Below are 53,054 nucleotides of genomic sequence, written 5' to 3'. Positions count from 1 at the left end.
ATCTACACCCTGATGCGCGAGCGCGAGCTGGGCATCGAAACGGTGGAGAACGCATGAGCGAGAACAACGTGACTGAGCAGAACACCGAGGCACGCGGATTCCGCAAGACCCGTGAGGGTCTGGTCGTCAGCGACAAGATGGACAAGACCGTCGTCGTCGCCGTCGAGGACCGTGTGAAGCACGCGCTGTACGGCAAGGTCATCCGCCGTACGAACAAGCTCAAGGCCCACGACGAGCAGAACGCCGCGGGTGTCGGCGACCGCGTCCTCCTCATGGAGACCCGGCCGCTGTCCGCGACGAAGCGCTGGCGCGTCGTCGAGATCCTCGAGAAGGCCAAGTAATCCCTCCTAGGGGGACCCCCTAGGCACCGTTCCGCCAGGCTCGGGGCGGGTCGCCGCGCAAGCGGTGCCCGCCCCGGGAACCGGCAGACAACCAGGAGATAGACGTGATCCAGCAGGAGTCGCGACTGCGTGTCGCCGACAACACTGGTGCGAAGGAGATCCTTTGCATCCGTGTGCTCGGTGGCTCCGGTCGCCGCTACGCGGGCATCGGTGACGTCATTGTCGCCACCGTCAAGGACGCGATCCCCGGTGGCAACGTGAAGAAGGGTGACGTCGTCAAGGCGGTCATCGTTCGCACCGTCAAGGAGCGCCGCCGTCCGGACGGCTCGTACATCCGCTTCGACGAGAACGCCGCCGTCATTCTGAAGAACGACGGCGACCCTCGCGGCACCCGTATCTTCGGCCCGGTGGGCCGTGAGCTGCGCGAGAAGAAGTTCATGAAGATCATCTCCCTCGCGCCGGAGGTGCTGTGAGCATGAAGATCAAGAAGGGCGACCTGGTCCAGGTCATCACCGGCAAGGACAAGGGCAAGCAGGGCAAGGTCATCGCGGCCTTCCCCCGCGAGGACCGTGTCCTGGTCGAGGGTGTCAACCGGGTCAAGAAGCACACCAAGGCCGGTCCCACGGCTCGTGGTTCGCAGGCCGGCGGCATCGTCACCACCGAGGCCCCCATTCACGTGAGCAACGTTCAGCTCGTCGTGGAGAAGGACGGTCAGAAGGTCGTGACCCGCGTCGGTTACCGCTTCGACGACGAAGGCAACAAGATCCGCGTTGCCAAGCGGACGGGTGAGGACATCTGATGACGACCACCACCACTCCGCGTCTGAAGACGAAGTACCGCGAGGAGATCGCGGGCAAGCTGCGTGAGGAGTTCTCCTACGAGAACGTCATGCAGGTTCCCGGCCTCGTCAAGATCGTGGTCAACATGGGTGTGGGCGACGCCGCCCGCGACTCCAAGCTGATCGAGGGTGCCATCAAGGACCTCACCACGATCACCGGTCAGAAGCCGGCCGTCACCAAGGCCCGCAAGTCCATCGCGCAGTTCAAGCTGCGTGAGGGTCAGCCGATCGGTGCCCACGTCACGCTCCGTGGCGACCGCATGTGGGAGTTCCTCGACCGCACCCTGTCGCTCGCGCTGCCGCGCATCCGCGACTTCCGCGGTCTGTCCCCCAAGCAGTTCGACGGCCGTGGCAACTACACCTTCGGTCTCACGGAGCAGGTCATGTTCCACGAGATCGACCAGGACAAGATCGACCGTGTCCGGGGTATGGACATCACCGTGGTCACCACGGCGACCAACGACGAAGAGGGCCGCGCCCTTCTCCGTCACCTCGGCTTCCCGTTCAAGGAGGCGTGAGCGAGATGGCGAAGAAGGCTCTCATCGCGAAGGCTGCTCGCAAGCCCAAGTTCGGCGTGCGCGCGTACACCCGCTGCCAGCGCTGCGGTCGTCCGCACTCCGTGTACCGCAAGTTCGGCCTGTGCCGCGTGTGCCTTCGTGAGATGGCTCACCGTGGCGAGCTGCCGGGCGTGACCAAGAGCTCCTGGTAATCCGGTAATTCCGGACTCCCAGGGCTCTCGGTAAGCAATGGGACGGCAGGAGGCCCACCCCGCATGGCTTAGGCTTGTGGGGTTGGGCACCTGCCGTGCCGTACGACTTACTACGCCGTAGGTCCACCGCGCCGCACCCGTCCCGTCTCGGATCGGGGAGAGGGATGGCGCACCAGGAAACCCCGGCGAGAGAGGCCGAAGGCCAATTCATGACCATGACTGATCCGATCGCAGACATGCTTACGCGTCTGCGGAACGCGAACTCGGCGTACCACGACTCCGTGGCGATGCCGCACTCGAAGATCAAGTCGCACATCGCGGAGATCCTCCAGCAGGAGGGCTTCATCACGGGCTGGAAGGTCGAGGACGCCGAGGTCGGCAAGAACCTCGTCCTGGAGCTGAAGTTCGGCCCCAACCGTGAGCGCTCCATCGCGGGCATCAAGCGGATCTCCAAGCCCGGTCTCCGGGTGTACGCGAAGTCCACCAACCTGCCCAAGGTCCTGGGCGGTCTGGGCGTGGCGATCATCTCCACGTCGCACGGGCTGCTGACCGACAAGCAGGCGCAGAAGAAGGGCGTGGGTGGGGAAGTCCTCGCCTACGTCTGGTAACTCGGGAACGGAGGAGAGACAGCAATGTCGCGTATCGGCAAGCTCCCCATCCCGGTTCCCGCCGGCGTGGACGTCACCATCGATGGCCGTACGGTCAAGGTCAAGGGCCCCAAGGGCGAGCTGACCCACACCGTTGCCGCGCCGATCGAGATCGTTAAGGGCGAGGACGGCATTCTCAACGTCACGCGCCCCAACGACGAGCGTCAGAACAAGGCCCTCCACGGCCTGTCCCGCACGCTGGTGGCGAACATGATCACCGGTGTGACCCAGGGATACGTCAAGAAGCTCGAGATCAGCGGTGTCGGCTACCGCGTCCAGGCCAAGGGCTCCAACCTGGAGTTCTCCCTGGGCTACAGCCACCCGATCCTCATCGAGGCCCCCGAGGGCATCACCTTCAAGGTGGAGGCCCCCACCCGTTTCTCGGTCGAGGGCATCGACAAGCAGAAGGTCGGCGAGGTTGCGGCCAACATCCGCAAGCTGCGCAAGCCCGACCCGTACAAGGCCAAGGGCGTCAAGTACGAGGGCGAAGTCATCCGCCGCAAGGTCGGAAAGGCGGGTAAGTAAGCCATGGCATACGGGCAGAAGATCCTCAAGGGCGACGCCTACAAGCGTGCTGCTATCAAGCGTCGTCACATCCGGATCCGCAAGAAGGTCTCGGGTACCGCCGAGCGTCCCCGTCTGGTCGTGACCCGCTCCAACCGCCACATCGTGGCGCAGGTGATCGACGACCTGAAGGGTCACACCCTGGCATCGGCGTCCACGCTGGACAGCTCGATCCGCGGTGGCGAGGGCGACAAGTCCTCGCAGGCCAAGCAGGTCGGCGCCCTGGTCGCCGAGCGTGCCAAGGCCGCCGGTGTCGAGGCAGTCGTGTTCGACCGTGGTGGCAACCAGTACGCGGGGCGCATCGCCGCCCTGGCGGACGCCGCCCGCGAAGCCGGGCTCAAGTTCTGAGCCGGTTCCGTAGCTAGCGGAAACAGAGAGAGGTAATTCCAATGGCTGGACCCCAGCGCCGCGGTGGCGGTGCCGGTGGCGGCGAGCGGCGGGACCGGAAGGGCCGTGACGGCGGCGCTGCTGCCGCCGAGAAGACCGCGTACGTTGAGCGCGTAGTCGCGATCAACCGCGTCGCCAAGGTTGTGAAGGGTGGTCGTCGCTTCAGCTTCACCGCGCTGGTCGTGGTGGGCGACGGTGACGGCACCGTGGGTGTCGGTTACGGCAAGGCCAAGGAGGTGCCGGCCGCCATCGCCAAGGGCGTTGAGGAGGCCAAGAAGCACTTCTTCAAGGTCCCCCGTATCCAGGGCACCATCCCGCACCCCATCCAGGGTGAGAAGGCTGCCGGCGTCGTGCTGCTCAAGCCCGCGTCGCCCGGTACCGGTGTTATCGCCGGTGGTCCGGTGCGTGCCGTGCTCGAGTGCGCCGGTATCCACGACGTCCTGTCGAAGTCGCTCGGCTCCGACAACGCCATCAACATCGTGCACGCCACCGTGGCGGCCCTGAAGGGCCTGCAGCGTCCCGAGGAGATCGCGGCCCGCCGTGGTCTGCCGCTCGAGGACGTCGCTCCCGCGGCTCTGCTGCGTGCGCGTGCCGGGGCGGGTGCGTAATCATGGCGCAGCTCAAGATCACGCAGGTCAAGTCCTACATCGGCAGCAAGCAGAACCACCGTGACACGCTGCGTTCGCTTGGTCTCAAGGGGATCAACGACGTGGTCGTCAAGGAGGACCGCCCCGAGTTCCGCGGCATGGTTCGCCATGTCCGTCACCTCGTGACGGTCGAGGAGGTCGACTGATCATGGCGGAGAACAACCCGCTCAAGATCCACAACCTCCGTCCCGCCCCGGGCGCCAAGACCGCCAAGACCCGTGTCGGTCGTGGTGAGGCGTCGAAGGGTAAGACGGCCGGTCGTGGTACCAAGGGCACGAAGGCCCGCTACCAGGTTCCGGAGCGCTTCGAGGGTGGCCAGATGCCCCTCCACATGCGTCTCCCGAAGCTGAAGGGCTTCAAGAACCCGTTCAAGACCGAGTTCCAGGTCGTGAACCTGGACAAGCTGGCCGCGCTCTACCCGCAGGGTGGCGAGGTCACGGTCGAGGACCTGGTCGCCAAGGGCGCCGTTCGCAAGAACAGCCTCGTGAAGGTGCTCGGTCAGGGTGAGATCACCGTGGCGCTGCAGGTGACGGTCGACGCCGTCTCCGGCTCCGCCAAGGAGAAGATCACCGCTGCCGGTGGCACCGTCACCGAGCTCGTCTGAGCCGGCTGACCCACACGGCGAAGGCCGGGAGTTCCCTCTGGGGGATTCCCGGCCTTTTGCCGTGCGTGGGTGTGCGTGGGGGCGAACGGTCGTGGAGGGCCGCTGAGCCCGCTGTACGGCGGCCGCACGAACTCGTGGGCACGGGAAGGGCGGGGAGCCGCTCAGGGACGCCCGCGGGCACGTGTCGTACGGCGGTGGGAAGACTCACGGGGAGGCGCGGAACGCGGCGCGGGGCGGCGTTCGGGGCGGGGACGCAACGGCGCAGATGGCGCGGAGCGGGCGTACCGACCCTGCCGAGGTGGCCGACGAGGCGGTTTCTTACCGGTGCGGGCTCCGCGTAGGGTAGTCGGCACTGTTAGTCTCCCTGATGGCCTGTCGTCAGACAGGACACAGGAACTGAGACATCCGTCCCTCGCACAACATACCGTCACCTCTCGCGTAGCGAACGCGGGGGTCGCAGGAGGCACCGTGCTCACCGCGTTCGCCCGGGCGTTCAAGACGCCCGACCTGCGCAAGAAGCTGCTCTTCACGCTCGGCATCATCGTGCTGTACCGGATCGGTACGCACATCCCGATCCCCGGTGTGGACTACAAGAGCGTTCAGGAGTGTGTGGACCAGGCGTCCGGCAACCAGGGCCTGTTCGGCCTGGTCAACATGTTCAGCGGCGGCGCCCTGCTCCAGATCACGGTGTTCGCGCTCGGCATCATGCCGTACATCACGGCGAGCATCATCCTGCAGCTGCTGACCGTGGTCATCCCGCGCCTGGAAGCCCTCAAGAAGGAGGGCCAGTCCGGCACGGCGAAGATCACGCAGTACACGCGCTACCTGACGGTCGCGCTCGCCGTCCTGCAGGGCACCGGCCTCGTCGCCACCGCCCGCAGCGGCGCCCTGTTCCAGGGCTGCACGGTCGCGAGCCAGATCGTCCCGGACCGCGCGATCTTCACCACGATCGTCATGGTCGTCACCATGACCGCCGGTACGGCCCTGGTCATGTGGCTCGGTGAGCTGATCACCGACCGCGGCATCGGCAACGGCATGTCGATCCTGATGTTCATCTCGATCGCCGCGACCTTCCCGTCCGCGCTGTGGGCCATCAAGAAGCAGGGCGACCTGGCGGGCGGCTGGATCGAGTTCGGCACCGTCTGCGCCGTCGGTCTGGTGATGATCGGCCTGGTGGTCTTCGTCGAGCAGGCCCAGCGCCGCATTCCGGTCCAGTACGCGAAGCGCATGATCGGCCGCCGGTCCTACGGCGGCACCTCGACGTACATTCCGCTGAAGGTCAACCAGGCGGGCATCATCCCAGTGATCTTCGCCTCGTCGCTGCTCTACATCCCGGCGCTGATCGTCCAGTTCACCAACTCGACCGCGGGCTGGGCGACCTGGATCCGGACGAACTTGGCCGACACGGCGGCGCCGGCGCACATCGCGCTGTACTTCCTCCTGATCGTTTTCTTCGCCTTCTTCTACGTGGCCATCACGTTCAACCCCGAAGAAGTCGCGGACAACATGAAGAAGTATGGTGGCTTCATCCCGGGCATCCGGGCTGGCCGACCGACCGCTGAGTACCTCAGCTTCGTACTCAACCGGATCACCTGGCCGGGTTCGCTGTACTTGGGGCTGATCGCTCTCGTTCCGACAATGGCGTTGGCTGGTTTCGGGGCAAACCAGAACTTCCCGTTCGGCGGCACCAGCATCCTGATCATCGTGGGTGTGGGCCTTGAGACGGTGAAGCAGATCGAGAGCCAGCTTCAGCAGCGCAATTACGAAGGGTTCCTCCGCTGATGCGAATCGTCCTCGTCGGGCCGCCGGGCGCCGGTAAGGGAACGCAGGCCACGCGCCTCGCTGAGACGCTGCGCGTACCGCACATCTCCACGGGCGACCTGTTCCGCGCGAACATCAGCCAGCAGACGGAGCTCGGGAAGCTCGCGAAGTCCTACATGGACGCCGGCAACCTCGTGCCGGACGAGGTCACGATCGCGATGGCCAAGGACCGCATGGAGCAGCCGGACGCCGAGAACGGCTTCCTGCTGGACGGTTTCCCGCGCAACGTCTCCCAGGCCGAGGCGCTCGACGAGCTGCTCGAGTCCGAGGGCATCAAGCTGGACGCCGTGCTCGACCTGGAGGCCCCCGAGGAGGAGGTCGTCAAGCGGATCGCCGGCCGCCGGGTGTGCCGCAACGAGTCGGCGCACGTCTTCCACGTGACGTACAACAAGCCTGCCCAGGAAGGCGTCTGCGACGTGTGCGGCGGCGAGCTGTACCAGCGCGACGACGACTCCGAGGAGACCGTGCGCAAGCGGCTGGAGGTCTACCACACGCAGACCGAGCCGATCATCGACTACTACAAGTCGCAGGGGCTGGTCGTGACCATCTCCGCGATGGGCGCGGTCGACGAGGTCACGGGGCGGGCGCTGGAGGCGCTGAAGCGGGACGACGCGTAGTCCCCACGCAGGTGACGCAGCCGCGGTTCCCCTCGGGGGCCGCGGCTGTGCTGTGGGCGGGCGGGCCGGGCGGGCCGCGCGCCCCTTATCGTTGGAAGCGTTCCTTCTTCCGGTCCAGAAAGGCCCTCGTCACCCATGGTGCAGATCAAGAGCCCCGAGCAGATCGCCAAGATGCGCGAGGCGGGGCTGGTCGTCGCCGCCATCCACGCGGCCACCCGTGAGGCCGCGGTGCCCGGCGCCACCACCAAGGACCTGGACCAGGTCGCCCGCAAGGTGCTCGCCGAGCACAACGCCAAGTCGAACTTCCTCGGGTACGGCGGCTTCCCGGCGACCATCTGCACGTCCGTGAACGAGGTCGTCGTGCACGGCATCCCGTCCGACGACGTCGTCCTCAAGGACGGCGACATCATCTCCATCGACTGCGGCGCGATCATCGACGGCTGGCACGGCGACGCCGCCTACACGGCCTTCGTGGGCTCCGGCCACGCTCCGGAGCTGGTCGCGCTCTCCCGGGTGACCGAGGAGTCGATGTGGGCGGGCATCGCGGCCATGAAGCAGGGCAACCGGCTCGTCGACATCTCCCGTGCCATCGAGACGTACATCCGCCGCCAGCCGAAGCCGGGCGGCGGCAAGTACGGCATCGTCGAGGACTACGGCGGCCACGGCATCGGCACCGAGATGCACATGGACCCGCACCTGCTGAACTACGTCGACCGCCGGCGCGGCAAGGGCCCCAAGCTGGTCCCGGGCTTCTGCCTCGCGATCGAGCCGATGGTGTCCCTCGGCACACCGAAGACCGTCGTCCTGGAGGACGACTGGACGGTCGTCACGACCGACGGCACCTGGTCCTCGCACTGGGAGCACTCCGTCGCCCTGACCGAGGAGGGCCCGCTGGTCCTGACCGCCCCGGACGGCGGCCGGGCCAAGCTCGCCGAGTACGGCGTGACGGCCGCTCCCGATCCGCTCGGTTAACGATCACGGGCGTGGGGCAGGCTTCCCCGATTCGTGTTTCCGGGAGCCCTGACGTAGACTAACTCGTCGGCTCTTGTGTACCCGCATGTCCGCATGGACCTCGGGGGTGCGCCAAGAGTCGATCAAGGTAGTCGATTCGAAGGGCGAAGCGTGGCCAAGAAGCAAGGTGCCATCGAGATCGAGGGCACTGTCGTCGAGTCTCTTCCGAACGCCATGTTCAAGGTCGAGCTCCAGAACGGCCACCAGGTCCTGGCACACATCAGCGGCAAGATGCGTATGCACTACATCCGTATCCTCCCTGACGACCGGGTCGTGGTGGAGCTGTCTCCGTACGACCTGACGCGTGGCCGGATCGTCTACCGCTACAAGTAGATCTTGCCCAGGCCCCGCGTCAGCGGGGTTGCCGGCAACTGACCCGGAGAACCTCACCCCATGAAGGTCAAGCCGAGCGTCAAGAAGATCTGCGACAAGTGCAGGGTGATCCGCCGTCACGGCCGGGTCATGGTCATCTGCGAGAACCCGCGCCACAAGCAGCGCCAGGGCTGACGCACGACCGCACCCTCTGCCTTCGCAGAGATTCGCGCGACGCGAGCTGAATTGTTCATACGCAGAACCCGAGCCGCACGGCTCGACACCCCCGGTTCGGAGGCCGGGGACCCAGTTCGTACCTAGTACGGCGGCTGGGAGCCGGTTCTGTGGAAGACCTCCGAAGATCAAACTGGAGCCATTGAATGGCACGCGTTTCCGGTGTTGACATCCCGCGCGAAAAGCGCGTGGAGATCGCCCTCACCTACGTGTTCGGCATCGGCCGGACTCTCTCGCAGCAGACGCTCGCTGCCACCGGCGTGGACCCGAACACCCGTGTTCGCGACCTCACCGAAGAGCAGCTCGTCGCGATCCGCGAGTACGTCGACAACAACATCAAGACCGAGGGTGACCTCCGTCGCGAGATCCAGGCCGACATCCGCCGCAAGGTCGAGATCGGTACCTACCAGGGTCTGCGTCACCGTCGCGGTCTGCCCGTCCGCGGTCAGCGCACCAGCACGAACGCCCGTACCCGCAAGGGCCCGCGTCGCGCCATCGCCGGCAAGAAGAAGCCGGGCAAGAAGTAGTCCGCAGCGGACTCGCCGTCCAGCGGTCTTCGCTGTAGGACCGACCACCTCCCGTAGGAGATATAGATGCCCCCCAAGGGTCGTCAGGGCGCTGCCAAGAAGGTGCGCCGCAAGGAAAAGAAGAACGTCGCTCACGGCCACGCGCACATCAAGAGCACGTTCAACAACACGATCGTCTCGATCACGGACCCGTCCGGCAACGTGATCTCCTGGGCCTCCGCCGGCCACGTCGGCTTCAAGGGCTCCCGCAAGTCCACGCCGTTCGCCGCGCAGATGGCCGCCGAGTCGGCCGCCCGTCGCGCGCAGGAGCACGGCATGCGCAAGGTCGACGTCTTCGTCAAGGGTCCGGGCTCCGGTCGTGAGACCGCGATCCGCTCCCTGCAGGCCACCGGCCTGGAGGTCGGCTCGATCCAGGACGTCACGCCGACCCCGCACAACGGCTGCCGTCCGCCGAAGCGCCGCCGCGTCTGACGCACGTCGCGTCACAGGCTGTGGTTTCGGGCGGTACGGCACCGTAAAGGGGCTGTGCCGCCCGTATCCTTGCATTACCCGCACTTTTCACGGGTGCGGTTTCCGTCGGGCGTCAAATAGCGGGCGTCCACGAAAGAAGGATCTGATCCACACATGCTGATCGCTCAGCGTCCCTCGTTGACCGAAGAGGTCGTCGACGAGTTCCGCTCCCGGTTCGTGATCGAGCCGCTGGAGCCGGGCTTCGGCTACACCCTCGGCAACTCCCTCCGCCGCACCCTCCTGTCGTCGATCCCCGGTGCCGCTGTCACCAGCATCCGCATCGACGGCGTCCTGCACGAGTTCACCACCGTGCCGGGCGTCAAGGAGGACGTCACCGACCTGATCCTCAACATCAAGCAGCTGGTCGTCTCCTCGGAGCACGACGAGCCGGTCGTGATGTACCTGCGCAAGCAGGGCCCGGGTCTGGTCACCGCCGCCGACATCGCGCCCCCGGCCGGTGTCGAGGTGCACAACCCCGACCTCGTCCTCGCCACGCTCAACGGCAAGGGCAAGCTGGAGATGGAGCTGACGGTCGAGCGCGGCCGCGGTTACGTCTCCGCCGTGCAGAACAAGCAGGTGGGCCAGGAGATCGGCCGTATCCCGGTCGACTCGATCTACTCGCCGGTTCTCAAGGTCACGTACAAGGTCGAGGCGACCCGTGTCGAGCAGCGCACCGACTTCGACAAGCTGATCGTCGACGTCGAGACCAAGCAGGCCATGCGCCCGCGCGACGCCATGGCGTCGGCGGGCAAGACCCTGGTCGAGCTGTTCGGTCTGGCCCGCGAGCTCAACGTCGACGCCGAGGGCATCGACATGGGCCCGTCGCCGACGGACGCCGCCCTGGCCGCCGATCTGGCCCTGCCGATCGAGGAGCTGGAGCTCACCGTCCGGTCGTACAACTGCCTCAAGCGTGAGGGCATCCACTCCGTGGGTGAGCTCGTCGCCCGCTCCGAGGCCGACCTGCTCGACATCCGCAACTTCGGTGCGAAGTCCATCGACGAGGTCAAGGCCAAGCTCGCCGGCATGGGTCTCGCGCTGAAGGACTCGCCTCCCGGGTTCGACCCGACCGCCGCGGCGGACGCCTTCGGCGCCGACGACGACGCGGACGCGGGCTTCGTGGAGACCGAGCAGTACTGAGAGTCGGGCCGTTCGGTCCGTACTCGGGTGCGGGCGGGCTGTGCTTGATCGCGCAGTTCCCCGCGCCCCTTCCGGGTCGCCCCTTCGGGGGATTCCCGGATCTCCGACAGGCAGCCGCCTGCTCGGATACTGACTCCGGTACCTGATACGGCCGGGGCAGACACCTAGGAGAAACACCATGCCGAAGCCCACCAAGGGTGCCCGTCTGGGCGGCAGCGCCGCGCACGAGAAGCTGATGCTCGCGAACCTCGCGAAGTCGCTGTTCGAGCACGGCCGCATCACCACCACCGAGGCGAAGGCGCGCAAGCTGCGTCCGTACGCCGAGCGTCTGGTCACCAAGGCGAAGAAGGGCGACCTTCACAACCGCCGTCAGGTGCTCCAGGTGATCACGGACAAGAGCATCGTCCACACGCTCTTCACCGAGATCGGCCCGCGCTACGAGAACCGTCCGGGTGGTTACACCCGCATCACCAAGATCGGTAACCGCCGTGGCGACAACGCGCCCATGGCTGTCATCGAGCTGGTCGAGGCGCTGACGGTGCAGCAGAACGCGGTCGGCGAGGCCGAGGCCGCGACGAAGCGCGCGGTCAAGGAAGACGCCCTCAAGAAGGACGAGGCCGCCGAGGCCAAGTCCGACGAGGCTGCCGAGGCTCCCGCCGAGCCCGCCGCGGACGCGGCTGGTGACGACGCCAAGGACGCCTGACGCTTCAGCGTCGTGACGGGCCCGCTCCCTTCGGGGGGCGGGCCTTTCGCCTGTGGGGGAACAGTGGGCAACTCGGGGCAACCCTCCAGCTGGTTCAAGGGTCAAAGGCTGCGGTGCGCACCTGACGCGCGCCATGTCCCGCTGTTTTTCCGCCTGTTCCACCTGCACGGGGGGTCCCATGCCTTCTCTCGCCGCCGCGCGGCGCAGTATCTCCGCGTTCGCGCTGGCCTCACTGGCCGCCGTCACGCTCGCCGTTCCCGCCCATGCCGACGAGGCGCCGCTGCCCGTCACCGTCACCGGCCCCGAGAGCGTGAACCTCTCGCTGCACCCGGAGAACGGCGAGTCGGGTGATTCCGGTGAGCCGCAGATCGAGCTGGGGCTCCGGGCGCCCGGCGAGCCGGTGCCGGACGAGAACGGCGTCACCTGGCCGGTCCACCAGGGCTCCTACACGATCACCGTGGACGCCCGCTCGCTGGCAGGGGCGGCGTCGGTGGACTTCTCCCAGCTCGACCCGGGCGCGGGGTGCTCCGTCGACGGGCTGGTCGCCACCTGCGCCGGCTACGAGATCTACGCCGGCAGTGACTACAACGACTTCGGCGGCATCCGCCTCGACGTGACCGACGAGAGCGCCGCCGGCGACTTCGGCAGCATCGAGATCACGGCCGAGGGCGAGGGCGTCGACTTCACCGGGCACACCGTGGACGTGCTGGTCGGCGGGCCGGAGCTGCGCATGAAGCAGCTGGCCGAGCCGGCGGACCTCCGGGCCGGGGGCACCTTCCAGGCGCCGCTGGGCTTCCACAACGTCGGCGGCCTCGGCGGTCACGGCGTCGTGCTGCGGATCTCCGGCAGCCGCGGCCTGTCCTTCGCCGGCGACTTCGGCAACTGCTCGTACGACCCGCACGACCCCGACGACCTGCTCGGCCAGTCCTCGGCGATCTGCGTCTTCGACAGCGACTTCGCGGGCGACGCGGCGTACGGGCTGAGCACCCCCTTCCCGGTCGCCACGGCCGACTTCGCGCTCAACGACGTGCTGCACTACAGCTTCACCGCCATGCCCGTCGAGCAGGCGCGGGAACTGCTGGCCCAGGGCGACTACCGGGCGGGCGACGGGGTGGCGCTGGAACTGGTCCGGGTGCCGGACGCCGACCCGGCCGACTACGCGCGGTACGCGGAGCTCGACCTCCCGACGACGAACACCTTCGACCTCGACCTGACCGGTGAGCGGCTGCGGGCCCGTCAGGGTGCCACGGTGTCGGTGGACGTCGGCTTCCAGAACCACGGTCCGGCCTGGCTGGCCCTGCTGCGCTCCGGCGGCGAGCCGGTCTCCTTCCGGGTGGACCTGCCGCAGGGAACCACGGTCACCTCGGTCCCCGAGGGGTGCAGCCCCGGCTGGGAGGGCGGCTACATGTGCTTCATCGGCACGCCCATCCGGGAGGACGCCTCCAGCACCTTCACCTTCGGCCTCCGCGTCGACGAGGTGATCAAGGGCGCGACCGGCCGGGCGTACTTCCCGTACACGATGCGCAACGAGGGCAACCCGGCGAACGACTCCGGGGAGATCGTCCTGAACCCGGTGGGCAGGGGCTGATCGCACGGCGTGGCGGGCCCCTCCCCGGCAGGGGGGTGGGCCCGCCTTGTCGTGCGCGGTGAGAGGATCGAGGCGTGAGTGATGAGGTGGAGCCCGGGTTCGTACGGGTGCGGATGGACCTCTCGTACGACGGGACCGAGTTCTCCGGGTGGGCCAAGCAGGCCGGCGGGCGCAGGACCGTGCAGGGCGAGATCGAGGACGCGCTGCGCACCGTGACCCGGTCCGGGGACACGACGTACGAGCTGACGGTGGCCGGGCGGACCGACGCCGGGGTGCACGCGCGCGGGCAGGTGGCCCATGTGGACCTGCCGGCCGGGCTGTGGGCCGAGCACCGGGAGAAGCTGCTGAAGCGGCTCGCCGGGCGGCTGCCGCGCGATGTCCGGATCTGGTCGCTCACCGAGGCCCCGGCCGGTTTCAACGCCCGCTTCTCGGCGATCTGGCGGCGCTACGCCTACCGCGTCACCGACAACCCGGGCGGCGTCGACCCGCTGCTGCGGGGCCACGTCCTGTGGCACGACTGGCCGCTCGACGTCGACGCCATGAACGAGGCGGCCGAACGGCTGCTGGGCGAGCACGACTTCGCCGCCTACTGCAAGAAGCGGGACGGCGCGACCACCATCCGCACGCTCCAGGAACTCAGCCTGGTGCGGGGCGACGACGGCATCGTCACGGCGACCGTGCGGGCCGACGCCTTCTGCCACAACATGGTGCGCTCGCTGATCGGGGCGCTGCTGTTCGTCGGCGACGGCCACCGCCCGCCGGACTGGCCGGGCAAGGTACTCGCCGCGGGCGTACGGGACTCGGCGGTGCACGTCGTACGGCCGCACGGGCTCACGCTGGAGGAGGTCGGCTATCCGGCGGACGAGCTGCTGGCGGCGCGCAACAAGGAGGCGCGGAACAGGCGGTCGCTGCCGGTGCCGCCGACGGCTGGTTGCTGCTGAGGCCGATGGCGGCGCCGCTGTCGTAGCGGCGGCCGGGCCCGGTGGCCGTGAGACGTGTCACGGCTCCCGCGCGAAGACCCTGCGCAGCGCCAAGCGGCTGTGAGTCGCGGCGGCGTCGTGCGACCCACCCGCCGTGGTTACTCGTTCGCCGCCGCCGACGCCTGGGCCTCGCCGCGGCGGCGGATCTGGCGGAAGGCGAACTCGGCCAGGTCGTCGCCGGACGCGAACACCTCGGTGTTCTTCTCGGTGACGTCCTTGCCGCTGGTGTAGCCGGCGATGGTGAAGTAGGCGTAGCGGCCGTAGGAGTTGGTGGTCGAGCGGCACACCGCGCCCGTGCAGAACGGCTGTACGCCGCCGCCGGACAGGGAGCGGACGATGCTCTTGGTGTCGGCCTGCTTCTTCGCCTTCAGCGCCTGCGCCTCGGTGTCGAAGACGGCGACGCCGACGGTCACGGCGACGCCGTCCCGGGTGTAGGTGACGCGCATCAGACGGGTGCAGTCGTTCGCCGTGAGGACCTTCGGCAGGGTGCCCTGCGCCGCGGACGAGCAGTTCCGGGAGTCCGCCGTCGGGCCCTTCTTGTACACGGTCTCGGCCATGGTGAGCTGCGTGCCCGGGAAGAGGATGTCGGGGCTGAGCGGCGCCTTGTCCTTCTTCTCGCTGGACACGAAGTCCTTCGGGTCCAGCGGGGGAGGTGCCGTGGTCGGGTCGAACGACGGCGCCCCGGCGCTCTTGCTCGGGATGTCGGCCGAGGGCAGCTGCGAGGCCGACTCGTCCGACGGCTTGTCGCCGCCGTTCGCCGAGACGACGGCCACCGCGACGGCAGCGCCTATCGCGACGGTGGCGAGCGCGCCACCGCCGATGAGCAGCAGCCGGCGCCGCTTGGCGCGGGCTTCGGAGGCCTCGGCGAGCGCCGCCCAGTCCGGGGTGTCGCCGCCGCTGTTCCAGGGCTGCTGAGAATGTGGTTTCCAGGGATCCCACTGAGACTGGGGTCCCCCCTGCCCGAAGCTCATGGGGCGCATCTTAGACGGGGCCCGACGGGGCACGGGGCGTGCTGGTCCGCCCCAACGGGCCCGACGGGCCTTAGCGTTCTGCCAATGAGGACAGACAAAAGCGGCATCTCCGGGTGGTTGGTGCGACCTGCCGGATGGCACCTGTGGGCCGGGCTCGCCGTCGTGCTCGCCGTGCTCGCCGCGCGGACCGTGCGATGGCGGGTGGACGGCGGGATGGACAACGCCATCGTCGTCGAGGCCGCCCACACCTGGCTCCACGGCGGCTCCCCCTACGACGACCCGCACTTCCTGTACCTGCCGAGCGCGGTCCTGGCCGCCGTACCGCAGGCCCTGCTGCCGCAGGACGTGCTGCGCGTGCTGGTGCCGCCCGCGGTGACCGGCTGCCTGGCGCTGGGCTGGGCCTGCGCCCTGCGCCTGCACGAGGTGCCGCTGCGCAGCCGCCTCGCCGCCCTGGGTCTCGGTGGCCTGGCGGTGGGCTTCGCACCGTTCGGGCATCTGGTGCACCTGGGCAACTGGACGGTGACCGCCGCCCTCGCGCTGCCCCTGAGCCTGCTGCTGGCGGGCCGGGGCCGGTGGGTGGCGGCGGGCGCGGTGGTCGGCGCGGCCGTGGCGCTGAAGCCGCTGCTGGCCCCGCTGGCGCTGCTGTTCCTGTTCGCGCGGCAGTGGCGGGCGCTGGCCGTGCTGGTCCTGCTGCCCGCCGTCGCGTCCGTGTCGGCCGCGCTGCTGATGCCGGACCCGGCGGGCTTCTTCACCCGCACCCTGCCGTTCCTGCTCAGCGGCGACGACGGCTTCGTCCGCCTCTACGAGGCCTCGCCCGCCGCCGTGCTGCCCCGGCTCGGCGTGCCCCGGCCGCTCGCCGGTGCGCTCGCGCTGGCGGCGGCCGGCGCCGGGGTGCTGTGCGCGTACCGGCGCTGGCGGCGCGCGGACCCAGGCCCGCTGCGGCTCGCCGAGACGGCCGCGACCCTCATGCTCTCGGCGTTCCTGGTGTCCCGGCCGTCGTACGACCACTACCTCGTGGTCGTCGTGCCGGTGCTGCTCGCCGGGCTGCCGTACGCCGGGGCCGTGGCCCGCGTCCCCTGGTTCTGGCTCGCCCTCGTGCCGCAGCTGCCGGGGCTGACCTGGCCCTATCTGGAGCGGGAGCAGCGGCGCGCCTTCAAGGACGCCTTCACGCTGTGCGCCCTCGCGGTCACGCTCATGCGGCACGCGCTCGCGCCCCCGGCGCCCGGGGTGCCCGGCGGGCCGGGCGAGGGGCGGGCGGAGGGTGCGGGTCGCGTACCCTGGGAGAGGCAGGAGCCAGGCGTTCGGCGGGATCGATCGTTTTGACCCGTCCGGGGCAGCCCGGCTATCCTGCGTGTTCGTTGTGTATTGGCTTGCTCATTCTCACGGGACGGGCCCTTACACCGGTCCACCGGGCCGATGACCAGCGACCCCATGTACGCGGTATGCGTCGCCGCCGTGCGGTCAAGGCTGTCGTGATCGTTTCGGTGACCTTGTCAGGACCATTCACTCGAAGCGAAGGCTACGAACCGTGCGTACGTACAGCCCCAAGCCCGGCGATGTGACGCGCCAGTGGCACGTCATCGACGCTCAGGACGTTGTCCTGGGCCGTCTCGCCACCACCGCCGCCACCCTTCTGCGGGGCAAGCACAAGCCGATCTACGCGCCGCACGTCGACGCTGGTGACTTCGTCATCATCATCAACGCCGACAAGGTGCACCTCTCCGGCAACAAGCGGACCCAGAAGATGGCGTACCGCCACTCCGGCTACCCGGGTGGTCTGCGCTCTGTCCGTTACGACGAGCTGCTCGACAAGAACCCCGAGAAGGCCATCGAGAAGGCCGTCAAGGGCATGCTCCCCAAGAACACTCTGGGCCGTCAGATGCTCTCGAAGCTGAAGGTCTACAAGGGTGACCAGCACCCGCACGCTGCGCAGCAGCCGGTGCCGTTCGAGATCACCCAGGTCGCGCAGTAAGTCCGGCCACCCCCTAAGACTGAAGAGAATCTGAGGAGAATCGTGGCCGAGACCACTGCCGAGCAGCCGCTCGAAGAGATCGACATCGACAGCTACACCACCGAGTCCGAGGTGCCCGTCGAGGGCGAGTACACCTCGGAGTCCATGGCCTCCCGCTTCGGCGAGCCCCAGCCGGCCGCCGGCCTGGGCCGCCGCAAGAACGCCATCGCCCGCGTCCGGATCGTCCCGGGCACCGGCAAGTGGAAGATCAACGGCCGCACCCTTGAGGACTACTTCCCGAACAAGGTGCACCAGCAGGAAGTCAACGAGCCCTTCAAGGTGCTCGAGCTGGAGGGCCGTTACGACGTCGTCGCCCGCATCGCCGGTGGCGGTGTCTCCGGCCAGGCCGGTGCCCTGCGCCTCGGTGTCGCCCGCGCCCTCAACGAGGCCGACGTCGACAACAACCGCGGTCCGCTGAAGAAGGCCGGCTTCCTGCGCCGCGACGACCGCGCGGTCGAGCGGAAGAAGGCCGGTCTGAAGAAGGCCCGCAAGGCTCCGCAGTACAGCAAGCGCTAAGCTCCGCTGCCTGCTCGTACGTCCTACGAGTCGGACCGGCTCGCTCGTACGTACTCCGAACGCCCCGGCGGCACGCCACAGTGCTGCCGGGGCGTTCGTTTATCACGGCCGTTGGGCGTATAACGGCACAAGACGCTCAAAGGCTTGTGTGTTCGGATGACCGGGCATGGACCGGCATCACGGCCCGGGCCGCGGGAGCCGCCTGCGTGAGCCGCACCGGCAGGTTTCCCGTAACTGACGCTTCCTCAGGAGGACAAGTGGGACGACTCTTCGGCACGGACGGCGTGCGCGGTGTCGCCAACGCGGACCTGACGGCGGAGATGGCGCTCGGCCTCTCCGTCGCCGCGGCGCACGTGCTGGCCGAGGCGGGCACGTTCGAGGGGCACCGGCCGACCGCCGTGGTCGGACGTGATCCGCGCGCGTCCGGGGAGTTCCTGGAGGCCGCCGTGGTCGCCGGCCTCGCCAGCGCCGGCGTCGACGTCCTCAAGGCCGGCGTGCTGCCGACGCCCGCGGTCGCCCACCTGACCGGCGCGCTCGGCGCCGACCTCGGCGTCATGCTGTCCGCCAGCCACAACGCCATGCCGGACAACGGCATCAAGTTCTTCGCCCGCGGCGGCCACAAACTCGCCGACGAGCTGGAGGACCGCATCGAGGCCGTCTACGAGGAGCACCGCACCGGCGCCCCCTGGGACCGCCCGACCGGCGCGGGCGTCGGCCGGGTCCGCGACTACGACGAAGGGCTCGACCAGTACGTCGCCCACCTCGTCGGCGTGCTGCCCAACCGGCTCGACGGCCTGAAGATCGTCCTGGACGAGGCGCACGGCGCCGCCTTCCGCGTCTCGCCCGAGGCCTTCACCCGGGCCGGCGCCGAGGTCGTCACGATCGGCGCCGAGCCCGACGGCCTCAACATCAACGACGGCTGCGGCTCCACCCACCTCGGCCTGCTGTCGGCCGCCGTCGTCGAGCACGGCGCCGATCTCGGCATCGCCCACGACGGCGACGCCGACCGCTGCCTCGCCGTGGACCACACCGGCGCCGAGGTCGACGGCGACCAGATCCTCGCCGTGCTCGCGCTGGCGATGCGGGAGCGTGGCGCGCTGCGCTCCGAGACCGTCGTCGCCACCGTCATGTCGAACTTGGGCTTCAAGCTCGCCATGGAGCGCGAGGGCATCTCCCTCGTGCAGACCGCCGTCGGCGACCGCTACGTCCTGGAGGAGATGAAGGAGCACGGCTTCGCCCTCGGCGGCGAGCAGTCCGGGCACGTCATCGTCCTCGACCACGCCACCACGGGCGACGGCACCCTCACCGGCCTGCTGCTGGCCGCGCGGATCGCCGAGTCCGGCCGGACGCTCCGGGAGCTGGCGTCCGTCATGGAGCGGCTGCCGCAGGTGCTGATCAACGTGAAGGACGTCGACAAGTCCCGCGTGCGGACCTCCGCCGACCTCGCCGCCGCGGTGGTCGAGGCCGAGCGGGAGCTGGGCTCGACGGGGCGGGTGCTGCTGCGCCCCTCCGGCACCGAACCGCTGGTCCGCGTCATGGTCGAGGCCGCCGACATCGACCAGGCCCGCTCGGTGGCGAGCCGACTGGCCGACGCGGTGAAGTCGGCGCTCGGCTAGTCCGTCTCCGGCGGGGTCGGGCCGCGGGAACGAGGCGTCGTCCCAGGCCCTAGGCCACGTGCTGCGGGCGTATCGGCCTGCGCTTGTGCTGCTTGGCCCAGAGCCACTTCTGGGTCAGCAGTGTGAGGGTGCCGGCGAGGATGATGGCGAGCAGGTTGAGCAGGAGCTGCTCGGTCGAGCCCCACATCTGCTTCGCGTCGCCGTAGCTGAGGGCGACGGCGGCGTTCGCGGCGGCCGGGACCGTCGTCACGGAGATCGCCACACCGACCAGCGCGCCGGACTTCGCCGAGGTCAGCGACAGCGTCCCGGCGGCTCCCGCGAGGATCGCCACCACGAAGGAGAACCAGTCCGGGGCGTACACGAACCCGGTGTTGGGGCGGTCCGCCTCCAGCTTGGCCTCGGTGAACAGGCCGACGCCGTCCATGAACCAGCTGAAGGCGACCGTCACGGCCATCGCCGCGGCGAAACCGGCCAGCAGCGCGATCAGCGACCGCGCGGCGAGCCGCGGTGCCCGCTGCACGGCGGCCGTGCAGATCCCGGCCAGCGGCCCGAACTCGGGTCCGACCGCCATCGCGCCGACGATCAGGATGGCGTTGTCGAGGACCACACCGCACGCCGCGATCATCGTCGCCAGCGTGATGAAGGCGACGTAGGTGACGGAAAGAGTCGACTCCTCGTGCGTCGCGTCCGAGAGCTGCTCCCACAGCACCGCATCCGCTGCCTCGCCCGGCGCCTCGTGCTCGGCCCGGTCGGCGCGCCTCGACAGCGACAGGTCGATGTTCTCCACGGCGATGGAACCGGACTTGTCCAGCCCCAACTCCCGCAGCTCCTGGAGGAGTTCGTCGCCCGCCTCGCGGGCCACGTCGCACATCACGACGTCCCCCGAGGGGTTGCGGGCCGCACCCGGCATCACACAGACATGGGCGGTGCCGACCGTGTCCTCGATCAGGCGGACCACGTCGTCCGTCCGGTCGGCGGGAGTGATCAGGCGCAGATGCAGCATGGCGGCAGCGTAGCCGCGCTCACAGCTTGCGCAGACTCAGTCTCTGCACCGTGTGGTCCGGGCCCTTGCGCAGCACGAGGGTGGCCCGGCCCCGGGTGGGGGCGATGTTCTCCACGAGGTTCGGCTTGTTGATGGTGCGCCACATGGTGCGCGCGTAGTCGAGGGCCTCCTCCTCGGAGACCTGCGTGTACTTGCGGAAGTACGAGGACGGGTCCTGGAAGGCGGTCGCGCGCAGCTTCTTGAACCGGTTGAGGTACCAGCGCTCGATGTCCTCGGTGCGGGCGTCGACGTACACGCTGAAGTCGAAGTAGTCGGCGAGACCGACGCGGGTGCGGCCGTCCTTGCCGGGCAGGGCGGGCTGCAGGACGTTGAGGCCCTCGACGATCAGGATGTCGGGCCGGCGCACGGCGAGCTTCTCGCCGGGGACGATGTCGTAGATCAGGTGCGAGTAGACGGGCGCCGTCACCTCGGCCTTCCCGGCCTTGATGTCGGCGACGAAGCGGGTCAGGGCCCGGCGGTCGTAGGACTCGGGGAAGCCCTTGCGCGACATCAGGCCGCGGGCCTGGAGCTCGCTGGTGGGCAGCAGGAAGCCGTCGGTCGTCACCAGCTCGACGCGCGGGTGCTCGGGCCAGCGGGACAGCAGCGCCTGGAGGAGGCGGGCGACGGTGGACTTGCCGACCGCGACCGATCCGGCGACGCCTATCACGAAGGGCGTGCCCGACTGGGAGCCCTGCTCGCCCAGGAACGTGTTCAGCGCCCCTCGGAGTCCGTCCGTGGCGCCGACGTACAGATTCAGCAGCCGGGACAGCGGCAGGTAGATGTCCCGCACCTCGTCGAGGTCGATGACGTCGCCGAGGCCGCGCAGCTTCTCGACCTCCTCCGCGGACAGCGGCAGCGGCGTCTTGTTGCGCAACGCGCTCCACTCGGCTCGGGTGAGGTCGACGTAGGGAGTCGCCTCCGGCCGCTGCCGGTGGGCGCTCCGGGGCATCGAGGGGACCGGAGAGATCACAGTCCATTGTTAACGGAGTTTGAACCGGGGGGAGGGTGGGGTGCGTCACGCCGGGGCGGTGCCGGGTGCGTGCGGGCGCCGATCGGAGGGCTTTCGCGGTGTGGCGGGCGGGGTGATCACGGGGGCGTCACGGTCGGGTACCGGGTCGGGCGGCTCATGATCATTTGTGAGGTTCCTGTGCATAGAGTGCGCTGACACCTTGCGGAGGGCCCGCACGCCTTCGTGTGTCCCCGCACGCCATCGCGTGCTCCGTGCATCCGAAAGCGCGTGCCTCCGCGCATCCGAAAGAGAGAACCCGACGTGAGATCCACCGCCGTTCGCCGTGCCGCCCTCGCCGCGTCCACCGCCGCGCTCGCCCTGCTCGTCACCGCCTGCGGCGGCGGCAGCGGCGACGACGGCAAGGACGAGGGCGGCTCCTCCGCGGCCCCGGAGACGACGGCCGCCGCCAAGGCGCTGACCGCCGCCGAGCTGGAGAAGGCGGCCCTGGCGCAGGCCGACGTCAAGAGCGGCAAGGTCACCACCAAGGTGCCGGCGGCGGACAACATCGCGCAGGACAAGGTCACGACGGACGACGAGGCCTGCGCGCCGCTCGCGTACGTCCAGGCGGGCACGTTCGTCGGGACGCCGGCCGCGACCGCCAAGCGCTCCTGGGTCAGTGAGCCGAAGAAGCCCGCCGAGGGTGCGAGCGTCGAGGACAGCGTGCTGGCCGCCCTGAACATCGAGAAGGTCGTCGTGACGCTCTCCTCCTACGAGGACGGCGGCGCCGAGAAGGCGATGAAGGACCTGACCACGGCCGCCGAGAAGTGCGCGGGCGGCTTCGCCTACACCGCCAACGGCACCGAGACCAAGGTCCTGTCGGTCGCCACGACCGGGGCGCCGAAGGGCGGGGACGAGGGCCTGGCCGTGACGGTGACGATCGCAGCCGAGGAGGGCGTGAAGGCCCCGATGAAGGTCGTCGTCGTCCGCAAGGGCGCCACCGTCGCGTACTTCCCGGCCGTGAACCTCGCCTCGGCCGCGTCCGGCAAGGACTTCGCCTTCCCGGCGGAGATCGTGGACGCGCAGGTGGCCAAGCTCGGCTGAAGCGGTTCTCCGACGCCCTGACGTGCGTCGCTTTTGCGCGGATTGTTCCTTTCGCTGCGCGGAATCATTTCCACCGGGGGTTCGTACCCCGGTGGGAATTTCCGATTTCGGGCACGCGGCGACCGTTTTCAGAGTGGATCTGATCGTAGGCTGCCGTTCCATGTGCGGAATCGTGGGATACGTGGGGTCGCAGTCGGCGCTCGAGGTCGTGACGGCCGGACTGAAGCGACTGGAGTACCGGGGCTACGACTCGGCGGGCGTCGCCGTGCTCGCGGACGGCGGGCTGGCCGCGGCCAAGAAGGCCGGGAAACTGGTCAACCTGGAGAAGGACCTGACGGAGCGGCCCCTGCCGACCGGCACGACCGGCATCGGGCACACCCGCTGGGCCACCCACGGCGGACCGACGGACGCGAACGCCCACCCGCACCTCGACAACGCGGGCCGGGTCGCCGTCGTCCACAACGGCATCATCGAGAACTTCGCGCTGCTGCGGGCCGAACTGGCCGAGCGGGGGCACACGCTGGAGTCCGAGACCGACACCGAGGTCGTCGCCCACCTCCTCGCCGAGGAGTTCTCCTCCTGCGCCGACCTCGCGGAGGCGATGCGGCTGGTGTGCCGGCGACTGGAGGGCGCGTTCACGCTGGTCGCGGTGCACGCCGACGAACCGGACGTCGTCGTCGGGGCCCGCCGCAACTCGCCCCTCGTGGTCGGCGTCGGCGAGGGCGAGGCCTTCCTCGCCTCGGACGTCGCCGCGTTCATCGCCCACACCCGCTCCGCGATCGAACTCGGCCAGGACCAGGTGGTGGAGCTGCGCCGCGACGGCGTGACGGTCACCGGCTTCGACGGCGGGCCCGCCGACGTGCGGTCGTACCGCATCGACTGGGACGCCTCGGCCGCCGAGAAGGGCGGCTACGACTACTTCATGCTCAAGGAGATCGCCGAGCAGCCGAAGGCGGTCGCCGACACACTGCTCGGGCGCATCGACCCGGCCGGCTCGCTGACCCTGGACGAACTGCGCATCTCGGTGGCGGACCTGCGCGAGGTGGACAAGGTCGTCGTCGTGGCGTGCGGTACGGCCTTCCACGCCGGGCTGATCGCCAAGTACGCCATCGAGCACTGGACGCGGATTCCCTGCGAGGTGGAGCTGGCGAGCGAGTTCCGCTACCGGGACCCGATCCTGGGCCCCCGGTCGCTGGTCGTGGCGATCTCCCAGTCCGGCGAGACGATGGACACCCTGATGGCACTGCGCCACGCCCGCGAACAGGGCTCCAAGGTGCTGGCCATCTGCAACACCAACGGCTCGACCATCCCGCGCGAGTCCGACGCCGTGCTCTACACCCACGCCGGACCGGAGGTCGCGGTCGCCTCCACGAAGGCGTTCCTGACGCAACTGGTGGCGTGCTACCTGGTGGCGCTGTACCTGGGCCAGGTGCGCGGCACCAAGTGGGGCGACGAGATCCGGGCCGTGATCCGGGACCTCTCGCATATCTCGGGCGCGGTCGAACGCGTCCTGGAGACGATGGAGCCGGTCCGGGAACTGGCACGCTCGCTCGCCGCGAAGAACACGGTGCTGTTCCTGGGGCGGCACGTGGGCCATCCGGTCGCCCTGGAAGGCGCGTTGAAGCTGAAGGAGCTCGCCTACATGCACGCCGAGGGCTTCGCGGCGGGCGAGCTGAAGCACGGGCCGATCGCCCTCATCGAGGAGGACCTTCCGGTGGTGGTCGTCGTCCCGTCACCGCGCGGCCGCTCGGTGCTGCACGACAAGATCGTCTCCAACATCCAGGAGATCCGCGCCAGGGGTGCCCGCACGATCGTGATCGCGGAGGAGGGCGACGAGGCCGTCGTCCCGTACGCCGACCACCTGATCCGCGTCCCGGCCACCCCGACCCTGCTCCAGCCGCTGGTCGCGACGGTGCCGCTCCAGGTGTTCGCCTGCGAACTGGCCACCGCCCGGGGCAACGACGTGGACCAGCCGCGGAACCTGGCCAAGTCGGTCACGGTGGAGTAGGGCAGGGCCGGCCGTCCCCGGGGGCCGGCGTGCGCGCGCCGTAGGCTGCTCGGCATGAGCATCATCGGGGTCGGTATCGACGTCGCCGAGATCGACCGGTTCGCGGCGTCCCTCGCGCGTACGCCGGGGATGGCGCGGCGGCTGTTCCTGGACAGCGAGCTGTTCCTGGCCAGTGGGGAGCGGCGGGGGGTCGCCTCGCTGGCCGCCCGGTTCGCCGCCAAGGAGGCGCTGGCCAAGGCGCTGGGCGCGCCGGCCGGGCTGCACTGGACCGATGCCGAGGTGTACGTCGAGGACAGCGGGCAGCCCCGCTTGCGGGTGTCCGGGACGGTCGCCGCGCGGGCCGCCGAACTCGGGGTGCGGTCGTGGCACGTGTCCCTCAGCCACGACGCCGGGGTCGCCTCGGCCGTGGTCGTCGCGGAAGGGTGAGGCCGGCCGGCCCCACCCCCCTGCGGGCGTCCGTCAGCAGATCGACTGGGTGCTGTTGACCAGCGTGTTGTTGCGGAACGTGGTGTTCGTGCCGCACGGGTTCTCCCTGATGGCGGAGTTCGTCACCGTCAGGTTCTGGATGGTGATGTCGGAGTTGTTCGGGAACTCCGTGCGCGCCGCCAGGCGGATCTCGCCGCCGCCGCTGACCGTGCCGCTCTGGGCGGCGAGGTTCACGTTGTAGCAGTTCTCGATGAGGATCGCGTTGTTGCCGGTGTTGGAGATGCTGACCCGGTCGATGACCGCGCCGCCGCTCTCCGACACGCAGAACACACCGCGTCCGCCGCCCCGGGCGACGACCTCTCCCACCCGGATGTTGGTCGGGTAGCCGCTGCCCACCCGGCCGTTGCGGTTGGCCATGCGGAAGGCGGCGTAGCCGGTGCCGGTGCCCGCGCCGTCGGCGTCGACCTTCGTCACCGTGGCGTTGACGGTCTGGTTGAACAGCAGGCCCGACCCGCCCACGTTGCGGGCGGTGACCGTGCCGATGGTGATGCCGTCGACGCCGTACGTCTCGACCGCGTGGCTGGAGGCGCCGGACACGTACACCGAGTCGATGCGGACGTTCCTCGTCCACTGGCTGGTGTCGCCCCGGTTGTCGATCCGGACGCCGAGGCCCGCCGACAGGCGCATGTCGATCTGGCCCAGGACCACGTTCTGCACGTTGCGCAGGAAGACGCCGTACAGCGGGGTGCCCGTGACGTTGAGGTGCTGGACCTCGATGTCGCGGGTGCCGCGCGAGTAGACCGGCGCCTGGTCGCCCGAGCCGCTGCCGGTGACGTTGATCGTGCCGCAGACGTCGAGGGCGGTGTAGCTGGGCAGGGAGATGCGGGACCCGGCGGACAGGGAGCCGGAGCCGCGGACCACGACCCGTTCCTTCGCCGTGCGGCCCGACGTCAGGCTGCCGATCGCGGCCTGCACGGCCGAGCGCATGTCGCCGCCGGTGTAGACGACGCTGCTGCCGCGCCGTGCGGTCCAGGTGCTGCCGCTCAGGACGGCCTCGGCGTGGTAGGTGCCGTCACCGCAGGCGGCGGCGCGGGCCGGGGCGGCGGTGGCCGGGGCGGCGCTGGTCGGCGCGGCGGTGGCCGGGGCGGTCAGTACGCCCGCCGCGGCGAGGAGGGCACCGGCGGCGGCGACGGCCGCGCGCCCGCGGCCGGTCCTGGGGAGTTTCGGGAGTAAGGCTCTGCGTCCCATGGGGACGGTCCTCCGCTCGTCGTCGAACCGATTCCTCATGAATCGATTCACCTGTGGGGGTCGGCCAGACTGTGGCAAGGGCGTGCCGGGAGGTCAACGGGTTGCGTCGGTTGTCGAGAACTTTCGATTCCCAGGGCTGCCGGGCACTGCCGGGGCTGCCGGGGGGCGTGGACCGTGCGCGGAGTCGCACGCCGCCCGGCGTCCCGCGCCCTCGTGCGGGACACTCGTCCCCATGCGTAGTGCCTACAGCGTGGAAACCGTCAGGACCGCCGAACGCCGACTCATGGAACGGCTTCCCGAGGGGGCGCTGATGCAGCGCGCCGCCGCCGGACTCGCCGCCGCCTGCGCCGAGTTGCTCGGGCGCGTGTACGGCAGCCGCGTCGTCCTGCTCGTCGGCAGCGGCGACAACGGCGGCGACGCCCTCTACGCCGGTGCCCGCCTCGTCCGGCGCGGCGCGGGCGTCACGGCGGTGCTGCTCACGCCCGACCGCACCCACGCGGGCGGCCTCGCGGCGCTGCGCCGGGCCGGCGGGTCGGTCACCGGCTCCGCCGCCGCCGGTGAACCGATCGCGCGCGCCGACCTCGTGGTCGACGGCATCGTCGGCATCGGCGGCAAGGGCGGGCTGCGGCCGGACGCGGTGCCCCTCGCGGCGGCCGCCGAGCGGTCCCGGGCCGCCGTCGTCGCCGTCGACCTGCCGAGCGGCGTGGACGCGGACACCGGTGAGGTGCGCGGCGCGGCGCTGCGGGCCGACCTGACGGTGACGTTCGGGACGCACAAGCCGGGGCTGCTGGTCGATCCGGCACGGGACCACGCCGGTTCCGTACGGCTGGTCGACATCGGACTCGAACTGCCCGCCGAGCCCGACCTTGAGGCGCTCCAGCACGCGGACGTCGCCCGGCTGCTGCCCGTGCCGGGCGCCGAGAGCGACAAGTACCGGCGCGGCGTCGTCGGCATCGCCGCCGGGTCGGGCCGCTACCCCGGCGCCGCCGTGCTGGCCGTGTCCGGCGCGCTGCGGGGCGGCGCCGGGGCCGTGCGGTACGTGGGTCCCGCCGGGGACGCCGTGATCGCCCGGTTCCCCGAGACGCTCGTCTCCGACCGGGGTCCGAAAAAGGCGGGGCGCGTGCAGGCGTGGGTCACCGGACCCGGCGCCGGTGACGACGCGGGCACCGTCGCCGAGGTGCTGGCGGCCGACGTGCCCGTGCTGATCGACGCCGACGGGCTGCGGCTGGCCGACCGGGACGCCGTACGGGCCCGGACCGCGCCGACCCTGATGACCCCGCACGCCGGAGAGGCCGCCGCGCTGCTCGGCGTCTCCCGCGAGGAGGTCGAGGGGGCCAGGCTGGCCGCGGTGCGGGAGCTGGCGTCGCGGTACTCGGCGACGGTGCTGCTGAAGGGCTCGACGACGCTGGTCGCCGATGCGGAGGGCGGGCCGGTGCGGGTGAACGCGACCGGGACGTCGTGGCTTGCCACCGCCGGCAGCGGCGACGTGCTGTCCGGACTCGCCGGTTCGCTGCTGGCGGCCGGGCTGCCGGCGCGGGACGCGGGCAGCGTGGCGGCGTACCTGCACGGGCTGGCGGGGCGCTTCGCCTCCGACGGCGCGCCGGCGGGCGCGCACGACGTGGCGGAGGCGGTGCCGAGGGCCTGGCGGGACGTCATGGGCCGGTAGCGGTTACGGAGTTGAGGCGGCCGGCGCCCCGGACGGGTGGTCGCCCCGCACGAGGCCCGGAAACGCCGCCGGCCCGCGCGAGGCCCGGAAACGCCGCGGGACCGGACACCGACTGGCGTGGCCGGACACCGACTGGCGTGGCCGGACACCGACTGGCGTGGCCGGACACCGACTGGCGTGGCCGGACACCGACTTGCTGGGCCGGAAAGCCTCCTGGCTGCGCCTGGCTTGCGTGGCTGTGAGTGGCCCGCTTGGCTGCGCTCAGCCTCCGTGGTCAAGCCCGGAGCCTCCGTGGTCGGGCTCGGTTTCTGGCCTGCCCGGAGTCTTCGTGGCTAGGCCCGGCTTCCCGGCCTGCCCAGGGCTCCGTGGGCACCCCCGGCCTCCCGGCCACGCGCCCGGCCTCCCCGGCCGCCCCCGGCCGGGAAACCGCGCCCGTGCGTCCGAGTGACCCCCCAGCGCGCCGCCCCCGTCGCCACCCCGCCCCGCGCTTGTCTGATCGCATGATCAGCAGACGTGTCGTGCGTCGGAGTGTCGCGGTGCTGCTCGCCGCCGTTGCCGTGCTGCCCGTCGGGGCCGCCTCGGGGGTGCCCGGCGCACCCGTGCCGCCGGGGACCGGGCCCGAGGGGCGGCTGGTGAGCGGGCCGGAGCCGGGGCCGTTCCGGCCGGGGGCGGTGGACACGCCCGACCAGGCGTTGCCGCCGGAGGTGTACACGCCGAGCGCCGCCGAGGACGCCGTGGAGCCGCCGGACGCGGCGGAGGGCACGGACGACCTCGTCGAGCACATGCCGCCCGGCGGGGCGGACACCCGGGCGGCGGGCTGTACGAGGCGGACCGGACCGTACCAGCGGCAGGCCGAGCGGTGGCTGAGGCTGAGGGCCGACGGCAGGCAGTCGCCCGCCGACTGCCGGGCCATCCGCGCCTTCCAGCAGTGGCAGGGCATCAGGCCCGCCGTCGGCTATGCCGGTCCCGTCACCTGGGCCCGGATGCGGCTCGTCTCCGCGCAGTTGAGGCCCAACGCCGGGCGCAGATGTCCCGTGCGCGCGTACCGGGTCGCCTGCGTCGATCTCGGCAGGCAGCTGACCTGGGTGCAGAAGGGCCGGAAGGTGCTGTACGGGCCGGTGCCGATCCGCAGCGGGCGGGCCGGGTACCGCACCAGGGCCGGCTGGCACCGCGTCTACTGGCGGCACAAGAACCACTGGTCGACGCTGTACCGCACGCCGATGCCGTACGCGCAGTTCTTCAGCGGCGGCCAGGCCTTCCACGGCATCTACGGCAGCGTCCACGCCCGGCCCGGTTCCATGGGGTGCGTCAACCTGCGGGTCCGGGACGCGCGCGCACTGTGGAGCGTGCTGCGCAAGGGCGACCGGGTGTACGTGTGGGGCCGAAAGCCCGGGACGTAGGCGAGGCGCGCGCGGCTGCCGGGCCGGGCGCGCGCCCGGCCGGGCCGGGCTGTCGGAGCCCTCTGAGAGACTGGGGGCGCGATGACTGAGACAGCAAGCCCGCGGACGGCACCCCTGCGCGCCCGCGCCGAGATCGATCTGGCCGCCCTGCGGGCCAATGTGCGCGCCCTGCGCGCCAGGGCCGCCGGAGCCGCCCTGATGGCCGTGGTCAAGTCCGAGGGATACGGCCACGGCGCGCTGCCGTGCGCCCGCGCGGCCGTCGCGGCGGGCGCCACCTGGCTCGGCACGGCGACGCCCGAGGAGGCGCTCGCGCTGCGCCGCTCCGGGGGCCTGCCGCCGGATGTCCGGATCATGTGCTGGCTGTGGACGCCGGGCGGGCCCTGGCGCGAGGCGGTCGAGGCCGATCTCGACGTGTCGGTCAGCGGCATGTGGGCGCTGCGCGAGGTCACCGAGGCCGCCCGGCAGGCGGGCCGCCCCGCGCGCGTGCAGCTCAAGGCCGACACGGGCCTCGGGCGCAACGGCTGCCAGCCCGGCGACTGGGCCGAGCTGGTCGCCGAGGCCCTGCGCGCCGAGGCCGACGGCCTGCTGCGGATCACCGGCCTGTGGTCCCACTTCGCCTGCGCCGACGAGCCCGGCCACCCCTCGGTCGCCGCGCAGCTCACCGTCTTCCGGGAGATGCTGGCGCACGCCGAGGCGCGGGGCGCCCGCCCCGAGGTGCGGCACATCGCCAACTCGCCCGCCACGCTCACGCTCCCCGAGGCCCACTTCGACCTCGTACGGACCGGCATCGCGCTCTACGGCATCTCGCCGAGCCCCGAAGTCGGCACCCCGGCCGACTTCGGGCTGCGCCCCGTGATGACGCTGTCGGCCTCGCTGGCCCTGGTCAAGCACGTGCCGGGCGGCCACGGCGTGAGCTACGGGCACCACTACACGACGCCCGGCGAGACCACCCTCGGCCTCGTCCCCGTGGGCTACGCGGACGGCATCCCGCGGCACGCCTCCTCGGCCGGTCCGGTCCTGGTGGACGGCAAGTGGCGCACGGTCGCGGGGCGCGTGGCCATGGACCAGTTCGTCGTCGACCTCGGCGGTGACGAGCCGGCGCCCGGCGCCGAAGCGGTGCTGTTCGGCCCCGGCGACCGCGGCGAGCCCACCGCGGAGGACTGGGCGCAGGCCGCGGGAACCATCGCGTACGAGATCGTCACCCGGATCGGGTGGCGCGTCCCGCGCGTCTATGTGAACGAGGAACCCGGACCGCGGGAGGGGTGACACCCGGCACCCGCCCACGGGTGACCCGTGGGGCGGCCTCAGCGGCCGAAGCGCGGGTAGAGGCACAGACAGGGACGGCGTCCGGGACGGCGACGGCGGCGACGAGGAGGGGTTCGTGAGCGAGAGCAGCGCGGAGGCCGTGGCGAACGCCGCCACGGCCGCCGCCGCGTCCGCGGCCCGCGGCGCCGCCGCTGCCGGTGGAGCGGCGGGCACCTGGCGCCGGGCCGGCCTCGCGGGCGCCGCGATCGGCATCGTCGCGGCGGGCGCGGCGGCCGGCGTGGCCATAGAGCGGCTCACCGTCGGCCGCGGCATGCGCCAGAAGGCCCGGTTGGCACTCGACTCGGCGGGCCCGTACGGCGGGCTGCGCGGCATGCCCGGCAAGGCCCACGCCGACGACGGCACCGAGCTGTACTACGAGGTCGACGAGGTGGACCCGGAGGCCGTGGGCGCGACCGGGCCGCGCCGCAGGCGGCTGTTCGGCCGCAAGGCGCCCGCGCCCGTCACGGTGGTGTTCAGCCACGGCTACTGCCTCAACCAGGACTCCTGGCACTTCCAGCGCGCCGCGCTGCGCGGTGTCGTGCGCACCGTGTACTGGGACCAGCGCAGCCACGGCCGCTCCGGGCGCGGCGTGGCCCAGGTGCAGGACGGCACGCCGCTCGACATCGAGCAGCTCGGCCGCGATCTCAAGGCCGTCGTCGACGCCGCCGCCCCCGAGGGGCCGCTCGTGCTGGTGGGGCACTCGATGGGCGGCATGACCGTGATGGCGCTGGCCGACCAGTTCCCCGAGCTGATCCGCGAGCGTGTGGTCGGCACCGCCCTCGTCGGCACCTCGTCGGGGCGGCTCGGCGAGGTCAACTTCGGACTGCCGGTGGCCGGGGTCAACGCGGTGCGGCGGGTGCTGCCGGGCGTGCTGAAGGCGCTGGGGCAGCGGGCCGAGCTGGTGGAGAAGGGGCGCCGGGCGACGGCCGACCTGTTCGCCGGGATCATCAAGCGGTACTCGTTCTCCTCACGGGACGTCGATCCCGCCGTCGCCCGGTTCGCCGAGCGGATGATCGAGGGCACGCCGATCGACGTGGTCGCCGAGTTCTACCCGGCGTTCACCGACCACGACAAGACGGAGGCGCTCGCCCACTTCCGGGAGATACCGGTGCTCGTGCTGGCCGGCGTCGGCGATCTCGTCACGCCGAGCGAGCACAGCGAGGCCATCGCCGACCTGCTGCCGGACGCGGAGCTGGTGCTCGTACCGGACGCCGGGCACCTGGTGATGCTGGAGCACCCGGAGGTGGTCACGGACCGCCTCGCCGACCTGCTCACGCGCGTGGGCGCGGTGCCGGCAGGAGCTACCGTGGGGGGCTATGGAAGCACCAGCGGCACCGCACAACCCGGTTGACACCCGGCTGACGATCACCTCGCCCGACCAGATGAAGGAGCTGGGCCGCCGGCTCGCCAAACTGCTGCGCGCCGGCGACCTCGTGATGCTCTCCGGTGAACTGGGCGCGGGCAAGACGACCCTGACCCGCGGGCTCGGCGAGGGCCTGGGCGTGCGCGGCGCGGTCACGTCCCCGACGTTCGTCATCGCGCGCGTGCACCCCTCGCTCGGCGACGGCCCGCCCCTCGTGCACGTCGACGCCTACCGGCTGTCCGGCGGCCTGGACGAGATGGAGGACCTGGACCTCGACGTCTCGCTGCCGGAGTCGGTGATCGTCGTCGAGTGGGGCGAGGGCAAGGTCGAGGAGCTGACCGAGGAGCGGCTGCAGGTCGTCATCCACCGTGCCGTCGGCGACACGACCGACGAGGTGCGGCACGTGACGCTGACCGGGCTCGGGGAGCGCTGGGCGGCGGTCGATCTGAGCGTGCTGGCGGCCTGAGCCGTACGGCCGACCCGCCCGGCCGGCGCACCGGCACGCGGCCGGCCCGGATCGGCGGCTCCGCACCGGCCCGGGCCGACGTACCGACACGGCGTCGGGAAAATCTTGCGCCGGGCCTCCCATGCGTGGTCACATGGTATCCAGTCCGTGGTTAGGTCTGCCTAACCACGCCCGCCCCCGGCCCCCAGGAGGCGTCCATGCCCACGTCAGAGACCACGCCGCAGCCGTCCGCGGTCGCCGGGGTGTCCATGCGTGACCTGCTGGCGTCCTGTGCCGCCGCGCAGGCGGTCTCCACGCCACCGCGGGCGCCGGAACCGGGCGGGACGGGCGAGCCCCGGCCGTCGGGACGCACCCTGCCGCCCGTGGGCCACCGGGAAGCCGCCTGAGGCCCTCCGGCCGCCGCCTGGGTCCCCGGTCCCCTGTGGCGGGCGCGGGCAAGCCGCCCACGGCGCCTAGCGGATGACGACGACCTTCCGGCCGATCGTCGCGAACCGCCACATCGCGTCGCCGTCCGCGCGGGTCTCCCGGATGCCGCCCGTTTTCTTCCTCGGGTTCCTCGGGGTGGCCGGCGCCGAGTCGTCCACCGCCGCGCTGAAGCCGATGGACACCCCGTCGACGCCGGCGAAGCGGACGACGTGCTCGACGGGGACGCCGTCGGAGCCGCGCACCGAGTTCGAGCGGGACGTGACGGCGTAGACGCCGGGCAGCGGGTCGACCGCGCCGGGCCTGACCCGGAACGAGCGCCGGACCCGGTCGCCCTCGCCGACCAGCCACACCCGGTCGTCGTCCAGCGAGTACACGACCCGGACGCCCTTCCCGGACCCGGCCGGCAGCGCGGTGGGGTGCCGCTTGGCGCGGGGCGCCTTGGCGGCGGCCACCTCGGGCGGGACGGTCGCCTGCGGCCTGCCGAACTCGGCGGGCGCGGTCGCCGACGCCTGGTACGCGAGGAAGCCCACCGTCGCGAGGGCCGCCGCGGTGAGCCCGGCCACGATTGCGGAGCTGCTGCTTGCCACCGTCGTCCCACCTCTCCCGTACGTCGTCCGCACTGCTCGCGCACGGTAAACGGACCGTCGCGTTCCGTGGCGACGGTAGCAGGAGGCGGCCACCCGGGCCGGGGCGACGGTGCGGGCGGCGCCGGAGCCGTAGGCTGTTTGCGTGCTCTTGCTCGCTCTCGATACCGCAACTCCCGCCGTGACCGTCGCGCTGCACGACGGCACGGACGTCATCGCCTCGTCCAGCCAGGTGGACGCCCGCCGACACGGCGAGCTGCTGCTCCCGGCCGTCGACCGCGTGCTCGGCGAGGCCGGCCTCGCCCTCGGCGCGGTCACCGGCGTCGTCGTCGGCATCGGCCCCGGCCCGTACACCGGGCTGCGCGTCGGTCTGATGACCGCCGACACCTTCGGGCTCGCGCTCGGCGTGCCCGTGCACGGCGTGTGCACGCTGGACGGCCTCGCGTACGCGGCCGACCTGCCGGGCCCCTTCGTCGTGGCGACCGACGCCCGCCGCAAGGAGGTCTACTGGGCCCGCTACGCCGACTCCCGCACCCGCGTCACCGACCCGGCCGTCGACCGGCCCGCCGACATCGCCGAGCAGGTCGAGGGCCTGCCCGCGGTCGGCGCGGGCGCCCTGCTGTACCCGGACACCTTCCCGCAGGCGCACGAGCCCGAGCACGTGTCCGCCGCCGCCCTCGCCCGACTCGCCGCCGAGAAGCTGGCCCGCGGGGAGGAACTGCCGGCGCCCCGGCCGCTGTACCTGCGCCGGCCCGACGCCCAGGTGCCCAAGAACTACAAGGTGGTCACCCCCAAGTGACGGGACGGACGACCGGAGCGAAGACCGCGTCGGTGACTCCCGTGCTGCGCGAGATGCGCTGGTGGGACATCGACCCCGTGCTGGAACTGGAACGCGACCTCTTCCCCGAGGACGCCTGGTCGCGCGGCATGTTCTGGTCCGAGCTGGCGCACTCGCGCGGCCCCGAGGCGACCCGGCGCTACCTGGTCGCCGAGGCGGACGGGCGGATCGTCGGCTACGCGGGCCTCGCCTCCTCCGGCGACTTCGCGGACGTGCAGACCATCGCCGTGGCCCGCGAACAGTGGGGCACCGGCCTGGGCTCCCGGCTGCTGACGGAACTGCTGAAGGCCGCGACCGCCTTCGAGTGCGCCGAGGTGATGCTGGAGTGCCGCGTGGACAACGTCCGCGCGCAGAAGCTGTACGAGCGCTTCGGCTTCGAGGCCATCGGTTTCCGGCGTGGCTACTACCAGCCGGGCAACGTCGACGCCCTGGTGATGCGACTGACGACCACGGCGTCCGACGGCGGCAGCGCCGCGGACGCCTCCTCACCCTCCGTACAAGGAACCGAGATCCATGACTGACGAACCCCTGGTACTGGGGATCGAGACCTCCTGCGACGAGACCGGTGTCGGCGTCGTCCGCGGCACCACTCTGCTGGCGGACGCGGTCGCCTCAAGCGTCGACGAGCACGCCCGCTTCGGCGGTGTCGTACCGGAGGTCGCCTCGCGGGCCCACCTGGAGGCGATGGTCCCGACCATCGACCGCGCGCTGAAGGAAGCCGGGGTGAGCGCGACGGACCTGGACGGCATCGCGGTGACCGCCGGGCCGGGCCTGGCGGGCGCGCTGCTGGTCGGCGTGTCGGCGGCGAAGGCGTACGCCTACGCGCTCGGCAAGCCGCTCTACGGCGTGAACCACCTGGCGTCGCACATCTGCGTGGACCAGCTGGAGCACGGCGCGCTGCCGGAGCCGACGATGGCGCTGCTGGTGTCCGGCGGGCACTCCTCGCTGCTGCTGTCCTCGGACATCACCTCGGACGTCCGCCCGATGGGCGCCACCATCGACGACGCGGCCGGCGAGGCCTTCGACAAGATCGCCCGCGTGCTGAACCTGGGCTTCCCCGGCGGTCCGGTCATCGACCGGTACGCGCGCGAGGGCGACCCGGAGGCGATCGCGTTCCCGCGCGGCCTGACCGGCCCGCGCGACCCCGTGTACGACTTCTCCTTCTCCGGGCTGAAGACGGCGGTCGCCCGCTGGATCGAGGCGAAGCGGGCCGCGGGCGAGGAGGTCCCGGTGCGTGACGTGGCGGCGTCCTTCCAGGAGGCGGTCGTGGACGTGCTGACCCGCAAGGCGGTCCGGGCCTGCAAGGACGAGGGTGTCGACCACCTGATGATCGGCGGCGGCGTGGCGGCCAACTCCCGGCTGCGGGCGCTGGCCCAGGAGCGCTGCGAGGCGGCCGGCATCCGGCTGCGCGTGCCGCGCCCCAAGCTGTGCACGGACAACGGGGCGATGGTGGCCGCGCTGGGTGCGGAGATGGTGGCCAGGAACCGGCCGGCGTCGAGCTGGGACCTGTCCGCGGACTCCTCCCTGCCGGTGACGGAACCGCATGTGCCGGGCCACGACCACGTGCACGAGATCAGCGGGGAGAACCTCTACTCGTGACGGTCGCGCTGATGTGGGAGGCGCGGGCGGCCGACGGCCGGGGCGCGGACCTGCTCGCCTGGGCGCGCGCACAGCGACTCCCGGCGCGGCCCCTGCGCCGGGAGACCTTCCGCGCCCCGCAGGACCGGGTGCTGGTCGTCACGTGGTGGGCGGCGGAGTACGACGCGGACCTTCCGGAACTGCCGGAACCTCCGGGGGAGTTGGTGACGCGGGCGGTGCACCGGTGGCGGTTCGAGTCGCTGGGCGCCGACTGACCGCCCAGCCGCCGCCTGCGCACCGGACGACGAGGCCGTGCCGCCGTTCCCAGCGGGCGGCTGTCGCGGCCCTGCCCAGCCAGAAATAGTTCCGGGGCGCCGGTTCCGGCCACTGCGCGCTCTGAACGGTGGGTGAACTCCGGGGGTGTCCACCCGTCGCCCGGTTCGAATGTTTCGCGTCATCAGCCGAATGTTCCGGAGGTGCGGGACAGTGAGAGGTCTTCGTGCCGGGGCCGTACGGGGTTACGATCGCCGCCATGACATCACCGCAGCCCGCAGGAACCCGGACGCGAGGACGGTCCGCGCAGACCGCGACCCTCGCCGAGATCGCCCGCGAGGCCGGTGTGTCGGCGCCGACTGTTTCGAAGGTCCTCAACGGCCGAGCCGACGTCGCCCCGGGCACCCGGGCCCGCGTGGAGCAGTTGCTGCGCGCCCACGGCTACCGGCGCCGGCGCGCCGAGGCGAGCCGCTCGCCCCTGATCGACCTGGTCTTCCACGAGCTGGAGAGCGCCTGGGCGATGGAGGTCATCCGCGGCGTGGAGAACGTGGCCCGCGACGCCGGGCTGAGCGTCGTGCTCTCCGAGAGCGCGGGGCGGCTCACACCGGGCCGCAGCTGGGCCGACCAGGTCGCCGCGCGCCGCCCGCACGGCGTCATCCTCGTGCTGTCCGACCTCGACGGGTCGCAGCGCGCGCTGCTCACCAGCCGCTCCATCCCGTTCGTGGTGATGGACCCGGCCGGCGACCCGGGCGCGGACGTGCCGTCGATCGGCGCCACCAACTGGCAGGGCGGCCTCGCCGCCACCCGGCACCTGGTCGACCTCGGACACACCCGCATAGGCGCGATCAGCGGCCCGTCCCGCATGATGTGCAGCCGCGCCCGCATCGACGGCTACCGGGCCGCCCTGGAGACCGCCGGGCTGCCGGTGGACCCCGACCTGATCCGGGCCGGCGACTTCCACCACGACGCGGGCTACCGCCAGGGCCTGGCCCTGCTGCGCCGCCCCGACCGGCCCACCGCCGTCTTCGCCGGCAACGACCTCCAGGCGCTCGGGCTGTACGAGGCGGCGCGCGAACTGGGGCTGCGGATTCCCGAGGACCTCAGCGTGGTCGGCTTCGACGACCTGCCGGTGGCGCGCTGGGTGGGGCCGCCGCTGACGACCGTCCGGCAGCCGCTGACGGAGATGGCGGAGGCCGCGGCGAAGCTGCTGCTGGCCCTCGGGCGCGAGGAGGGCACCCCGGCCGCGACCCGGGTGGAACTGGCGACCAGCCTGGTGGTGCGCAGCAGTACGGCGGCGCCCCCGGCGTGACGCCCGAAACTTTTCGAAGCCGCCCGAGGCGCGACGCGCGACGGCCTCCGAGGGCTTCCCGGGTTCGGGAAGTCTGAGAATTTCCGAAGAAAGCCGCCCCGAGAGCGCGTCCTGAAATAATTCGGACGTACGTTCCTGCCCGTGACGGGAGACGACGGGAACGGCGACGCGGGCCCACGACGAGGCCGGCGCCCCGCCCTGCTGAAGGCCGCCGGCCTCGCGCTGGCCGGGGTGCTGGCGCTGGGCGTGGCCGCGGCGGGCTGGGCGTACGGGCACCTCAACGGCAACATCGACAGCGTCGACATCAACAGCGCGCTCGGCGACGACCGCCCGGCGGGACCGGAGCCGCCGGCCTCGTCCGGCGCGCCGCTCCGGTCCGGGGCGCTGAACATCCTGGTGCTGGGCTCGGACTCGCGCGCCGGCAGCGAGAACCGGCGGCTCGGCGGCGGCAGCGGCACCGGCGCCCGCTCGGACACGGCGATGGTCGTGCACCTGGACGCGGGCCGTACCAGCGCCACGGTGGTCAGCATCCCGCGCGACACGCTCGTCACGCGGCCGTCCTGTCCGTCGCCGTCGGGCGGCGACACGGCGGTGGCGCACCGGGCGATGTTCAACAGCGCGTACGCGGTGGGCGGTCCGGTCTGCGCGGTGAAGACGGCCGAGACGCTCACCGGCGTCCGCATGGACCACTACGTCGAGATCGACTTCGCGGGCTTCGCGAAGCTGGTGGACGCGCTCGGCGGCGTCACCGTCACCACCGAGGCGGACATCGACGACGACCTGAGCCGTCTGCGGCTGGCCGCCGGCACCCACCACCTCGACGGCACGCGGGCCCTGGCCCTGGCCCGCACCCGGTACGGCCTGGGCGACGGCAGCGACCTCGGCCGGATCGCACTCCAGCAGCACCTGGTGAAGGCCCTGCTGACGCGGCTCGGGGACACCGGTCTGCTCACCGACCCGGCACGGCTGTACGAGGTCGCGGACGCGGTGACCGGCAGCCTGACGACCGACACGGGCCTGGACTCGCTGGCCGAGCTGATCCGCCTGGGGCAGAGCCTGCGCGACCTCACGGCGGACGACGTGACGACGGTGACGATGCCGGTGGTCCCGGCGCCGGAGGACCCCAACCGCGTGGTGGCACGGGAACCGGAGGCGGCGGAACTGTGGGAGTCGCTGCGCTGACGGCGGTGGGGCAGGAACCGGGGCCGGTGGCCGGAGGCCCCGCGTCAGGCCGGGAACGCACGGCCGGCATCCACGACCGGGCGCGGCTGCGCCGGACCCCGGGCGTGGCCGTGCCGGACCCCGGGCGTGGCCGTGCCGGACCCCGGACCCCGGGCGTGGCTACGCCCGCACGCCGGGCCGGAAAAATCTCCCGAAGAAATTCCGGTGACCGTGTCGAGACGGCCGGAGCCCGATCGACGCACGGGTGAGAGGCCGGGAAGGACCCGGCCCGACCGACCCGAGGAGTCACCGTGCCCCGCTACATGTCGCTGATTCGCATCGACGAGAACAACATGCCCGCCGAGCACCCCGGCCCCGAGGTGATGGAGCGCATGGAGAAGCTGCTGGACGAGATGACCAAGGCCGGGGTGATGCTCGACACCGCCGGTCTGACGCCGACCGCGCAGGGCGCGCGCATGCACTGGAACGGCGAGAAGGTGTCCGTCACCGACGGGCCGTTCACCGAGACCAAGGAGGTCGTCGGCGGCTACGCGATCATGCAGTGCAAGGACCTGGCCGAGGCGCAGGAGTGGGCCTCCCGGTTCCTGAGGGTCCACGGCGAGGGCTGGGAGTTCACCTGCGAGGTGCGGGAGATCGTCGCCGGCTGAGCCCGCGCGTTCCTTGGCCGTTCGCCGCGCCGGGTGTCGAATGGGGTGCTGTGAGCCCACAGCACCCCGTCGGTCCGGCCGCCCCCGACGACCGCCCCGGTACCGCCACCGACCCCCGGGTCACCGTCGAGACCGTGTTCCGCATCGAGTCCCCGCGCATCATCGCCGGCGTCGCCCGCATCGTGCGGGACGTCGGGATCGCCGAGGAACTGGCGCAGGACGCGCTCGTCGCCGCGCTGGAGCAGTGGCCGCGCGACGGAGTGCCCGGCAATCCCGGCGCCTGGCTCATGGCCACCGCCCGGCACCGCGCCGTCGACCTGGTGCGCCGCCGGGACAACTACGCCCGCAAGCTCGCCGAGATCGGCCGCGACCTGGAGACCACGGCGCCGCCCGAGGAGCCCGCCGACCCGGAGGACATCGACGACGACCTGCTCAGGCTGGTCTTCACCGCCTGTCACCCGGTGCTGTCCGCCGAGGCGCGCATCGCGCTCACGCTCCGGCTGCTCGGGGGTCTCACCACCGCCGAGATCGCCCGCGCCCACCTCGTCCCCGAGGCCACGATCGCGCAGCGCATCGTGCGCGCCAAGCGGACGCTCGCCACGCGGAACGTCGCCTTCGAGGTGCCGTACGGCCCCGACCGCGAGGCCCGGCTCGGTTCCGTGCTCGACGTCATCTACCTGATCTTCAACGAGGGTTACGCCGCCACGGCGGGCGACGACTGGCTGCGCCCCGCACTGTGCGAGGAGGCGCTGCGGCTGGCCCGCGTGCTGTCGGCGCTGATGCCGAAGGAGTCCGAGGCGCACGCGCTGGCCGCGCTGCTGGAGTTCCAGGCGTCCCGCGCCACCGCCCGCACCGACGCGTCCGGCGAACCGGTGCTCCTCAAGGACCAGAACCGGCGCCGCTGGAACCGCATGCTCATCGCCCGCGGCGTCGCCGCGCTCGGCCGGGCCGAGGCCACCGCGGACGGCATGCTCGGCCCGTACGCCCTCCAGGCCGCGATCGCCGCCTGCCACGCGCACGCGTACACCTACGAGGAGACCGACTGGGGCCGCATCGCCACCCTGTACGCCCTGCTCGCGGCCCGCGCCCCGTCCCCGGTGGTCGAACTCAACCGCGCGGTCGCCGTCTCCATGGCCGAGGGCCCCGAGCCGGCCCTGAAGCTGGTGGACGCGCTGTCCGGCGTACCGGCCCTGCGGGACTACCACCTGCTGCCCAGTGTGCGGGGCGATCTGCTGGCCCGCCTGGGACGGGGACCGGAGGCCGCCGCGGAGTTCCGGCGCGCGGCCTCGCTCGCCCGCAACGCCCGGGAGCGGGAACTGCTGCTGCGCCGGGCGGCCGAGTCGGCCTGAACGCCCCTGCCACCTACGCGGGATGCCCGACCAGCATCGTCGGCGCCCCCGCCACCCGGGTCAGGAACACCGTCGCCGCGTGCGGGCCCTGCGGTTTGACCTTGCGGCGCAGTTCCTCCGGTTCGACGGCCGAGCCCCGTTTCTTCACGGTCAGGACGCCGACCTGCCGTTCCCGCAGCAGGGCCTTCAGCTTCTTGACGTTGAAGGGGAGTTGGTCGGTGATCTGGTAGGCGGTGGCGTACGGGTTGGGCCGCAGCGTGTCCGACGTGACGTACGCGATGGTCGGGTCGAGCAGTCCGCCGTCGAGCTGTTCGGCGACCTCGGCGACGAGGTGGGCGCGGATGACGGCGCCGTCGGGCTCGTACAGGTACCGGCCGACGGGGCGGACGGCGGGGTCGGGCAGCCGGCGGGAGAGCAGGGTGCGCGGGCCCGGCAGCAGGGTGGCGCGTACGGCGCCGGGGGCGGTGCCGAACCACAGCACGGCCTCCTTCACGTCCCCGCCGTCGGAGATCCACTCGGCCTCGGCCGCCTCGGGCACCGCCTCGTGCGGGATGCCGGGGGCGACCTTCAGGGCCGCGTGCGGTGCCGTGCCGGCCGCCCGCACCGCCCAGGACAGGGGCGGGGAGTACGCCTCCGGGTCGAAGACGCGGCCCCGACCGCCGCGCCGGGCCGGGTCGACGAAGACGGCGTCGAAGCCGGCGGTGTCCACCTCCGTGACGTCCGCCTCCCGCACCTCGATCAGCTCCGCGAGCCCCAGTGCGTCGGCGTTCGCCCGCGCCACCGCCGCCGTCAGCGGATCGCGGTCCACGGCGAGGACGCGGATGCCGGCCCGCGCCAGCGCGATCGCGTCGCCGCCGATCCCGCAGCACAGGTCGGCGACGGACGTGACGCCCAGCTCGCCCATCCTGCGCGCCCGGTACGCCGCGACGCTCGCCCGCGTCGACTGCTCGACCCCGTTCGGCGTGAAGAACATCCGGCCGGCGTCCTCGGCCCCGAACTTCGCCACCGCCCGCTGCCGCAGCCGGGCCTGGCCGAGCGCCGCCGACACCAGTTCGGCCGGGTGCTCGCGGCGCAGCCGGGTGGCGACGGCGAGTTCCTCGGCGGGGGCGGTGCCGCGCACCTCGTCGAGGAGGGCGCGGCCTTCGGGGGTCAGGAGGGGGGCGAGGTCGTTCACCGGGTCATTGTGGGCCAGTCGGTGGACGGTGCGCCTCCGGCGGCGGTGTCGGGCCGGGTTCGGGGCGGGTGCCTGGGAGGATCCCGCTCCATGCGAGCAGTACGACAAAATGACAAAAGCCGGGCGTTTCCCTTGTCCCGGAGCGTGCGGGTCCGGGGCGGCATCGCCGTACTCGCCGTCGCCGCCATCGCCTCGGGCTGCGCGCAGGGCTCCGGCGGCGCGCGGGGGGACCGGGGAGACGGGGACGGCGCCACCGGGGTCCGGCCGGCCGCCGGGCAGCCGCGGCTGGAGGAGGCCCCGGCCCGCGCCCTCGACTCGTACGCGACGAAGCTCCGCGCCTCCCACGCGGCCCGCGTCGCCGCCGCCAAACGCTGGGGCCTGCGGAAGGTGCCGCTCACCGCCCCGCCCGCGCCCGCCACCAAGCCGCGCATCACCACCCGCAAGGGCTTCGAGGTCGACGGCCACGAGGCCCTGGAACTCCCGCCGGTCTTCACCACGGTCCCGACCAGGGACAAGGTCGTCTTCCTCACCATCGACGACGGCGCCGAGAAGGACCCGGCGTTCCTGCGCATGACCCGCGAGCTGCGCCTGCCGTACACCGCCTTCCTCAGCGACTACCTGATCAAGGAGGACTACGGCTACTTCCGCAGGATGCGGGACGGGGGAGTGGTCCTGAACAACCACACCCTCCACCACCCCTACCTGCCCGCCCTGTCGTACGCCCGCCAGAAGCGCGAGATCTGCGGCATGCAGCGCGTCATCGAGAAGCGCTACGGAAAACGGCCCGTCCTGTTCCGGCCGCCGTTCGGCAACTACGACAAGGACACCCTGCGCGCCGCCAAGTCCTGCGGCATCACCCACGTCCCCCTGTGGAACGAGGAGGTCTTCGCCGACCGCTGGGCCTACCGCGAATGGGACCGCGAGCTGCGCCCCGGCGACATCGTCCTGAGCCACTTCCGGGGCCGGGAGCACTGGAAGGGCACCATGCCCGACATGATCCGCCGGTTCCTCGACAAGATCACGGCGGAGGGGTACGCGGTGGCGCGCCTGGAGGACTACCTGTGACAGCACGCCGCCTGCCGGTCGCGGCCGCCCTGACGGCGCTGCTGCTCACGGGCTGCGCGCCCGCCCTGGACTCCTCGGGCGGCAAGTCCACGGACCGCGCCCCGCACACCCTCGCCCGCCCCGCGGCGCCGCGCTCCCTCCCGCCCGTGGTCGACCGGGTCCCCACCCGCGACCGGGTGGTCTTCCTGACGTACGACGACGGCGCCGAACGCGACCCGGCCTTCATCGACCTCGTCCGCGAACGCCGCCTGCCGGTCACCATGTTCCTCACGGACAGCGTCGTCGGCCCGGGCTACGCCCACTTCGCCCGGCTGCGCGCGGTCGGCGCGAGCATCCAGAACCACACCCTCGACCACCCGGCCCTGCCCGGCCTGCCGTACGCCGGTCAGCGCGCGGAGATCTGCGGCCAGCAGAACAAACTCAGGTCCCGCTTCGGCATCCGCCCCCACCTCTTCCGCCCGCCGTACGGCCGCTACGACACGACCACCCGCCAGGCGGCGGCCGGCTGCGGCATCCGCGCCGTCGTCCTGGCCCGGGCGACCCTGGACGGCAACGCCGCGCTGACCTTCACCCGGGGCGCCCGCCGCCTCGCCCCCGGGGACATCGTCTCGGTCCCCGCCACGGAGGCCCTCGCCCTGTCCCTGCACGCCCGCACGACCCGTCTCCTGGAACTGATCGAGAAGGCGGGGCTGAGGGTGGGACGCCTGGAGGACCACCTGTCATGACACTCGGCCCGGCCGGATGAACTCGGCCCGGCCTGAACTCGGCCCGTCCGGCGTTCGGGAACGAGGCCGTTCAGGCCGAAGCGGGTCCCCGGGGGCGGCGGCCCCGGGGGGACGGTCACGTCGACGACGGGCGCCGAGGGCACGCCGGTGAGCGCGCGTCGCCCCCGCCGCGCCGCACGGCAATTGGCACTCCGCTTGACCGAGTGCTAATCGCGGTCATAGTCTCGGCTCTGGCACTCCCCCCAGGAGAGTGCCAACAACGCGACGGGCAGGTCCGGCACCCGCGACGACGGATCGACCTGGTCGCCACCTCAGACAGTTAACCCCGTGAGATCTCCGAAGGGGGAGGTCGGATCGTGACGACCGCCAGCTCCAAGGTTGCCATCAAGCCGCTCGAGGACCGCATTGTGGTCCAGCCGCTCGACGCCGAGCAGACCACGGCCTCTGGCCTGGTCATTCCGGACACCGCCAAGGAGAAGCCCCAGGAGGGCGTCGTCCTTGCCGTGGGCCCGGGCCGCTTCGAGGACGGCAACCGTCTTCCGCTCGACGTATCCGTCGGCGACGTCGTGCTCTACAGCAAGTACGGCGGCACCGAGGTGAAGTACAACGGCGAGGAGTACCTCGTCCTCTCGGCCCGCGACGTGCTCGCGATCATCGAGAAGTAATTCACCTCGACGCAAAGCACCTTTTGCTCGAACTGCGCCCCTGGCCCCCGCGACCTAAGAAGCCGGGCGCCCGGGGCGCAGTACTTTCACCCAGATTTCCGAGAGGGCTCACGCTCCCATGGCGAAGATCCTGAAGTTCGACGAGGACGCCCGTCGCGCCCTCGAGCGCGGCGTCAACAAGCTCGCCGACACGGTGAAGGTGACGATCGGCCCCAAGGGCCGCAACGTCGTCATCGACAAGAAGTTCGGCGCCCCGACGATCACCAACGACGGCGTCACCATCGCCCGCGAGGTCGAGATCGAGGACCCGTACGAGAACCTCGGCGCCCAGCTGGTCAAGGAGGTGGCGACCAAGACCAACGACATCGCGGGTGACGGTACGACCACCGCGACCGTGCTGGCCCAGGCGCTCGTCCGCGAGGGCCTGAAGAACGTCGCCGCCGGCGCCTCCCCGGCCGCCCTGAAGAAGGGCATCGACGCGGCCGTCGCCGCCGTCTCCGAGGACCTGCTCGCGACCGCCCGCCCGATCGACGAGAAGTCCGACATCGCCGCCGTGGCCGGTCTGTCCGCCCAGGACAGCCAGGTCGGCGAGCTCATCGCCGAGGCGATGGACAAGGTCGGCAAGGACGGTGTCATCACCGTCGAGGAGTCCAACACCTTCGGTCTGGAGCTGGACTTCACCGAGGGCATGGCCTTCGACAAGGGCTACCTGTCGCCGTACTTCGTGACGGACCAGGAGCGCATGGAGGCCGTCCTCGACGACCCGTACATCCTGATCCACCAGGGCAAGATCTCCGCCATCGCGGACCTCCTGCCGCTGCTCGAGAAGGTCATCCAGACCAACTCCTCCAAGCCGCTGCTGATCATCGCCGAGGACGTCGAGGGCGAGGCCCTGTCGACCCTGGTCGTGAACAAGATCCGCGGCACCTTCAACGCCGTCGCCGTGAAGGCCCCCGGCTTCGGCGACCGCCGCAAGGCGATGCTGCAGGACATGGCGGTCCTCACCGGCGCCACGGTCATCTCCGAGGAGGTCGGCCTCAAGCTCGACCAGGTCGGCCTCGACGTCCTCGGTTCCGCCCGCCGCGTCACCGTCACCAAGGACGACACCACGATCGTCGAGGGTGCCGGCAAGGCCGAGGACCTGCAGGGCCGCGTCGCCCAGATCAAGGCCGAGATCGAGAACACCGACTCCGACTGGGACCGCGAGAAGCTCCAGGAGCGCCTCGCGAAGCTGGCCGGCGGCGTGTGCGTGATCAAGGTCGGCGCCGCCACCGAGGTGGAGCTGAAGGAGCGCAAGCACCGTCTGGAGGACGCCATCTCCGCGACCCGCGCCGCGGTCGAGGAGGGCATCGTCTCCGGTGGTGGCTCCGCGCTCGTCCACGCCGTGAAGGTCCTGGAGGGCAACCTCGGCAAGACCGGCGACGAGGCCACCGGTGTCGCCGTCGTCCGCAAGGCCGCCGTCGAGCCGCTGCGCTGGATCGCCGAGAACGCCGGCCTGGAGGGCTACGTCATCACCTCCAAGGTCGCCGAGCTCGACAAGGGCCAGGGCTTCAACGCCGCGACCGGCGAGTACGGCGACCTGATCAAGGCCGGCGTCATCGACCCGGTCAAGGTCACCCGCTCCGCCCTGGAGAACGCCGCCTCCATCGCCTCCCTCCTCCTCACGACCGAGACCCTGGTCGTCGAGAAGAAGGAAGAGGAGGAGTCGGCCGCCGGTGGCCACAGCCACGGCCACTCCCACTGACCGAAGGCCGCTCGCGGCCGCTTGAGTGGAACGACGCCGTCAGGCGTCCCCGGGGCCCTGCCCTCCGTACGCGGAGGGCAGGGCCCCGGCGTTCTGCCGGGCGGTGGGTGGTCCTTGCGGACGTTCCCGCACGGCGCGGCGGGCCCTACCGGGGACCGGCCTCGGCCCGCACCACCGCCCACACGGTCTTCCCGGGCGCACCGGGTCGCGGGGCGACGCCCCAGTCCTCGGCGAGGGCGGCGACGAGCGTGAGGCCGCGTCCGCCGTCGGCGTCGGGCCGGCCGTCGCGGACGGGACACGGAAGCCGCTCGCCGCGTACGTCGCTGACCTCGACGCGGACCCGTCCGGCGCCGTCGAGCCGGACGAGACGGAGCTGCGCGTCCCGACCGGGCACCCGCCCGTGCGTCACGGCGTTGGTCGCCAACTCGGCGACGACCAGCTCCACGGTGTCGTGCGCGGGGCTGCCGTGGCTCCAGCCCCAGGCGTCCATCTGGCAGGAGGCGAGCCTGCGGGCGAGCCGGGCGCCGCGGGGTGAGGACGTGAAGCGGAAGACGAACGCCGGCTGGTCGGCGAGAGGGAGCGGCAGCGCGGCCCGTCGCTCCCGGCGGGGGGAAGTGGTCATGCCCCGAAGATTCCGCGACGGCATCACCGCTGACCAGGCCCGACACCCCCACGACGGCGCTGTGTGGGGGCGGAGGGTGACGGCGTCGGGCCTGTCGGGGCGGCCTCCGTTTCCCCGGGGGTCTTTCCTCTCGCGAACGGCGTTCACCCGTACGTCGCAACCAGCGGCGATTCCGGTGTGGTTGACGCCGGTGCGTCCTACCGTGCGAGCACGGGTGACGAGGGCTGGACGTGCTGAGGGGACGAACGGGATGGACTCGGGCGCGGATTCGGGTGCGGGTGTGGAGAGCGCGGGGGTGGGCGCGGACTCGAACGGGGAGTTCCTGCGCTGCTTCGGACGCCAGATGAAACTGCTGCGGGAGGCCGCGGGGCTGACCCAGGCGCAGTTGGGCGAGCGGGTCGGCTACGGCGAGGCGCTGATCGCGGCGGTGGAACAGGGCCGGCGAATCCCCCGGCCGGAACTGGTGGACGCGGTGGACCGCGAGGTGGGGGCGCGGGGGGTGCTGGTGGCGATGAAGGGGGAGGTGGCGAAGGCTCGGTATCCGGGTTTCTTCCGGGCCTTCGCAGCCCTGGAAGCCAATGCCGCCGAACTGCACGCTTACGACGCTCACCTCGTCAACGGCCTGCTGCAGTGCGAGGAGTACGCACGCGCGGTTTTCGGCATGTGGCGGCCCCTACTGGATACGGAGACCATTGAGCAGCGGGTGTCGGCGCGCTTGGATCGTCAGAAGCTGCTGGCGCGACGTCCCAAGCCGCTGCTGAGCTTCGTGATCGAGGAAGGCGTTCTGCGCAGGCCCCTCGGTGGGGCAGAGGTCATGCGGGCGCAGTTGGAGCACCTGTTGATCGTCGGGCACGAACGCAACGTAGAGCTACAGGTGATGCCGACTGCTCGCGACGAACATGCCGGAGTGGCAGGGCCCTTCACATTGATCCTCACGCAGCAACAGCGGAGGATGGCGTATACGGAGGTGCAGAGCAACAGCACCCTGCATACGGAGCCAGCGAAGGTCCAGGGGTTCGAGTCCACGTACGGAGTCCTGCGAGCACAAGCGATGACCCCCAGGGAATCGCTGGCCTGGATCGAGAAGCTCTTGGGAGAGTTGTGAAGGCCAACGACGATCAGGCAGCCGAGCTGACCTGGGTGAAGAGCAGCTACAGCGCTGGAGACGGCGGTCAGTGCGTGGAGGCCGCCGCTACCGACTCCGTCGTGCTGGTCCGCGACTCGAAGCAGCCGGACGCAGCGACCCTGAGCGTCCCCGCTGAGCAGTGGACGGCGTTCGTGCGCATGGCCGTGCGCGGCTGACGCGAGCGAGGGGCGGCGGGGAGCCGATCGTGCTCCCCGCCGCCCCTCACGCATGCCCGGAGTCTGCTCCCGGTGGGAGTCACAGCTCCGTCGGGTCCAGCACCCCCAGCTGCGTCATCAGTCCGAGCCGGTCGTACTGCCACCAGCCCTCGCAGATCCGGCCGTCCCGGAAGCGGTGCCAGGTCGTGCCCGTCATGGTGACGTCCTGGCCGGTCGCCGGGACGCCCAGGAACTCGCCGGTGTGGCGGCCGGTCCACGTCCAGCGCGTGCACACCCGGTCCGCCTCGGCGAGCTGGTCGTCGACGCGGAACGCGAACGTGAAGGCCGCGCGCCAGCTCGCGTACTCCTCGCGCATCCGGGCCGCCCCCTCCATGTCACCCGGATTCGCCGGGTCGTGGTCCCGGTAGTCGTCCGTGAGGTGCGCCGCGAGGCTCTCCGGCGGCACCCGGCCCATGTCCTCGAAGAACGCCCGGGCCGCGGCCCGGTTGAGCTGCTCGTCGCGCACCACGTCGAGATCGGTGAACGTCGGCATCCCGTCGCACAGCGCCACCATCTCCCGGAAGATCCGCTCGGTCTCCGGGAGGTTCGAGTTCCGCATCGCCTCCTCGTACGAGGGGAACTCCACGATCTCCACGAAGTGCGCCTCCTCGGACAGGTCCCTGCCGATCAGGCTGTGCGTCGCCGTGCGCTTGCCCTTGGTCTGCTCGACCCACTTGTCCATCAGCCGGTTCACCTCGTCGAACCGGTTGGTCCTGCAGTCGATGAGCTGTACGAACGTCATGGGGTCCACCTCCCGGCCCCCCTGCGCTTCCCGGCCCCCCGGGTCCGGCCGGTCACCCCCATTCTCGCACCGGGGAGGCCACTACCGCGGGCCGTACTTCCGCCCCGTCCGCGAGGTCAGCCCGCCCAGCAGATCCCGGGGCACCACCTTCACGATGCCCATGAGGGCCTTGTAGCGCGGGTCGGGAACCGACACCGTCCTGCCGCGCGCCAGATCGTTCAGCGCCGCCGCGACCAGCTTGTCCGCGTCGAGCCACATCCACCCCGGGATGTTGTCCGTGCCCATCCCGGCCCGGGCGTGGAACTCCGTGCGCACGAACCCGGGGCACAGCGCCATCAGCCGTACGCCGCTGCCCGCCAGGTCCTTCGCCACGCCCTGCGTGAACTGCACGACCCACGCCTTGGACGCGCCGTACGTCCCGCGCGGCACGAACGCCGCCACCGACGCGACGTTGACGACACCGCCCCGGCCCCGCTCCCGCATCGCCTCCGCCGCCGCCGACGTCAGCCGCAGCACCGCCTCGCAGTGCACCTTCAGCATCGTCAGCTCGTCGGCGAGGGACACCTCCAGGAAGCGGCCCTTGTTGCCGAAGCCGGCGTTGTTGATCAGCAGGTCGACGGGGTTCCTGCGGTCCCCCAGCCGGGCGGTGACCGCGTCGATGCCCTCGTCCGTCGCCAGGTCGGCGGTCAGGACCTCGGCCTCGATGCCGTGCCGGTCGTGCAGCTCGGTGGCCTGTTCCCGCAGGCGCTTGGTGTCCCGCGCCACCAGGACCAGGTCGTGCCCGTCGGCCGCCAGCCGCCGCGCGAACGCCGCACCGATGCCCGCCGTCGATCCCGTAATCAATGCCGTTGTCATGGCGCAAGATTAGTGACCCGGACCCCACAGATCCGTTTTCTGCACGCTTCCTCCGGATCGGTGAAGCCCGGGCCAACAGCGCCTGGACGGACCGGCGTCAGCCGCCCTGCCGCGCCACGTACTTGCGCGCCGCCGCCAGCGACTCCGGGTGCAGCGCCGGGCCCGCCGCCAGCAGACGCGGCAGCAGCGCCCGTTCCGTGGTCACCGCCCGGAACTGAACGGCAACCGTCACGTCGTGGTCCGGGCGGTGCACCACCTCCACGGGATCGCCCGCGCGGATCTCCCCGGGCTCGACCACCCGCAGATACGCCCCCGGCGCGCCCCTCTCCGTGAACCGCCGCACCCAGCGCTGCTCACCCAGATGGCCCTGGAAGGTCCGACAGGGAATCCGCCCGCTGGTCACCTCCAGCACGACCTCCGGCCCGACACGCCACCGCTCGCCTATCAGCGCCCCCGACACGTCCAGGCCCTCGGTGGTGAGGTTCTCGCCGAACGAGCCGTTCACCAGCGTGCGTCCCAGCTCGCGCTCCCAGTCGTCGAGGTCCTCGCGCGCCACCGCGTACACCGCCTGGTGGTCGCCGCCGTGATGGCGGGTGTCGCACACCGCGTCCCCGGCCAGACCGCTCGCGCCGGTCCCCTTCGGCCCGGGTGCCGCCACCCGCACCGGCCCGTCGGCCGGCCGCTTGTCGATGCCGGTCAGCCCGTCCGGCTGATCCGTGTAGGGCACGGCCCGCGCGCGGCCCAGATTCACAGACAGAAGCTTCATGGCGGCACGGTAGGCGAGCCGCGGCCAAAGCGTCGACGCATTATCCGGCGTCGGGTCAAAGGCTCACTTATCCTCGAAGGGTGATCGAAGCCCGTCATCTCCGCGTCCTGCGCGCCGTGGCCACCACCGGTTCCTTCTCGGCGGCGGGACGCGAACTGGGCTGCACCCAGCCCGCCGTCAGCCAGCAGATCAAGGCCCTGGAGACCTCCGTCGGCACACCCCTGCTGATCCGCAGCGGACGCGCCATGCGGCTGACCCAGGCCGGCGAGGCCCTCGTGCGGCACGCCGCCGGCATCCTCGCCGGGCTCACCGCCGCCGAGGAGGAGGTCGCCGCGATCGCCGGACTGCGCGCCGGCCGGGTCCGCCTCGTGTCCTTCCCCAGCGGCAGTTCCACTCTCGTCCCCACCGCCCTCGCCGCCCTGCGCGCCGCCCACCCCGGCACCCGGGTCTCCCTGGAGGAGGCCGAGCCGCCGAGGTCCGTCGAACTGCTCCGCGAGGGCGACTGCGACATCGCGCTCGCCTTCCGCTACGAGGGCGCGGCGGGCGCCGAGGAGTGGGACGACCTCGTCGTACGGCCGCTGCTGACCGACCGGCTCGTCGCGCTCGTGCCCGAACGGCACCGCCTCGCCCGCGCGGAGACCGTCGCCATCGGGGAACTCGCCGGGGAACCGTGGATCGCGGGCTGCCCGCGCTGCCGCGGCCAGCTGGTCGAGGTGTGCGAGGGCGCCGGTTTCACGCCCCGCATCGACTTCGCGACCGACGACTACCCGGCCGTGGTCGGCCTGGTGGGCGCCGGCCTGGGCGTGGCCGTCCTGCCCCAGCTCGCCGTCGAGTCCGTCCGGCCCCGGGGCGCGCGGACGGTGACGCTGGAACCGGCGGTGCGCCGCGAGATCGTCGCGCTCACGCTGCCCGACCTGGCGCACGTGCCGGCCGTGGCGGCGACGCTGGACGAACTGGCGCGGGCCGCCGCCCGGTAGGGGGCCGAAGAAAACTAAGGGGCACGCCTAGCGTGCCCGTCCTTGCAGAAACGTTCCTTCAGGCTGCCCTTCAGTGGTTCGAGGCTTGGCCCGCGCCCGGTGTCGACGCCGACACCAGACGGTGGCGCGCCCGTCCCATGAGTTCCTCGCGCTCGTCCTCCGTCAGTCCGCCCCAGACCCCGTACGGCTCGCGTACCGCCAGCGCGTGCGCCGCGCACTGTGCGCGAACCGGGCACCTCATGCAGACCTCTTTGGCGGAGTTCTCGCGAGCACTTCGCGCCGCACCGCGCTCACCCTCGGGATGGAAGAAGAGGGAGCTGTCCACCCCGCGGCAGGCAGCCAGGAGCTGCCAGTCCCACAGGTCCGCGTTCGGTCCGGGAAGGCGGGAGAAATCTGCCATTGCGTGACCCCTTGTAGCCGTTATGGGCGGATCCGGTGTCCACGACCGTACAACTACGATCTAAGAAGATGAAAATATGACTCATTGCGAATCTAGCCGCAGACACCAGCAAGTGGGAAGAAAAGGGTCTGAATGGGGCATAGGTTGTGATGAAAAATTGAGGGTCCGCTGTGCATGTCTGCACCGTGTCCGTCCCCTCACGTAGAGTGCCGAAGAGGGCACACGGCCCCGTAACTCTTTCGAGTGACCGTCGTTGAGAGTGCGGAGGCGGTTGAAGCAACAAGCGCTCGGACGGACGTCCGAGGCGGTCGACCGCACAGGTGACGATTCGTACCAGCCTGGAGGCTCAAGGTGACGTGCATCAGCTGCGGAGGACGGCCATGACTTCCGTCCTCGTCTGCGACGACTCCCCGCTTGCCCGAGAGGCGCTCCGCCGCGCGGTCGCGACCGTGCCCGGCGTCGAGCGGGTGACGACTGCGGCCAACGGCGAGGAAGTCCTCCGCCGCTGGGGCGCCGACCGCTCGGACCTCATTCTGATGGACGTACGCATGCCCGGACTGGGCGGCGTCGAGACCGTCCGGCGGCTGCTGTCCGCCGACCCCGGCGCGCGCATCATCATGCTGACGGTCGCCGAGGACCTGGACGGCGTGGCCCTGGCCGTCGCCGCCGGCGCCCGGGGCTACCTGCACAAGGACGCCTCGCGTGCGGAGCTGCGGGCCACGGTGACGCAGGCCCTCGCCGACCCGACCTGGCGGCTCGCGCCGCGCCGGCTGCGGTCGGCCGAGATGGGCGCCGCGCCCACGCTCACCGCGCGTGAGATCCAGGTGCTCGAAGGCATGAGTCACGGTCGCTCCAACGCCGAGATCGGCCGCGAGCTGTTCCTCTCCGAGGACACCGTCAAGACGCACGCCCGACGGCTGTTCAAGAAGCTCGGCGCCTCGGACCGGGCACACGCCGTGGCGCTCGGCTTCCGGTGGGGCCTGGTCCGCTAGGCCACCCCTGTGCGCCCCAGGCCGCGTCGCCGGAACCCCGCCCGCCCCGCTCCGTCCCGCACGCCCGGCGAGGGCGGCGAAACCCCCGCCCACCGCCGGGTGGGCGGGGCCGGCCGGGCGGCCCGCCGGGTGCCCGCTGCTCGTTTCGCCGCGGATGCCGCATCCTTGAGGTGTGGAGTCTCTCGGGGACGAGTCGGTCGAGCGGAAGGGGAGGGCGCAGGGGATGAGTTCCGGCGCACCTGCTCATAACGCTTCGGTGCACAACAACGGGCGCGGTGCCACGGATCGGACGAGCGCAGGGCACCATGGACCGATGCGTGAGGACGATGCGGCCACTGCCCAAGGGGCGATCGGTGCGCTCGTTCATCGTGCCGTCGATGGGGACGAGCAGGCCACGCACGATCTGCTCGCCCATGTCCACCCCCTGGCCCTGCGCTACTGCCGTACGCGGCTGTCGCGGCTTCCGGGTGATGCCCGGCACTTCGTCGAGGACCTCGCGCAGGAGGTCTGCGTGGCGGTCCTGCTGGCCCTGCCG

The 53,054-nt window shown here is 71.5% G+C and carries 64 protein-coding genes (2 of these 64 cut by a window edge); 53 read left to right on the top strand and 11 right to left on the bottom strand.

Features of this window, described 5'->3' with window-relative positions; all coding sequences use genetic code 11:
* From rpmC to truA, 23 genes are all read left to right on the top strand, one after another.
* Positions 1-57: the 3' portion of a 50S ribosomal protein L29 gene (gene rpmC, locus QC282_RS10060; protein WP_030831683.1), read on the top strand. It extends 168 nt beyond the left edge of the window; 57 of the gene's 225 nt are visible here — the last part of the coding sequence; its start codon lies beyond the left edge, outside the window; its stop codon occupies positions 55-57.
* Positions 54-341 carry a 30S ribosomal protein S17 gene (gene rpsQ, locus QC282_RS10055; RefSeq protein ID WP_020941675.1) on the top strand — a complete coding sequence of 96 codons (288 nt, stop codon included), beginning with the start codon at positions 54-56 and terminating at the stop codon, positions 339-341. The genes rpmC and rpsQ overlap by 4 nt, the downstream gene beginning before the upstream one ends.
* 104 nt (positions 342-445) lie before the next feature.
* On the top strand, positions 446-814 hold the full coding sequence (gene rplN / locus QC282_RS10050; RefSeq protein WP_003998823.1) for a 50S ribosomal protein L14: 369 nt from the start codon (positions 446-448) through the stop codon (positions 812-814).
* Positions 815-816: 2 nt separating this feature from the next.
* Positions 817-1,140 carry a 50S ribosomal protein L24 gene (gene rplX / locus QC282_RS10045; protein ID WP_133919849.1) on the top strand — a complete coding sequence of 108 codons (324 nt, stop codon included), beginning with the start codon at positions 817-819 and terminating at the stop codon, positions 1,138-1,140.
* Positions 1,140-1,697, top strand: a complete 558-nt coding sequence (gene rplE / locus QC282_RS10040) for a 50S ribosomal protein L5 (RefSeq protein ID WP_279548908.1) — start codon at positions 1,140-1,142, stop codon at positions 1,695-1,697. Before rplX ends, rplE begins: the two co-directional genes overlap by 1 nt.
* Positions 1,698-1,702: 5 nt before the next feature.
* Positions 1,703-1,888 (top strand): type Z 30S ribosomal protein S14, encoded by a 186-nt coding sequence (locus QC282_RS10035; protein WP_003956452.1) that lies wholly within the window; start codon positions 1,703-1,705, stop codon positions 1,886-1,888.
* A 209-nt stretch (positions 1,889-2,097) separates the two neighbouring features.
* Entirely contained in the window at positions 2,098-2,496 is a 399-nt protein-coding gene (gene rpsH, locus QC282_RS10030; protein WP_003992367.1) for a 30S ribosomal protein S8, read from the top strand.
* Between the two features lie 24 nt (positions 2,497-2,520).
* The gene (gene rplF, locus QC282_RS10025) at positions 2,521-3,060 is read left to right on the top strand and encodes a 50S ribosomal protein L6 (protein WP_279548907.1); all 540 of its coding nucleotides are present in this window, start codon (positions 2,521-2,523) and stop codon (positions 3,058-3,060) included.
* A 3-nt stretch (positions 3,061-3,063) separates the two neighbouring features.
* On the top strand, positions 3,064-3,447 hold the full coding sequence (gene rplR / locus QC282_RS10020; protein WP_279548906.1) for a 50S ribosomal protein L18: 384 nt from the start codon (positions 3,064-3,066) through the stop codon (positions 3,445-3,447).
* Between the two features lie 41 nt (positions 3,448-3,488).
* Positions 3,489-4,094, top strand: a complete 606-nt coding sequence (rpsE, locus tag QC282_RS10015; RefSeq protein ID WP_003992370.1) for a 30S ribosomal protein S5 — start codon at positions 3,489-3,491, stop codon at positions 4,092-4,094.
* A gap of 2 nt (positions 4,095-4,096) precedes the next feature.
* Positions 4,097-4,279, top strand: coding sequence for a 50S ribosomal protein L30 (gene rpmD / locus QC282_RS10010; RefSeq protein ID WP_279548905.1), 183 nt, complete (start codon positions 4,097-4,099; stop codon positions 4,277-4,279).
* A 2-nt stretch (positions 4,280-4,281) separates the two neighbouring features.
* Positions 4,282-4,737 (top strand): 50S ribosomal protein L15, encoded by a 456-nt coding sequence (gene rplO / locus QC282_RS10005; RefSeq protein WP_279548904.1) that lies wholly within the window; start codon positions 4,282-4,284, stop codon positions 4,735-4,737.
* A 468-nt stretch (positions 4,738-5,205) separates the two neighbouring features.
* Positions 5,206-6,519 carry a preprotein translocase subunit SecY gene (secY, locus tag QC282_RS10000; protein WP_279548903.1) on the top strand — a complete coding sequence of 438 codons (1,314 nt, stop codon included), beginning with the start codon at positions 5,206-5,208 and terminating at the stop codon, positions 6,517-6,519.
* The gene (locus tag QC282_RS09995; protein WP_279548902.1) at positions 6,519-7,175 is read left to right on the top strand and encodes an adenylate kinase; all 657 of its coding nucleotides are present in this window, start codon (positions 6,519-6,521) and stop codon (positions 7,173-7,175) included. The genes secY and QC282_RS09995 overlap by 1 nt, the downstream gene beginning before the upstream one ends.
* A gap of 135 nt (positions 7,176-7,310) precedes the next feature.
* Positions 7,311-8,147: a type I methionyl aminopeptidase gene (gene map / locus QC282_RS09990; protein WP_279548901.1), complete on the top strand. Its 837-nt coding sequence runs from the start codon at positions 7,311-7,313 to the stop codon at positions 8,145-8,147.
* A 150-nt stretch (positions 8,148-8,297) separates the two neighbouring features.
* Positions 8,298-8,519 (top strand): translation initiation factor IF-1, encoded by a 222-nt coding sequence (gene infA / locus QC282_RS09985; protein ID WP_003948620.1) that lies wholly within the window; start codon positions 8,298-8,300, stop codon positions 8,517-8,519.
* 60 nt (positions 8,520-8,579) lie between these two features.
* The gene (gene rpmJ / locus QC282_RS09980) at positions 8,580-8,693 is read left to right on the top strand and encodes a 50S ribosomal protein L36 (protein ID WP_003998809.1); all 114 of its coding nucleotides are present in this window, start codon (positions 8,580-8,582) and stop codon (positions 8,691-8,693) included.
* A 185-nt stretch (positions 8,694-8,878) separates the two neighbouring features.
* Positions 8,879-9,259: a 30S ribosomal protein S13 gene (gene rpsM, locus QC282_RS09975; protein WP_006130767.1), complete on the top strand. Its 381-nt coding sequence runs from the start codon at positions 8,879-8,881 to the stop codon at positions 9,257-9,259.
* Between the two features lie 66 nt (positions 9,260-9,325).
* Complete coding sequence (gene rpsK / locus QC282_RS09970) at positions 9,326-9,730, top strand: 30S ribosomal protein S11 (protein WP_003956432.1); 405 nt, start codon at positions 9,326-9,328, stop codon at positions 9,728-9,730.
* Between the two features lie 153 nt (positions 9,731-9,883).
* Complete coding sequence (locus QC282_RS09965) at positions 9,884-10,906, top strand: DNA-directed RNA polymerase subunit alpha (RefSeq protein WP_009715858.1); 1,023 nt, start codon at positions 9,884-9,886, stop codon at positions 10,904-10,906.
* Between the two features lie 178 nt (positions 10,907-11,084).
* Positions 11,085-11,609, top strand: coding sequence for a 50S ribosomal protein L17 (gene rplQ, locus QC282_RS09960; RefSeq protein WP_279548900.1), 525 nt, complete (start codon positions 11,085-11,087; stop codon positions 11,607-11,609).
* Between the two features lie 178 nt (positions 11,610-11,787).
* Positions 11,788-13,197, top strand: coding sequence for a hypothetical protein (locus QC282_RS09955; protein ID WP_279548899.1), 1,410 nt, complete (start codon positions 11,788-11,790; stop codon positions 13,195-13,197).
* Positions 13,198-13,271: 74 nt separating this feature from the next.
* Positions 13,272-14,138: a tRNA pseudouridine(38-40) synthase TruA gene (truA, locus tag QC282_RS09950; RefSeq protein WP_279548898.1), complete on the top strand. Its 867-nt coding sequence runs from the start codon at positions 13,272-13,274 to the stop codon at positions 14,136-14,138.
* Positions 14,139-14,275: 137 nt separating this feature from the next.
* On the opposite strand, the gene QC282_RS09945 is transcribed toward truA, so the two are convergent.
* Positions 14,276-15,148 (bottom strand): hypothetical protein, encoded by an 873-nt coding sequence (locus QC282_RS09945; protein WP_279548897.1) that lies wholly within the window; start codon positions 15,146-15,148, stop codon positions 14,276-14,278.
* A gap of 84 nt (positions 15,149-15,232) precedes the next feature.
* On the opposite strand from QC282_RS09945, the gene QC282_RS09940 reads away from it, so the two are divergent.
* From QC282_RS09940 to glmM, 4 genes are all read left to right on the top strand, one after another.
* Entirely contained in the window at positions 15,233-16,471 is a 1,239-nt protein-coding gene (locus QC282_RS09940) for a glycosyltransferase 87 family protein (RefSeq protein WP_279548896.1), read from the top strand.
* A gap of 205 nt (positions 16,472-16,676) precedes the next feature.
* Positions 16,677-17,120: a 50S ribosomal protein L13 gene (gene rplM, locus QC282_RS09935; protein WP_030345455.1), complete on the top strand. Its 444-nt coding sequence runs from the start codon at positions 16,677-16,679 to the stop codon at positions 17,118-17,120.
* Between the two features lie 42 nt (positions 17,121-17,162).
* Positions 17,163-17,675, top strand: a complete 513-nt coding sequence (gene rpsI, locus QC282_RS09930) for a 30S ribosomal protein S9 (protein WP_279548895.1) — start codon at positions 17,163-17,165, stop codon at positions 17,673-17,675.
* Positions 17,676-17,932: 257 nt separating this feature from the next.
* Entirely contained in the window at positions 17,933-19,291 is a 1,359-nt protein-coding gene (gene glmM / locus QC282_RS09925) for a phosphoglucosamine mutase (protein ID WP_279548894.1), read from the top strand.
* Between the two features lie 49 nt (positions 19,292-19,340).
* Here the strand turns inward: glmM and QC282_RS09920 are convergent, their stop codons facing one another.
* Together QC282_RS09920 and coaA are read right to left on the bottom strand one after the other, a co-directional pair.
* Complete coding sequence (locus QC282_RS09920) at positions 19,341-20,294, bottom strand: DUF389 domain-containing protein (protein WP_279548893.1); 954 nt, start codon at positions 20,292-20,294, stop codon at positions 19,341-19,343.
* Positions 20,295-20,313: 19 nt separating this feature from the next.
* Complete coding sequence (gene coaA / locus QC282_RS09915) at positions 20,314-21,282, bottom strand: type I pantothenate kinase (RefSeq protein ID WP_279548892.1); 969 nt, start codon at positions 21,280-21,282, stop codon at positions 20,314-20,316.
* Positions 21,283-21,603: 321 nt separating this feature from the next.
* On the opposite strand from coaA, the gene QC282_RS09910 reads away from it, so the two are divergent.
* From QC282_RS09910 to QC282_RS09900, 3 genes are all read left to right on the top strand, one after another.
* A complete protein-coding gene (locus tag QC282_RS09910) occupies positions 21,604-22,383 on the top strand; it encodes a hypothetical protein (protein WP_279548891.1) in 780 nt (259 codons plus the stop codon).
* A gap of 160 nt (positions 22,384-22,543) precedes the next feature.
* Positions 22,544-24,391 carry a glutamine--fructose-6-phosphate transaminase (isomerizing) gene (gene glmS, locus QC282_RS09905; RefSeq protein ID WP_279548975.1) on the top strand — a complete coding sequence of 616 codons (1,848 nt, stop codon included), beginning with the start codon at positions 22,544-22,546 and terminating at the stop codon, positions 24,389-24,391.
* A gap of 54 nt (positions 24,392-24,445) precedes the next feature.
* Complete coding sequence (locus tag QC282_RS09900; RefSeq protein ID WP_279548890.1) at positions 24,446-24,817, top strand: holo-ACP synthase; 372 nt, start codon at positions 24,446-24,448, stop codon at positions 24,815-24,817.
* Between the two features lie 33 nt (positions 24,818-24,850).
* Here QC282_RS09900 and QC282_RS09895 read toward each other — a convergent pair whose 3' ends face one another.
* Positions 24,851-26,065: a hypothetical protein gene (locus QC282_RS09895; protein WP_279548889.1), complete on the bottom strand. Its 1,215-nt coding sequence runs from the start codon at positions 26,063-26,065 to the stop codon at positions 24,851-24,853.
* A 232-nt stretch (positions 26,066-26,297) separates the two neighbouring features.
* On the opposite strand from QC282_RS09895, the gene QC282_RS09890 reads away from it, so the two are divergent.
* From QC282_RS09890 to QC282_RS09865, 6 genes are all read left to right on the top strand, one after another.
* Positions 26,298-27,731, top strand: coding sequence for an NAD(P)H-hydrate dehydratase (locus QC282_RS09890; RefSeq protein ID WP_279548888.1), 1,434 nt, complete (start codon positions 26,298-26,300; stop codon positions 27,729-27,731).
* A gap of 500 nt (positions 27,732-28,231) precedes the next feature.
* A complete protein-coding gene (locus QC282_RS09885; protein WP_279548887.1) occupies positions 28,232-29,131 on the top strand; it encodes a L,D-transpeptidase family protein in 900 nt (299 codons plus the stop codon).
* A gap of 81 nt (positions 29,132-29,212) precedes the next feature.
* Positions 29,213-30,397 carry an alanine racemase gene (alr, locus tag QC282_RS09880; protein WP_279548886.1) on the top strand — a complete coding sequence of 395 codons (1,185 nt, stop codon included), beginning with the start codon at positions 29,213-29,215 and terminating at the stop codon, positions 30,395-30,397.
* A gap of 115 nt (positions 30,398-30,512) precedes the next feature.
* The gene (locus tag QC282_RS09875; RefSeq protein ID WP_279548885.1) at positions 30,513-31,787 is read left to right on the top strand and encodes an alpha/beta hydrolase; all 1,275 of its coding nucleotides are present in this window, start codon (positions 30,513-30,515) and stop codon (positions 31,785-31,787) included.
* Positions 31,753-32,265, top strand: coding sequence for a tRNA (adenosine(37)-N6)-threonylcarbamoyltransferase complex ATPase subunit type 1 TsaE (tsaE, locus tag QC282_RS09870; protein WP_279548884.1), 513 nt, complete (start codon positions 31,753-31,755; stop codon positions 32,263-32,265). The genes QC282_RS09875 and tsaE overlap by 35 nt, the downstream gene beginning before the upstream one ends.
* 197 nt (positions 32,266-32,462) lie before the next feature.
* Positions 32,463-32,651: a hypothetical protein gene (locus QC282_RS09865; protein ID WP_279548883.1), complete on the top strand. Its 189-nt coding sequence runs from the start codon at positions 32,463-32,465 to the stop codon at positions 32,649-32,651.
* Between the two features lie 66 nt (positions 32,652-32,717).
* Here QC282_RS09865 and QC282_RS09860 read toward each other — a convergent pair whose 3' ends face one another.
* Positions 32,718-33,278, bottom strand: a complete 561-nt coding sequence (locus QC282_RS09860; protein ID WP_279548882.1) for a hypothetical protein — start codon at positions 33,276-33,278, stop codon at positions 32,718-32,720.
* 142 nt (positions 33,279-33,420) lie between these two features.
* On the opposite strand from QC282_RS09860, the gene tsaB reads away from it, so the two are divergent.
* The 8 genes from tsaB (at position 33,421) to QC282_RS09820 (ending at position 40,451) form a co-directional block, all read left to right on the top strand.
* Positions 33,421-34,074: a tRNA (adenosine(37)-N6)-threonylcarbamoyltransferase complex dimerization subunit type 1 TsaB gene (gene tsaB / locus QC282_RS09855; RefSeq protein WP_279548881.1), complete on the top strand. Its 654-nt coding sequence runs from the start codon at positions 33,421-33,423 to the stop codon at positions 34,072-34,074.
* 53 nt (positions 34,075-34,127) lie between these two features.
* Positions 34,128-34,634 (top strand): ribosomal protein S18-alanine N-acetyltransferase, encoded by a 507-nt coding sequence (gene rimI, locus QC282_RS09850; RefSeq protein ID WP_279548974.1) that lies wholly within the window; start codon positions 34,128-34,130, stop codon positions 34,632-34,634.
* On the top strand, positions 34,627-35,712 hold the full coding sequence (gene tsaD, locus QC282_RS09845; RefSeq protein ID WP_279548880.1) for a tRNA (adenosine(37)-N6)-threonylcarbamoyltransferase complex transferase subunit TsaD: 1,086 nt from the start codon (positions 34,627-34,629) through the stop codon (positions 35,710-35,712). Before rimI ends, tsaD begins: the two co-directional genes overlap by 8 nt.
* Entirely contained in the window at positions 35,709-35,966 is a 258-nt protein-coding gene (locus tag QC282_RS09840; RefSeq protein WP_279548879.1) for a hypothetical protein, read from the top strand. The genes tsaD and QC282_RS09840 overlap by 4 nt, the downstream gene beginning before the upstream one ends.
* 257 nt (positions 35,967-36,223) lie before the next feature.
* Positions 36,224-37,273, top strand: coding sequence for a LacI family DNA-binding transcriptional regulator (locus QC282_RS09835; RefSeq protein ID WP_279548878.1), 1,050 nt, complete (start codon positions 36,224-36,226; stop codon positions 37,271-37,273).
* A gap of 141 nt (positions 37,274-37,414) precedes the next feature.
* The gene (locus QC282_RS09830; RefSeq protein ID WP_279548877.1) at positions 37,415-38,455 is read left to right on the top strand and encodes an LCP family protein; all 1,041 of its coding nucleotides are present in this window, start codon (positions 37,415-37,417) and stop codon (positions 38,453-38,455) included.
* 290 nt (positions 38,456-38,745) lie between these two features.
* On the top strand, positions 38,746-39,102 hold the full coding sequence (locus QC282_RS09825; RefSeq protein ID WP_279548876.1) for a YciI family protein: 357 nt from the start codon (positions 38,746-38,748) through the stop codon (positions 39,100-39,102).
* 50 nt (positions 39,103-39,152) lie between these two features.
* A complete protein-coding gene (locus QC282_RS09820; protein ID WP_279548875.1) occupies positions 39,153-40,451 on the top strand; it encodes a sigma-70 family RNA polymerase sigma factor in 1,299 nt (432 codons plus the stop codon).
* A gap of 13 nt (positions 40,452-40,464) precedes the next feature.
* On the opposite strand, the gene QC282_RS09815 is transcribed toward QC282_RS09820, so the two are convergent.
* Positions 40,465-41,625 carry a methyltransferase domain-containing protein gene (locus tag QC282_RS09815; RefSeq protein WP_279548874.1) on the bottom strand — a complete coding sequence of 387 codons (1,161 nt, stop codon included), beginning with the start codon at positions 41,623-41,625 and terminating at the stop codon, positions 40,465-40,467.
* A gap of 90 nt (positions 41,626-41,715) precedes the next feature.
* Here QC282_RS09815 and QC282_RS09810 point away from each other — a divergent pair, with 90 nt between their 5' ends.
* From QC282_RS09810 to groL, 4 genes are all read left to right on the top strand, one after another.
* A complete protein-coding gene (locus QC282_RS09810; protein ID WP_279548873.1) occupies positions 41,716-42,690 on the top strand; it encodes a polysaccharide deacetylase family protein in 975 nt (324 codons plus the stop codon).
* Positions 42,687-43,415, top strand: coding sequence for a polysaccharide deacetylase family protein (locus tag QC282_RS09805; protein ID WP_279548872.1), 729 nt, complete (start codon positions 42,687-42,689; stop codon positions 43,413-43,415). Before QC282_RS09810 ends, QC282_RS09805 begins: the two co-directional genes overlap by 4 nt.
* 356 nt (positions 43,416-43,771) lie before the next feature.
* A complete protein-coding gene (groES, locus tag QC282_RS09800) occupies positions 43,772-44,080 on the top strand; it encodes a co-chaperone GroES (RefSeq protein WP_014178834.1) in 309 nt (102 codons plus the stop codon).
* Between the two features lie 118 nt (positions 44,081-44,198).
* Positions 44,199-45,824 carry a chaperonin GroEL gene (gene groL / locus QC282_RS09795; protein ID WP_279548871.1) on the top strand — a complete coding sequence of 542 codons (1,626 nt, stop codon included), beginning with the start codon at positions 44,199-44,201 and terminating at the stop codon, positions 45,822-45,824.
* Positions 45,825-45,969: 145 nt separating this feature from the next.
* On the opposite strand, the gene QC282_RS09790 is transcribed toward groL, so the two are convergent.
* On the bottom strand, positions 45,970-46,446 hold the full coding sequence (locus tag QC282_RS09790; protein ID WP_279548870.1) for an ATP-binding protein: 477 nt from the start codon (positions 46,444-46,446) through the stop codon (positions 45,970-45,972).
* Between the two features lie 250 nt (positions 46,447-46,696).
* Here QC282_RS09790 and QC282_RS09785 point away from each other — a divergent pair, with 250 nt between their 5' ends.
* Positions 46,697-47,551: a helix-turn-helix transcriptional regulator gene (locus QC282_RS09785; RefSeq protein ID WP_279548869.1), complete on the top strand. Its 855-nt coding sequence runs from the start codon at positions 46,697-46,699 to the stop codon at positions 47,549-47,551.
* Positions 47,548-47,748 carry a DUF397 domain-containing protein gene (locus QC282_RS09780; RefSeq protein WP_279548868.1) on the top strand — a complete coding sequence of 67 codons (201 nt, stop codon included), beginning with the start codon at positions 47,548-47,550 and terminating at the stop codon, positions 47,746-47,748. Before QC282_RS09785 ends, QC282_RS09780 begins: the two co-directional genes overlap by 4 nt.
* A 79-nt stretch (positions 47,749-47,827) precedes the next feature.
* Here the strand turns inward: QC282_RS09780 and QC282_RS09775 are convergent, their stop codons facing one another.
* The 3 genes from QC282_RS09775 to QC282_RS09765 all read right to left on the bottom strand — a co-directional run bounded on the left by QC282_RS09775 (position 47,828) and on the right by QC282_RS09765 (position 50,150).
* The gene (locus QC282_RS09775) at positions 47,828-48,529 is read right to left on the bottom strand and encodes an ester cyclase (protein WP_279548867.1); all 702 of its coding nucleotides are present in this window, start codon (positions 48,527-48,529) and stop codon (positions 47,828-47,830) included.
* Positions 48,530-48,610: 81 nt separating this feature from the next.
* Positions 48,611-49,384: an SDR family oxidoreductase gene (locus QC282_RS09770; protein WP_279548866.1), complete on the bottom strand. Its 774-nt coding sequence runs from the start codon at positions 49,382-49,384 to the stop codon at positions 48,611-48,613.
* Positions 49,385-49,481: 97 nt separating this feature from the next.
* Positions 49,482-50,150 (bottom strand): MOSC domain-containing protein, encoded by a 669-nt coding sequence (locus QC282_RS09765; protein ID WP_279548865.1) that lies wholly within the window; start codon positions 50,148-50,150, stop codon positions 49,482-49,484.
* 80 nt (positions 50,151-50,230) lie between these two features.
* Here QC282_RS09765 and QC282_RS09760 point away from each other — a divergent pair, with 80 nt between their 5' ends.
* Positions 50,231-51,127, top strand: a complete 897-nt coding sequence (locus QC282_RS09760; RefSeq protein ID WP_279548864.1) for a LysR family transcriptional regulator — start codon at positions 50,231-50,233, stop codon at positions 51,125-51,127.
* Positions 51,128-51,197: 70 nt separating this feature from the next.
* Here QC282_RS09760 and QC282_RS09755 read toward each other — a convergent pair whose 3' ends face one another.
* Positions 51,198-51,527, bottom strand: coding sequence for a WhiB family transcriptional regulator (locus QC282_RS09755; protein WP_279548863.1), 330 nt, complete (start codon positions 51,525-51,527; stop codon positions 51,198-51,200).
* A 380-nt stretch (positions 51,528-51,907) separates the two neighbouring features.
* On the opposite strand from QC282_RS09755, the gene QC282_RS09750 reads away from it, so the two are divergent.
* Complete coding sequence (locus QC282_RS09750; RefSeq protein ID WP_003948568.1) at positions 51,908-52,519, top strand: response regulator transcription factor; 612 nt, start codon at positions 51,908-51,910, stop codon at positions 52,517-52,519.
* A 313-nt stretch (positions 52,520-52,832) separates the two neighbouring features.
* A protein-coding gene (locus QC282_RS09745; RefSeq protein ID WP_279548862.1) for a sigma-70 family RNA polymerase sigma factor crosses the window boundary here: on the top strand, positions 52,833-53,054 show its start. The gene runs 366 nt beyond the window's last position; only the first 222 of its 588 coding nucleotides appear in the window; the start codon lies at positions 52,833-52,835; the stop codon falls past the right edge of the window.

It is taken from the genome of Streptomyces sp. DH24, from assembly GCF_029813775.1.
Classification (GTDB): Bacteria; Actinomycetota; Actinomycetes; order Streptomycetales; family Streptomycetaceae; genus Streptomyces.
Note: the sequence above shows the minus strand (reverse complement) of the source record. Positions and strands in the feature narration are given on the sequence as shown.

What these genes read in the sequence shown, in the direction of transcription:
- rplX (WP_133919849.1), top strand. Translation starts at nt 817, where the DNA reads ATGAAGATCAAGAAGGGCGACCTGGTCCAGGTCATCACCGGCAAGGAC.
- QC282_RS09765 (WP_279548865.1), bottom strand. Translation starts at nt 50,150, where the DNA reads ATGAAGCTTCTGTCTGTGAATCTGGGCCGCGCGCGGGCCGTGCCCTAC.
- rplO (WP_279548904.1), top strand. Translation starts at nt 4,282, where the DNA reads ATGGCGGAGAACAACCCGCTCAAGATCCACAACCTCCGTCCCGCCCCG.
- tsaD (WP_279548880.1), top strand. Translation starts at nt 34,627, where the DNA reads ATGACTGACGAACCCCTGGTACTGGGGATCGAGACCTCCTGCGACGAG.
- QC282_RS09770 (WP_279548866.1), bottom strand. Translation starts at nt 49,384, where the DNA reads ATGACAACGGCATTGATTACGGGATCGACGGCGGGCATCGGTGCGGCG.
- QC282_RS09955 (WP_279548899.1), top strand. Translation starts at nt 11,788, where the DNA reads ATGCCTTCTCTCGCCGCCGCGCGGCGCAGTATCTCCGCGTTCGCGCTG.
- QC282_RS09835 (WP_279548878.1), top strand. Translation starts at nt 36,224, where the DNA reads ATGACATCACCGCAGCCCGCAGGAACCCGGACGCGAGGACGGTCCGCG.
- rpsE (WP_003992370.1), top strand. Translation starts at nt 3,489, where the DNA reads ATGGCTGGACCCCAGCGCCGCGGTGGCGGTGCCGGTGGCGGCGAGCGG.
- rpsH (WP_003992367.1), top strand. Translation starts at nt 2,098, where the DNA reads ATGACCATGACTGATCCGATCGCAGACATGCTTACGCGTCTGCGGAAC.
- rplF (WP_279548907.1), top strand. Translation starts at nt 2,521, where the DNA reads ATGTCGCGTATCGGCAAGCTCCCCATCCCGGTTCCCGCCGGCGTGGAC.
- rimI (WP_279548974.1), top strand. Translation starts at nt 34,128, where the DNA reads ATGCGCTGGTGGGACATCGACCCCGTGCTGGAACTGGAACGCGACCTC.
- QC282_RS09810 (WP_279548873.1), top strand. Translation starts at nt 41,716, where the DNA reads ATGCGAGCAGTACGACAAAATGACAAAAGCCGGGCGTTTCCCTTGTCC.
- QC282_RS09775 (WP_279548867.1), bottom strand. Translation starts at nt 48,529, where the DNA reads ATGACGTTCGTACAGCTCATCGACTGCAGGACCAACCGGTTCGACGAG.
- tsaE (WP_279548884.1), top strand. Translation starts at nt 31,753, where the DNA reads ATGGAAGCACCAGCGGCACCGCACAACCCGGTTGACACCCGGCTGACG.
- QC282_RS09945 (WP_279548897.1), bottom strand. Translation starts at nt 15,148, where the DNA reads ATGAGCTTCGGGCAGGGGGGACCCCAGTCTCAGTGGGATCCCTGGAAA.
- QC282_RS09995 (WP_279548902.1), top strand. Translation starts at nt 6,519, where the DNA reads ATGCGAATCGTCCTCGTCGGGCCGCCGGGCGCCGGTAAGGGAACGCAG.
- rpmD (WP_279548905.1), top strand. Translation starts at nt 4,097, where the DNA reads ATGGCGCAGCTCAAGATCACGCAGGTCAAGTCCTACATCGGCAGCAAG.
- QC282_RS09920 (WP_279548893.1), bottom strand. Translation starts at nt 20,294, where the DNA reads ATGCTGCATCTGCGCCTGATCACTCCCGCCGACCGGACGGACGACGTG.
- QC282_RS09790 (WP_279548870.1), bottom strand. Translation starts at nt 46,446, where the DNA reads ATGACCACTTCCCCCCGCCGGGAGCGACGGGCCGCGCTGCCGCTCCCT.
- QC282_RS09895 (WP_279548889.1), bottom strand. Translation starts at nt 26,065, where the DNA reads ATGGGACGCAGAGCCTTACTCCCGAAACTCCCCAGGACCGGCCGCGGG.
- rpsQ (WP_020941675.1), top strand. Translation starts at nt 54, where the DNA reads ATGAGCGAGAACAACGTGACTGAGCAGAACACCGAGGCACGCGGATTC.
- QC282_RS09865 (WP_279548883.1), top strand. Translation starts at nt 32,463, where the DNA reads ATGCCCACGTCAGAGACCACGCCGCAGCCGTCCGCGGTCGCCGGGGTG.
- QC282_RS09785 (WP_279548869.1), top strand. Translation starts at nt 46,697, where the DNA reads ATGGACTCGGGCGCGGATTCGGGTGCGGGTGTGGAGAGCGCGGGGGTG.
- QC282_RS10035 (WP_003956452.1), top strand. Translation starts at nt 1,703, where the DNA reads ATGGCGAAGAAGGCTCTCATCGCGAAGGCTGCTCGCAAGCCCAAGTTC.
- QC282_RS09890 (WP_279548888.1), top strand. Translation starts at nt 26,298, where the DNA reads ATGCGTAGTGCCTACAGCGTGGAAACCGTCAGGACCGCCGAACGCCGA.
- QC282_RS09750 (WP_003948568.1), top strand. Translation starts at nt 51,908, where the DNA reads ATGACTTCCGTCCTCGTCTGCGACGACTCCCCGCTTGCCCGAGAGGCG.
- rplE (WP_279548908.1), top strand. Translation starts at nt 1,140, where the DNA reads ATGACGACCACCACCACTCCGCGTCTGAAGACGAAGTACCGCGAGGAG.
- QC282_RS09940 (WP_279548896.1), top strand. Translation starts at nt 15,233, where the DNA reads ATGAGGACAGACAAAAGCGGCATCTCCGGGTGGTTGGTGCGACCTGCC.
- rplR (WP_279548906.1), top strand. Translation starts at nt 3,064, where the DNA reads ATGGCATACGGGCAGAAGATCCTCAAGGGCGACGCCTACAAGCGTGCT.
- rpsM (WP_006130767.1), top strand. Translation starts at nt 8,879, where the DNA reads ATGGCACGCGTTTCCGGTGTTGACATCCCGCGCGAAAAGCGCGTGGAG.
- groL (WP_279548871.1), top strand. Translation starts at nt 44,199, where the DNA reads ATGGCGAAGATCCTGAAGTTCGACGAGGACGCCCGTCGCGCCCTCGAG.
- map (WP_279548901.1), top strand. Translation starts at nt 7,311, where the DNA reads ATGGTGCAGATCAAGAGCCCCGAGCAGATCGCCAAGATGCGCGAGGCG.
- glmS (WP_279548975.1), top strand. Translation starts at nt 22,544, where the DNA reads ATGTGCGGAATCGTGGGATACGTGGGGTCGCAGTCGGCGCTCGAGGTC.
- rpmJ (WP_003998809.1), top strand. Translation starts at nt 8,580, where the DNA reads ATGAAGGTCAAGCCGAGCGTCAAGAAGATCTGCGACAAGTGCAGGGTG.
- QC282_RS09755 (WP_279548863.1), bottom strand. Translation starts at nt 51,527, where the DNA reads ATGGCAGATTTCTCCCGCCTTCCCGGACCGAACGCGGACCTGTGGGAC.
- rpsK (WP_003956432.1), top strand. Translation starts at nt 9,326, where the DNA reads ATGCCCCCCAAGGGTCGTCAGGGCGCTGCCAAGAAGGTGCGCCGCAAG.
- rplQ (WP_279548900.1), top strand. Translation starts at nt 11,085, where the DNA reads ATGCCGAAGCCCACCAAGGGTGCCCGTCTGGGCGGCAGCGCCGCGCAC.
- QC282_RS09885 (WP_279548887.1), top strand. Translation starts at nt 28,232, where the DNA reads ATGATCAGCAGACGTGTCGTGCGTCGGAGTGTCGCGGTGCTGCTCGCC.
- coaA (WP_279548892.1), bottom strand. Translation starts at nt 21,282, where the DNA reads ATGCCCCGGAGCGCCCACCGGCAGCGGCCGGAGGCGACTCCCTACGTC.
- QC282_RS09965 (WP_009715858.1), top strand. Translation starts at nt 9,884, where the DNA reads ATGCTGATCGCTCAGCGTCCCTCGTTGACCGAAGAGGTCGTCGACGAG.
- alr (WP_279548886.1), top strand. Translation starts at nt 29,213, where the DNA reads ATGACTGAGACAGCAAGCCCGCGGACGGCACCCCTGCGCGCCCGCGCC.
- QC282_RS09900 (WP_279548890.1), top strand. Translation starts at nt 24,446, where the DNA reads ATGAGCATCATCGGGGTCGGTATCGACGTCGCCGAGATCGACCGGTTC.